The organism is Parasphingorhabdus sp. (assembly GCF_039982395.1).
Lineage (GTDB): Bacteria > Pseudomonadota > Alphaproteobacteria > Sphingomonadales > Sphingomonadaceae > Parasphingorhabdus.
In genome coordinates, this window is the sequence record NZ_JBDWYO010000002.1 from 113983 (window position 1) to 171653 (window position 57671).

The 57671-nt window shown below is 53.2% G+C and carries 57 protein-coding genes (2 of these 57 only partly in view); 43 read left to right on the plus strand and 14 right to left on the minus strand.

The window, feature by feature from the left end:
* The 6 genes from ABJV08_RS06215 to ABJV08_RS06240 all read left to right on the plus strand — a co-directional run.
* Window positions 1-1185: the 3' portion of a GGDEF domain-containing protein gene (locus ABJV08_RS06215; protein WP_348036857.1), read on the plus strand. It extends 840 nt beyond the left edge of the window; only the last 1185 of its 2025 coding nucleotides appear in the window; its start codon lies off the left edge, out of view; it ends in the stop codon at window positions 1183-1185.
* A 99-nt stretch (window positions 1186-1284) separates the two neighbouring features.
* Window positions 1285-1515, plus strand: a complete 231-nt coding sequence (locus tag ABJV08_RS06220; RefSeq protein WP_348036859.1) for a hypothetical protein — start codon at window positions 1285-1287, stop codon at window positions 1513-1515.
* A gap of 165 nt (window positions 1516-1680) precedes the next feature.
* Window positions 1681-3756 (plus strand): alpha-galactosidase, encoded by a 2076-nt coding sequence (locus ABJV08_RS06225; RefSeq protein WP_348036861.1) that lies wholly within the window; start codon window positions 1681-1683, stop codon window positions 3754-3756.
* Window positions 3746-4774: a UDP-glucose--hexose-1-phosphate uridylyltransferase gene (locus tag ABJV08_RS06230; protein ID WP_348036863.1), complete on the plus strand. Its 1029-nt coding sequence runs from the start codon at window positions 3746-3748 to the stop codon at window positions 4772-4774. The genes ABJV08_RS06225 and ABJV08_RS06230 overlap by 11 nt, the downstream gene beginning before the upstream one ends.
* Complete coding sequence (gene galK / locus ABJV08_RS06235; protein ID WP_348036865.1) at window positions 4743-5927, plus strand: galactokinase; 1185 nt, start codon at window positions 4743-4745, stop codon at window positions 5925-5927. The genes ABJV08_RS06230 and galK overlap by 32 nt, the downstream gene beginning before the upstream one ends.
* An 80-nt stretch (window positions 5928-6007) precedes the next feature.
* Complete coding sequence (locus ABJV08_RS06240; protein ID WP_348036867.1) at window positions 6008-6157, plus strand: hypothetical protein; 150 nt, start codon at window positions 6008-6010, stop codon at window positions 6155-6157.
* A 28-nt stretch (window positions 6158-6185) separates the two neighbouring features.
* Here the strand turns inward: ABJV08_RS06240 and ABJV08_RS06245 are convergent, their stop codons facing one another.
* From ABJV08_RS06245 to ligK, 3 genes are read right to left on the minus strand one after another with little or no spacing between them, the layout of a single operon-like run.
* Window positions 6186-7076 (minus strand): amidohydrolase family protein, encoded by an 891-nt coding sequence (locus ABJV08_RS06245; protein ID WP_348036869.1) that lies wholly within the window; start codon window positions 7074-7076, stop codon window positions 6186-6188.
* Window positions 7073-8140, minus strand: a complete 1068-nt coding sequence (locus ABJV08_RS06250) for a 4-oxalomesaconate tautomerase (RefSeq protein ID WP_348036871.1) — start codon at window positions 8138-8140, stop codon at window positions 7073-7075. Before ABJV08_RS06250 ends, ABJV08_RS06245 begins: the two co-directional genes overlap by 4 nt.
* Window positions 8133-8807 carry a 4-carboxy-4-hydroxy-2-oxoadipate aldolase/oxaloacetate decarboxylase gene (gene ligK / locus ABJV08_RS06255; protein WP_348036873.1) on the minus strand — a complete coding sequence of 225 codons (675 nt, stop codon included), beginning with the start codon at window positions 8805-8807 and terminating at the stop codon, window positions 8133-8135. Before ligK ends, ABJV08_RS06250 begins: the two co-directional genes overlap by 8 nt.
* 99 nt (window positions 8808-8906) lie before the next feature.
* Between ligK and ABJV08_RS06260 the strand changes: the two genes are divergently transcribed.
* The 9 genes from ABJV08_RS06260 to ABJV08_RS06300 all read left to right on the plus strand — a co-directional run bounded on the left by ABJV08_RS06260 (window position 8907) and on the right by ABJV08_RS06300 (window position 17311).
* On the plus strand, window positions 8907-10052 hold the full coding sequence (locus ABJV08_RS06260) for a LysR family transcriptional regulator (protein WP_348036875.1): 1146 nt from the start codon (window positions 8907-8909) through the stop codon (window positions 10050-10052).
* Between the two features lie 74 nt (window positions 10053-10126).
* Window positions 10127-10906: a DUF1932 domain-containing protein gene (locus ABJV08_RS06265; protein WP_348036877.1), complete on the plus strand. Its 780-nt coding sequence runs from the start codon at window positions 10127-10129 to the stop codon at window positions 10904-10906.
* The gene (locus tag ABJV08_RS06270; protein ID WP_348036879.1) at window positions 10903-11925 is read left to right on the plus strand and encodes an amidohydrolase family protein; all 1023 of its coding nucleotides are present in this window, start codon (window positions 10903-10905) and stop codon (window positions 11923-11925) included. The genes ABJV08_RS06265 and ABJV08_RS06270 overlap by 4 nt, the downstream gene beginning before the upstream one ends.
* A complete protein-coding gene (locus ABJV08_RS06275) occupies window positions 11922-12944 on the plus strand; it encodes an aromatic ring-hydroxylating dioxygenase subunit alpha (protein WP_348036881.1) in 1023 nt (340 codons plus the stop codon). Before ABJV08_RS06270 ends, ABJV08_RS06275 begins: the two co-directional genes overlap by 4 nt.
* Window positions 12941-13351 (plus strand): protocatechuate 4,5-dioxygenase subunit alpha, encoded by a 411-nt coding sequence (gene ligA, locus ABJV08_RS06280; protein ID WP_348036883.1) that lies wholly within the window; start codon window positions 12941-12943, stop codon window positions 13349-13351. The genes ABJV08_RS06275 and ligA overlap by 4 nt, the downstream gene beginning before the upstream one ends.
* 1 nt (window position 13352) lies before the next feature.
* Window positions 13353-14195, plus strand: coding sequence for a class III extradiol dioxygenase subunit beta (locus ABJV08_RS06285; RefSeq protein WP_348036884.1), 843 nt, complete (start codon window positions 13353-13355; stop codon window positions 14193-14195).
* A 19-nt stretch (window positions 14196-14214) separates the two neighbouring features.
* Complete coding sequence (locus ABJV08_RS06290) at window positions 14215-15153, plus strand: Gfo/Idh/MocA family oxidoreductase (protein WP_348036885.1); 939 nt, start codon at window positions 14215-14217, stop codon at window positions 15151-15153.
* Window positions 15150-16319, plus strand: coding sequence for a 4-hydroxybenzoate 3-monooxygenase (gene pobA / locus ABJV08_RS06295; RefSeq protein WP_348036887.1), 1170 nt, complete (start codon window positions 15150-15152; stop codon window positions 16317-16319). The genes ABJV08_RS06290 and pobA overlap by 4 nt, the downstream gene beginning before the upstream one ends.
* Window positions 16316-17311 (plus strand): aldo/keto reductase, encoded by a 996-nt coding sequence (locus ABJV08_RS06300; RefSeq protein ID WP_348036888.1) that lies wholly within the window; start codon window positions 16316-16318, stop codon window positions 17309-17311. Before pobA ends, ABJV08_RS06300 begins: the two co-directional genes overlap by 4 nt.
* On the opposite strand, the gene purU is transcribed toward ABJV08_RS06300, so the two are convergent.
* Window positions 17312-18172 (minus strand): formyltetrahydrofolate deformylase, encoded by an 861-nt coding sequence (purU, locus tag ABJV08_RS06305; RefSeq protein WP_348036890.1) that lies wholly within the window; start codon window positions 18170-18172, stop codon window positions 17312-17314.
* 177 nt (window positions 18173-18349) lie between these two features.
* Window positions 18350-18748, minus strand: coding sequence for a VOC family protein (locus ABJV08_RS06310; RefSeq protein WP_348036892.1), 399 nt, complete (start codon window positions 18746-18748; stop codon window positions 18350-18352).
* A gap of 452 nt (window positions 18749-19200) precedes the next feature.
* Between ABJV08_RS06310 and ABJV08_RS06315 the strand changes: the two genes are divergently transcribed.
* Entirely contained in the window at window positions 19201-20505 is a 1305-nt protein-coding gene (locus tag ABJV08_RS06315) for an MFS transporter (protein WP_348036894.1), read from the plus strand.
* A 98-nt stretch (window positions 20506-20603) separates the two neighbouring features.
* Here the strand turns inward: ABJV08_RS06315 and ABJV08_RS06320 are convergent, their stop codons facing one another.
* Window positions 20604-21446: a p-hydroxycinnamoyl CoA hydratase/lyase gene (locus ABJV08_RS06320; RefSeq protein WP_348036896.1), complete on the minus strand. Its 843-nt coding sequence runs from the start codon at window positions 21444-21446 to the stop codon at window positions 20604-20606.
* 194 nt (window positions 21447-21640) lie between these two features.
* Between ABJV08_RS06320 and ABJV08_RS06325 the strand changes: the two genes are divergently transcribed.
* The 12 genes from ABJV08_RS06325 (at window position 21641) to ABJV08_RS06380 (ending at window position 34398) form a co-directional block, all read left to right on the plus strand.
* On the plus strand, window positions 21641-22075 hold the full coding sequence (locus ABJV08_RS06325) for a MarR family transcriptional regulator (protein ID WP_348036898.1): 435 nt from the start codon (window positions 21641-21643) through the stop codon (window positions 22073-22075).
* A 150-nt stretch (window positions 22076-22225) separates the two neighbouring features.
* Window positions 22226-22603, plus strand: coding sequence for a VOC family protein (locus ABJV08_RS06330; RefSeq protein WP_348036900.1), 378 nt, complete (start codon window positions 22226-22228; stop codon window positions 22601-22603).
* 42 nt (window positions 22604-22645) lie between these two features.
* A complete protein-coding gene (locus ABJV08_RS06335) occupies window positions 22646-23071 on the plus strand; it encodes an NAD(P)H-dependent oxidoreductase subunit E (protein WP_348036902.1) in 426 nt (141 codons plus the stop codon).
* Entirely contained in the window at window positions 23068-24618 is a 1551-nt protein-coding gene (locus tag ABJV08_RS06340) for an NADH-ubiquinone oxidoreductase-F iron-sulfur binding region domain-containing protein (protein WP_348036904.1), read from the plus strand. The genes ABJV08_RS06335 and ABJV08_RS06340 overlap by 4 nt, the downstream gene beginning before the upstream one ends.
* Window positions 24615-27476 (plus strand): formate dehydrogenase subunit alpha, encoded by a 2862-nt coding sequence (gene fdhF / locus ABJV08_RS06345; RefSeq protein WP_348036906.1) that lies wholly within the window; start codon window positions 24615-24617, stop codon window positions 27474-27476. Before ABJV08_RS06340 ends, fdhF begins: the two co-directional genes overlap by 4 nt.
* Window positions 27473-27727: a formate dehydrogenase subunit delta gene (locus ABJV08_RS06350; RefSeq protein WP_348036908.1), complete on the plus strand. Its 255-nt coding sequence runs from the start codon at window positions 27473-27475 to the stop codon at window positions 27725-27727. Before fdhF ends, ABJV08_RS06350 begins: the two co-directional genes overlap by 4 nt.
* Window positions 27728-28513, plus strand: a complete 786-nt coding sequence (gene fdhD / locus ABJV08_RS06355; protein ID WP_348036910.1) for a formate dehydrogenase accessory sulfurtransferase FdhD — start codon at window positions 27728-27730, stop codon at window positions 28511-28513.
* A 96-nt stretch (window positions 28514-28609) separates the two neighbouring features.
* Complete coding sequence (locus tag ABJV08_RS06360; protein WP_348422302.1) at window positions 28610-29431, plus strand: sterol desaturase family protein; 822 nt, start codon at window positions 28610-28612, stop codon at window positions 29429-29431.
* Between the two features lie 114 nt (window positions 29432-29545).
* A complete protein-coding gene (locus tag ABJV08_RS06365) occupies window positions 29546-31696 on the plus strand; it encodes an FAD-dependent oxidoreductase (RefSeq protein ID WP_348036914.1) in 2151 nt (716 codons plus the stop codon).
* Window positions 31693-32961, plus strand: a complete 1269-nt coding sequence (locus ABJV08_RS06370) for a nucleoside transporter C-terminal domain-containing protein (protein ID WP_348036916.1) — start codon at window positions 31693-31695, stop codon at window positions 32959-32961. The genes ABJV08_RS06365 and ABJV08_RS06370 overlap by 4 nt, the downstream gene beginning before the upstream one ends.
* Window positions 32962-32970: 9 nt before the next feature.
* Window positions 32971-33573 (plus strand): CDP-alcohol phosphatidyltransferase family protein, encoded by a 603-nt coding sequence (locus ABJV08_RS06375; RefSeq protein WP_348036918.1) that lies wholly within the window; start codon window positions 32971-32973, stop codon window positions 33571-33573.
* Between the two features lie 84 nt (window positions 33574-33657).
* Window positions 33658-34398 carry a DUF1499 domain-containing protein gene (locus ABJV08_RS06380; RefSeq protein ID WP_348036920.1) on the plus strand — a complete coding sequence of 247 codons (741 nt, stop codon included), beginning with the start codon at window positions 33658-33660 and terminating at the stop codon, window positions 34396-34398.
* A gap of 30 nt (window positions 34399-34428) precedes the next feature.
* On the opposite strand, the gene ABJV08_RS06385 is transcribed toward ABJV08_RS06380, so the two are convergent.
* The 3 genes from ABJV08_RS06385 to ABJV08_RS06395 form a co-directional block, all read right to left on the minus strand.
* A complete protein-coding gene (locus tag ABJV08_RS06385; RefSeq protein WP_348036922.1) occupies window positions 34429-36312 on the minus strand; it encodes a CshA/CshB family fibrillar adhesin-related protein in 1884 nt (627 codons plus the stop codon).
* Between the two features lie 253 nt (window positions 36313-36565).
* A complete protein-coding gene (locus ABJV08_RS06390) occupies window positions 36566-37339 on the minus strand; it encodes an SDR family oxidoreductase (protein WP_348036924.1) in 774 nt (257 codons plus the stop codon).
* Window positions 37340-37425: 86 nt separating this feature from the next.
* A complete protein-coding gene (locus ABJV08_RS06395; protein WP_348036926.1) occupies window positions 37426-37875 on the minus strand; it encodes a biopolymer transporter ExbD in 450 nt (149 codons plus the stop codon).
* Window positions 37876-38027: 152 nt separating this feature from the next.
* On the opposite strand from ABJV08_RS06395, the gene ABJV08_RS06400 reads away from it, so the two are divergent.
* The 3 genes from ABJV08_RS06400 to ABJV08_RS06410 all read left to right on the plus strand — a co-directional run bounded on the left by ABJV08_RS06400 (window position 38028) and on the right by ABJV08_RS06410 (window position 42190).
* A complete protein-coding gene (locus ABJV08_RS06400; protein ID WP_348036928.1) occupies window positions 38028-39203 on the plus strand; it encodes a DUF3667 domain-containing protein in 1176 nt (391 codons plus the stop codon).
* Between the two features lie 4 nt (window positions 39204-39207).
* A complete protein-coding gene (locus ABJV08_RS06405; RefSeq protein ID WP_348036930.1) occupies window positions 39208-40842 on the plus strand; it encodes an alkaline phosphatase D family protein in 1635 nt (544 codons plus the stop codon).
* A 169-nt stretch (window positions 40843-41011) separates the two neighbouring features.
* Window positions 41012-42190 (plus strand): LL-diaminopimelate aminotransferase, encoded by a 1179-nt coding sequence (locus ABJV08_RS06410; protein ID WP_348036932.1) that lies wholly within the window; start codon window positions 41012-41014, stop codon window positions 42188-42190.
* An 8-nt stretch (window positions 42191-42198) separates the two neighbouring features.
* On the opposite strand, the gene ABJV08_RS06415 is transcribed toward ABJV08_RS06410, so the two are convergent.
* Window positions 42199-42642 carry an ArsI/CadI family heavy metal resistance metalloenzyme gene (locus ABJV08_RS06415; RefSeq protein ID WP_348036934.1) on the minus strand — a complete coding sequence of 148 codons (444 nt, stop codon included), beginning with the start codon at window positions 42640-42642 and terminating at the stop codon, window positions 42199-42201.
* Between the two features lies 1 nt (window position 42643).
* Window positions 42644-42967 (minus strand): metalloregulator ArsR/SmtB family transcription factor, encoded by a 324-nt coding sequence (locus ABJV08_RS06420; RefSeq protein ID WP_348036936.1) that lies wholly within the window; start codon window positions 42965-42967, stop codon window positions 42644-42646.
* Window positions 42968-43275: 308 nt separating this feature from the next.
* Between ABJV08_RS06420 and ABJV08_RS06425 the strand changes: the two genes are divergently transcribed.
* Genes ABJV08_RS06425 through ABJV08_RS06435 form a run of 3 tightly spaced genes read left to right on the plus strand, consistent with a single transcriptional unit; the run spans window position 43276 to window position 45484 of the window.
* Complete coding sequence (locus ABJV08_RS06425; protein WP_348036938.1) at window positions 43276-43965, plus strand: glutathione binding-like protein; 690 nt, start codon at window positions 43276-43278, stop codon at window positions 43963-43965.
* Between the two features lie 37 nt (window positions 43966-44002).
* Window positions 44003-44626 (plus strand): 2-hydroxychromene-2-carboxylate isomerase, encoded by a 624-nt coding sequence (locus tag ABJV08_RS06430; protein WP_348036940.1) that lies wholly within the window; start codon window positions 44003-44005, stop codon window positions 44624-44626.
* A 33-nt stretch (window positions 44627-44659) separates the two neighbouring features.
* A complete protein-coding gene (locus tag ABJV08_RS06435) occupies window positions 44660-45484 on the plus strand; it encodes a crotonase/enoyl-CoA hydratase family protein (protein ID WP_348036942.1) in 825 nt (274 codons plus the stop codon).
* Here the strand turns inward: ABJV08_RS06435 and ABJV08_RS06440 are convergent.
* Window positions 45481-45915 carry an acyl-CoA thioesterase gene (locus ABJV08_RS06440; protein WP_348036944.1) on the minus strand — a complete coding sequence of 145 codons (435 nt, stop codon included), beginning with the start codon at window positions 45913-45915 and terminating at the stop codon, window positions 45481-45483. The genes ABJV08_RS06435 and ABJV08_RS06440 overlap by 4 nt on opposite strands.
* Before the next feature lie 5 nt (window positions 45916-45920).
* The gene (locus tag ABJV08_RS06445) at window positions 45921-47339 is read right to left on the minus strand and encodes an MFS transporter (protein ID WP_348036946.1); all 1419 of its coding nucleotides are present in this window, start codon (window positions 47337-47339) and stop codon (window positions 45921-45923) included.
* Window positions 47340-47645: 306 nt separating this feature from the next.
* Here ABJV08_RS06445 and ABJV08_RS06450 point away from each other — a divergent pair, with 306 nt between their 5' ends.
* The 9 genes from ABJV08_RS06450 (at window position 47646) to ABJV08_RS06490 (ending at window position 55917) form a co-directional block, all read left to right on the plus strand.
* Window positions 47646-48179 carry a helix-turn-helix transcriptional regulator gene (locus ABJV08_RS06450; RefSeq protein ID WP_348115073.1) on the plus strand — a complete coding sequence of 178 codons (534 nt, stop codon included), beginning with the start codon at window positions 47646-47648 and terminating at the stop codon, window positions 48177-48179.
* An 84-nt stretch (window positions 48180-48263) separates the two neighbouring features.
* Window positions 48264-48659 (plus strand): hypothetical protein, encoded by a 396-nt coding sequence (locus tag ABJV08_RS06455; RefSeq protein WP_348036950.1) that lies wholly within the window; start codon window positions 48264-48266, stop codon window positions 48657-48659.
* A 4-nt stretch (window positions 48660-48663) separates the two neighbouring features.
* A complete protein-coding gene (locus ABJV08_RS06460) occupies window positions 48664-49107 on the plus strand; it encodes a hypothetical protein (RefSeq protein ID WP_348036952.1) in 444 nt (147 codons plus the stop codon).
* Window positions 49108-49194: 87 nt separating this feature from the next.
* Window positions 49195-50625: a glycosyl transferase family protein gene (locus ABJV08_RS06465; RefSeq protein WP_348036954.1), complete on the plus strand. Its 1431-nt coding sequence runs from the start codon at window positions 49195-49197 to the stop codon at window positions 50623-50625.
* A 250-nt stretch (window positions 50626-50875) separates the two neighbouring features.
* Complete coding sequence (locus ABJV08_RS06470) at window positions 50876-51757, plus strand: hypothetical protein (RefSeq protein ID WP_348036956.1); 882 nt, start codon at window positions 50876-50878, stop codon at window positions 51755-51757.
* Window positions 51758-51861: 104 nt separating this feature from the next.
* Window positions 51862-52776: a sulfite exporter TauE/SafE family protein gene (locus ABJV08_RS06475; protein WP_348036958.1), complete on the plus strand. Its 915-nt coding sequence runs from the start codon at window positions 51862-51864 to the stop codon at window positions 52774-52776.
* A gap of 53 nt (window positions 52777-52829) precedes the next feature.
* The gene (locus ABJV08_RS06480) at window positions 52830-53546 is read left to right on the plus strand and encodes a TIGR02186 family protein (RefSeq protein WP_348036960.1); all 717 of its coding nucleotides are present in this window, start codon (window positions 52830-52832) and stop codon (window positions 53544-53546) included.
* Window positions 53547-53648: 102 nt separating this feature from the next.
* Window positions 53649-55352, plus strand: coding sequence for a DUF87 domain-containing protein (locus ABJV08_RS06485; protein WP_348036962.1), 1704 nt, complete (start codon window positions 53649-53651; stop codon window positions 55350-55352).
* Window positions 55353-55482: 130 nt separating this feature from the next.
* On the plus strand, window positions 55483-55917 hold the full coding sequence (locus ABJV08_RS06490; protein ID WP_348036964.1) for a hypothetical protein: 435 nt from the start codon (window positions 55483-55485) through the stop codon (window positions 55915-55917).
* 105 nt (window positions 55918-56022) lie between these two features.
* On the opposite strand, the gene ABJV08_RS06495 is transcribed toward ABJV08_RS06490, so the two are convergent.
* Window positions 56023-57671, minus strand: the 3' portion of a protein-coding gene (locus tag ABJV08_RS06495) for a valine--tRNA ligase (RefSeq protein ID WP_348036966.1). It continues 1084 nt past the right edge of the window; only the last 1649 of its 2733 coding nucleotides appear in the window; the start codon falls outside the window, past its right edge; it ends in the stop codon at window positions 56023-56025.

Sequence of the window (57671 nt, forward strand, 5' to 3'; positions counted from 1 at the left end):
TTTAAACTCGTCAATGACACATTGGGTCATGTGTCAGGCGACATGCTGCTGGTCGCAATGGCCGGCCGGCTCCAGACTATAGTGAATAGTTTCAAAGAATTGACGTGGGTTGAATATGCTCTGCTTGCCCGCATCGGCGGGGATGAATTTGTTATCATCATCAGGGGCGACGAAATCGAAGAGGTTGTGAAGGACATGGCGGAAGCTGTGCACAAATGCCTGCATCCCGTTCACCGGATCGGTTCGAGCAATGTGCAAGCCGCTGCCAGTATCGGGATCGCATTGAACGGTCCGGAATATACTGATCCGCAAGAGTTGATGCGTGATGCCGATGTCGCAATGTACGAAGCGAAATCGGAAGGCACCGAGCAAACGGTAACATTCTCTAGTCAGATGCGCACCGCGGCGCTGAAGAGGCTGGACATGGAGGCCGACTTGCGGGTGGCAATCAATACATCTGCATTCGAACTTCATTTTCAGCCTATCGTTTCGCTGGGCGACCGCAAATTGGTTGGCTACGAGGCGCTTATAAGATGGCAACGCTCAGCTGATGAACTTGTGATGCCGGAAGAGTTTATCGCTGCTGCGGAAACCTGTGGTTTGATCGTTCCCATCGGAACATGGGTGTTGCGTGAAGCCTGCCGCGCCGCCGTTCGTTTCCAGACCGCTAGCGCGTCTGAAACCCCTTTGACCGTGAGCATCAATGTCGCTTTGCAGCAATTTCAACAACCGCATTTTGTCAGCTTGGTTCGCGATATTCTCCTTGAAACCGGTGCGAATTCGCAATGGATCCGCCTAGAGCTCACGGAAAGCGCTGCCGCTACCAACCCTAAACAGGCCAAGCGCGTCATTGAACAATTGAGTGCCATGGGCATTCAGGTGAGCATTGATGATTTTGGAACCGGCTATTCGTCGCTCGCACATTTGCAAGCCATGCCTTTCAACACCATCAAAATTGATCGATCTTTTATCGCCAAACAGTTTGAGAATTCTGCAGACTGGTCCTTTGTCGCCGCTATGAAACAGCTGGCGGACTCCTTGAATATGAACGTCATCGTCGAAGGAATAGAGAGCGAGTTCCAACAGGCCGAACTTGAATCTCTGGGGTGCCAATTTGGACAAGGCTGGCTCTACGGAAAACCAAAGCCTGAATCGATCGTTATAGAATTGTTGGAGAACAGCTAGGTTTGCTGGTCAGAGCAATTTCAACTGTCCGGCGGTATTTGCCAGTAACAGATTGGTCGAAAAGCGTTCGGACGGCCTGGATAAATAGGGAGTAAGCAATTGAAAAAGCTAAACGAACTATTTTTCATGATCTGGCTTCTCTATTTTTCGATCGTGCTGTTGGACTGGGTAAATTCAGGATATGAAATATTCAGGATTGATCGATTTTTTCTAGATCTGGGTGCTGATAAGGGCAACTATATCGGCACCATATTGGATTGGATGTTGATGATCTATCCGATTATATTTGGCTGTATTCTCGTTAGAAAAGGCCGCTCAAAGGGCGGCTGAAACCCAAGATATTCTCTATTCGCATTGACAGGTGAGCGCAAAGATGTCCAACTCGCCGCTACCCGAGAGTATTTCACCCGCGACAGTTTTGATCGGACGCGCCGTGACGATCCCAATCCAAAATCAGTGATAGTGTAGTCGCAAAATACACGATATTGGAAATGGATGAACACTGAGAAATATGTCGTTCTGAACGGAACGGACAGCTCGCTCGTGATCGAGCTGATGGAAGCCGGAGCACCCCTATGGCGCTATTGGGGGCAAAGGCTTGGCGAGAATTTTTCATTGGGCTCGCCATTGCTGGAAACTCGACCGACGCCTGGCTTCTCGATGGACGAAACCGTCGCATTCTCGATTTTTCCTACTTTTGGCAATGGATGGTTTGCTCACAGCGCATTGCTCGCCCATCGCGCGGGTCGCGATTTTGCGCAAGACTTCGACTCTTGCGAGTGGGAATGGATTGAAATCGGTAAGTCTGTCCGGTTTCTTCTAACTGACAAAGTCGCCGCAATAAAAGCCAGTGTAATGATGGCTCTTGATGGGGACACGCTCACGATCTCATCTAGTCTGCAAAATATAGGCGATGATATTCTAGACGTGCAGTGGCTGGCAGCCGCAGCTTTGCCGCTGGCCGCTACATCGCGATCAGTGCATTCCTTTTCTGGCAAACATAATTCTGAATTCCAGCATCAGTCAGACACGCTGGGACGTGCAATATGGCGCAAAGAGAATCGGCGCGGTCTCACATCGCATGACGCCTTCCCCGGCGCCTATGTGCAGGCAGAGGCCATGACTTATGGCGCGCAATTCGCATGGTCGGGCAATCATGCCCAGATGATAGAGTGGCTCGACGATGGCCGCTACCAATGGCAGATCGGTGAATGGTTGGCGCCGGGAGAAGTCCGCCTGGCTCCCGGCGAAACCTTTCAGTCGCCTGAGGTTCTCGCGACCTGCTCAACCAACGGACATAATGGCGTTGCAAAGAATTTTCACGCCGCGATCCGCAAGCGTCTGAAATGGCCAGGCGATGAAATGAAGCCCCGTCCAGTGCATCTCAATACTTGGGAAGGCTATTATTTCGACCATGATCAAACGGCCTTGATTGCGCTAGCGGATGCCGCGTCGGGTGTCGGCATTGAGCGTTTTGTGATGGATGATGGTTGGTTTAACGGCCGGGATGACGATAGCCGCGCGCTTGGCGATTGGTGGGCGGATACAGGCAAATATCCGGATGGACTGGCTCCGCTCGCGGACCATGTTGTGGCGCTAGATATGGAATTCGGCCTTTGGGTAGAACCAGAAATGGTGAATCCGGATAGCGAGCTGTTTCGAGCGCACCCGGATTGGGTTTTGCAGATTGAGGGCAGGCCCCTGAAAACGGCGCGCAATCAGCTGGTGTTGGATCTCTCGCGGGATGAAGTGACGGACTATCTTTTCGAAAGCATCGCAAAATTGCTTGGTGATTTGCCGATATCCTATCTTAAATGGGATCATAACCGTGACCTTTCCGCGGCTGGTGGAGCAGATGGACGGCCGAGCTATCACAAGCAAGTCGAGGCCGCATATGGGCTGTTTGATCGCTTCAGACGGGCTTTTCCAGAAGTAGAAATCGAAGCCTGTGCCGGCGGCGGCGGGCGTATTGATGCAGGCATTGTTCAACACGCCCACCGCTTCTGGACAAGCGATTGCATTGATGCTGTTTCCCGCGCGCAGATGCAGCCAGGTTTTCTTCAATTCATGCCGCCTGAAATAATGGGTTCGCATATCGGGACGTCACCAACGCATAGCACCGGACGCCTGCAATCCTTTGATTTCCGCGCTGCTGTTGCACTTCAAGGGCATTTTGGTGTGGAGTTTGATCTCGTCAAGCTGGGCGAGAAAGAAAAGGCACGGCTGGCGGAGTGGATCGCCTTTTACAAGAAATCACGGCATCTGCTGCACGATGAGGTCAGTTCTGGCAAAGGCGATGACGGGATGATCTGGCACGCCGCAGGCAATGCAGAAGAATGGTTGCTGATCGTGTATCAGATGACTCCAGTGACGCATCGTCATATGCCATCCGTGCGGCTACCATTTTTGGATCGCGAAAGGCACTATAATATCTCGCGCATAGATCAGGAATTCAAGCCGGTGGACAGAATTTTGTTCGATGGCAGTTGGCTTATGGAGGTGGGCATGCCTGTTCCACCTATGATGGCTGAACGCGCTACTATCTTTCATGGGTGTCGCCATGAACTTTGATCCAACCGAACATCCACACCGGCGCTATGATCCGCTGGGAGACGAATGGATTCTTGCTTCTCCCCATCGCGCCAAGCGGCCGTGGCAGGGCCAATCCGATCTGCCGGAGGTTTTGGATTTACCCAATCATGACCCGGATTGCTATTTATGTGCCGGTAACAAGCGCATAACAGGCGAGCATAACCCTGAATATGAAGGTCCATTTGTCTTCGTCAATGACTTCGCAGCCTTGCAAGCAGATACGCCGGAACCAAATGCAAACAGTGACCTGTTCCGGTCAGCTCAGGCGCAAGGCGAGAGCAGGGTGGTTTGCTTTTCGCCGGACCATAGCAAGAGCTTGCCAGAACTGCCGGCGGAACAGATCCGCGCGGTTATCGACTGCTGGTGCGAGCAACTCACAGATCTTGGTAAGACATATCCTTGGGTTCAGCTGTTTGAGAATAAGGGCGTGATGATGGGCTGTTCCAATCCGCATCCGCACGGGCAGCTATGGGCGACCAGTTACATTCCCAGCATTCCGAAGACAGAAGGGCGCATGCAGGCGGAATGGTTGCGGGATAAGCAGAGGCCGCTTTTGCTCCAGCTTGCGGAACGGGAATCCGGAGGGGAGCGAGTCGTAGTGGAAAGCGATCATTGGCTCGCGATCGTGCCTTATTGGGCGAAGTGGCCTTTCGAAACATTGTTGCTTCCCTGCTTCCCGGTACGACAAATGCCTCAGCTCACATCGGAGCAGCGAGATGACCTCGCCATCATCATAAAGGCCCTGACGAGCTGCTATGACAATCTGTTCCAAACCCACTTTCCCTATTCGATGGGTTGGCATGGCGCTCCCTTTGATGGGCAACGGCATGAGGAATGGCAGTTGCACGCACATTTCTATCCGCCCTTGCTGCGCTCCGCATCGGTTCGCAAGTTTATGGTCGGTTACGAAATGCTCGCCGAAGCCCAACGAGATCTAACGCCGGAGCAAGCGGCGGAGAAGCTTCGTGCAGCGGCAGGAAAACACTTCCTTGGATGATCTTGGACAAAATGTGCGCCGCGCCTTTGCGGAATGCTGTGACGGCAATCCTGATGTGCTTGCTTATGCTCCGGGTCGCGTCAATCTGATCGGCGAACATACCGACTATAATGACGGATTTGTGCTTCCCATGGCGATCGGTTGCGGAACAATGGTTGCGGGCAGAGCAAGAGCAGATGGACAGATAAAGGTGTTTGCGGTTGATCTTGATATGAGTCGATCCAGCTTTGCGACGGATCAACCGATTTTGCCCGATGCGCAGCAACCATGGTCTAATTATGTGCGGGGTGTAGCCGCAGCCCTTCAAGAGGATGGCTTGACGCTATCAGGCGCAGATCTGGTGATCGCCGGGAATGTGCCGAAGGGGGCCGGGCTATCGTCCTCAGCATCGCTAGAAATCGCTACCGGTCTTGTGCTGGCGGCACTCGCTGGGCAACCCGATTATGACAGAACGGCATTGGCGCTTGCTGGACAACGGGCCGAAAATGAATTTGCTGGATGCCATTGCGGGATCATGGATCAACTGGTGTCCGCTCGGGCTAGGTCTGGAAAAGCAATGCTATTGGATTGCCGAAGCTTGGATGTCGTGCATGCTGACATGCCCAAAGGCCTGGCGATCATGATTGTTCACTCGGGCATTGATCGAGGGCTGGTTGATGGTGAGTATAATATTCGCCGGATCCAGTGCTACGCCGCCGCCCAACATTATGGCGTTGCAGCACTGCGCGATCTCGACGTGGCAGGATTGGAAGCCGGTAAACATGGTCTTGACCCAATAGCCTATTTGCGTGCGCGTCACGTCGTGTCCGAGAATGAACGGACTATTCTGGCTGCTGACGCGCTACAAAATGCAGATTTGGCTGAACTAGGAAAATTGATGGCCGATTCGCATATTTCAATGCGAGATGACTTTGCGATCACGACGCCTGAAATCGACAGGCTGGTAACGCTATTGCAAGCGGCAATCGGAAAGAATGGTGGTGCCCGCATGACGGGCGGAGGGTTTGGGGGAGCGGTTGTCGCCCTCATGAGTGAATCGATAGTGACCGAAGTTCGAGAACATTTGGAGCGCAATTACCAAACGCCGAGCGGAAACCGACCATTTGTAACAATCGAACGGGCTGTTAAGGGAGCCTCGATTATACCGCATTGAACATAGGGCATCTTCCAGAAACGTCACATTATTGCAGCAGCAAGCAATCGACGTCAGCAAGATTCGCAATACAGCTCTTCGTGGCTTACCGAAAATTTTTCGCCTCGTGCCAAGGTTTCTGTCGCCGCGGGAGCGGCATTGCTGAGGATATTCCGTTCCTGCAGGATATTGCGAGCGCGGATGATATCATGCGTGGGCCGGACCCTTTGCGCAACGCTTATCCTGCCTAGGTGCGATCATTTCGTCGCCAGAGACCGCCTAAATTTGTTCGTCCGCCCAATATAATTTCATCGGATTGGTGATCAACAGCTTGCGCTGCAATGCTTCGGTTGTCGCGATACGCGGGATCATATCGACCAAGTGACCGTCATCGGGAATATTGCTTTGCATATTGGGGTGTGGCCAATCGGTGCCCCAGAGGACGCGATCCTGATAATCCTCGACCAGCGGGCGGACCGCATCGGCAAAAGCGTCCCATGGGTCATGGCTTGCGTCGAGCCTATCCGGGCAGGTGGCTTTGAACCAGATGTCGGGCCGGCTATCGAGCAAGTCCCGAAAGGCTTTCATGTCGGCGCCATCGGGGCCCTGACTAACGTCCGGGCGACCCATATGGTCGATCACCACGGGGACTGGTATTGCATCGATGAAGGGCCGCATTTCATCCAATATATCGGCCTCAAAATAGATGACGACATGCCAACCGGACGGCAAGCGACCGGCGACTTCCAGAAATTTGTCCTTCGGTGCGTTATCGACCAGTCGTTTCAGAAAGTTAAAGCGGATTCCGCGAATGCCGCCTTCATGAAGCTGCGCAAGTTCGGCTTCGCTGATCGCCGGATCAACCACAGCAACGCCGCGTGCCTTGCCATTCGATTTTGCTATCGCGTCCAGGGTAGCGCTATTGTCGGTGCCGTGGCAACTGGCTTGCACGATTACATTGCGGTCGAAGCCGAGATGATCGCGAAGCGCGAAGAGCATGTCCGGGCCAGCATCTTCAGGGAGATATTTTGCCTTTGCGCTGAATGGAAATTGTGCCTGCGGACCAAAAACATGGCAATGGGCATCTATGGCGCCGGCCGGCGGTACAAATATCGGCTTTGACGGGCTGCCATGCCAGCTTGTGATCCGGCCTTGTGTATTGGCACTCATGCGAAAACCTCTCCGTCCATCAATTTGCGCGCTGTTCGTAGCATTGCCGCGCTGGTTACATTGCCCGCATCGTCGACTTCCATGACACAAGTGGTTTCACCGGTTGGGTGCTCGACCGACATCGTCTTGCGGCTGCCGTTCGGGATATTCGCAACTTCGGCAGCGGGTGAATTTTCGATCAAACAGGCCGTTGCAACAGTGACAGCCGCGAGTACACCCACGCTGGCATGAGCGCGCTTGGGAATGAAACTGCGTACGGTAATGGCACCACCGTTCTTGGGAGCGGCCACCAGCATCATCTTGGGTACAGATTTTTCCGAAACATCGCCAAGGTTCATTCGCTTGCCAGCAGCCAGCCGAATGGCTTCTATGCGCGACTTCAATTCCTCAGCTGCATCCAGTTCCTCGCGGCTTTCATAGCCGGTGGCGCCGATATCTTCTGCCTTCATCACGATGCAGGGCATGCCATTGTCAATCAAGGTGCAGCGCACATCATTGATGACATCAACGGCATTTCCTGTGGGAAGCAAGGCACCGCAGCTGGACCCGGCCGTGTCGCGGAACTCTAACGGAACCGGAGCTGCCGTGCCGGGAACACCATCGATTCGCGCCTCACCGGAATAGGTGGGCTTGTCGTCGGGAGTATCGACTGTCGCCACGGCGGTTTGTGAAGTGTTCTCCATGAAAATCGTGACTTTAGTCTGTCCAGCAGTGGCTGTGACTAGCCCCCGTTCAATCGCAAAGGGGCCAACGCCTGCCAAAATGTTTCCGCAATTCTGCGCGTCGCTAACCAGCGCCTGATCGACAAAGACCTGTAGAAACAGATAATCGACATCAATGCCGTCGCGATCCGATTTTTTCACTATCGCCACTTTGCTGGTGAGCGGATCGGCCCCGCCCATGCCATCAATTTGCCGGTCATCCGGAGATCCCATGATGCGGAGCAAAAAGGCATCCCGCTCAGCCCGGTCAGATGGCACATCGTCCACCAAAAAATAACCGCCTTTTGACGTTCCACCGCGCATCCACATGACACGCGCAGAAGTCATCGGGGGTTCAGACATATTTCAGACCTTCTTTCTCTAACCGCTCGCGCATGCTGTACATGTCGAGGCCCAAGATGCCGCTCTCCAATTTCTGTCTTTTGTCTTCTTCATTGGCTTCCCGCTCTTGCGCTTTTTTGAGCACATCGGCGGCCCGCTCGCGCGAGACGACGCAAACGCCATCGTCGTCGGCAATCACAACATCCCCAGGGTTGACTGGTGCACCAGCGCAGACGATCGGAATGTTGACCGAGCCCAGGGTATTTTTGACGGTGCCCTGCGCAAAAACCGCTTTGGACCAGACAGGAAATTTCATTTCGGTAAGGTCGCGGACATCGCGAACGCCAGCGTTGATGATCAAGCCACGACCACCGTGCGCTTGCGCCGATGTTGCCAGAAGGTCCCCAAAATATCCATCTTCGCAGGGACTCGTCGGTTCGAGAACCAATATGTCGCCTTCCTGCATCTGTTCGATAGCAACATGGACCATCCAGTTATCGCCAGGAGCAGCTGATATGGTCACAGCGTTGCCGGCCACGCGCGCGCCGGCATAGATGGGGGTCATGTGGGAGGCCATAAGGCCGATCCTGCCTTGGGCTTCATGCACAGTGGCGACGCCGCATTTTCCGAGGGCATCTACCAATTTTAGATCTGTCCGTTCAATATCCTGAACAACAATATTCGCCATTTTTTCTTCCTCATAGGATAAACTCAGTGTCGCAGGCTCGAAGGGAACACGCAATTTGGAACTTGGGATTGGCTATAAGTTTGTGCTAATCCTTCGTTCATGGAATTGTGGGATCTCAACTTGCGCCATTTGTACGCAGCAAAGGAAATCTGCGACAAAGGAAGTATAAGCGCTGCTGCAGATGCTGTGAATCTGACGCAACCGGCGATAACTCAGGGGCTGGGAAAGCTCGAGGCTCTCTTGGGACAGCCGCTTTTTGAACGTCATACAGACGGGATGACACCAACGCCCGCGGCGAAGATGTTTGCGCCACGGATTGAATCTGCTTTGGCCAACATTGGCTCCAGCCGGGTGACCATGGCGCAATTGCGGGCCTTTTTGTCGGTCGCGGAGCACGGTAGCTATCCGACGGCAAGCGCTATGTCGGGTTTGGCGCAGCCAACCTTGCACCGTTCGGTGGCCAATCTTAGCATCGCCTTGAGGCGGAAATTGTTGGACCGGCGCGGAAAAGGCATGGCGTTGACGGCCCAAGGGCGTTCGCTGGCGCGGTCTTTTCGTCTGGCCCGTGCGGAACTTGCTGCCGGACTATCGGAGATGGAGGCGCTCAAGGGACGGGAAACAGGAACAATATCTATCGGAGCAATGCCTCTGTGCAGGGCGCGATTGCTACCAAAGGCCGTGACGGAATTTCACAATGCTTATTCCGGAGTGGAAATCAGGATCGTAGAAGGCAGTCATGCCGAACTTATTGAACCGCTTCGAGATGGTGAGCTTGATCTTCTTGTCGGAGCATTGCGTGAACCGGGCCCCGGTGAAGACGTGCAACAGAAGCTGCTGTTTGAAGATCACCCGGTCGTGATCGGCCGCTATGACCATCCATTGCGAGGCCAGCATAATGACTTGGAAACGCTTGCCAGCTACCCCTGGACTATTGCTGCCCCCGGTACGCCTCTGAGAATGCGGTGGGAGCAAATGTTTCAAGCCGCAGGCATCGGCTGTCCGGATGTTCCCATAGAATGTGGCTCGGTGATTACCATTCGGCAGATATTACTTGAAAGTGATTTTCTGACGCTGCTTTCGCCAGATCAGGTGGCGGTGGAACTGGAGGCGGATTGGCTTTCAACGATTGGCGGGCCACCTGAAGGCCTGCACAGAACCATTGGTGTTACGACCCGATCCGGTTGGATGCCGACCGGCATGCAACAGGACTTCATGCAGATTTTGGAGAAGGCAGCGATAAGCTAAATTCGCTTTACCTTATATCCAATCCCGCTTTCCAATTGGCGGATTTATGAGCTTCCAGATAGCAATAGATCATCATGCAATCTGTCTCTCTTATCGGTTTCGGCGAAGCAGGCTCGGCCTTTGCAAATGCAGGCGGGTGGGGCGACGCTGCGCGTGTTTATGACGTTAAGAACAAGCAATCGGAATATCTGTCTGCTGGTGTCATGGGATGTTCCGTGTTGCCCGACGCTATTCAAGATTCGCCTGCCTTAATGAGCCTAGTGACTGCCGACCAGGCAAAGTCGGTGGCCGAATCTGCAGCGTCGTGCATCGCGGCGAACGCGCTCTATTTCGATATGAACTCGGTCGCCCCCAACACGAAACGTGCGGCGGCGGCGCATATTCAGCGCGCGCAGGGGCGCTACGTCGATGTTGCCGTTATGGCGCCGGTCCATCCTGCCCAATTGTCCGTGCCGCTGCTGCTCTCGGGTGCTGATGCGTCCGATGGTGCGGATGTTCTTGCTGCACTTGGTTTTGACAATATTCGCGTGGTCGAAGGTGAGGTCGGGAAGGCATCTTCGATCAAGATGATCCGTTCGATCATGGTGAAGGGCATCGAGGCGTTGACCGCAGAGATGATGCTGGCGGCTCAAGAGGCCGAGGTAAGCGAAGACGTCCTCCAATCTCTAGGCTCCGAATGGAGTGAGAAGGCCGCCTATAATCTGGAGCGCATGACCACCCATGGCCTGCGCAGGGCCGAGGAAATGGAACAGGTTGCTTTGACGTTAGATGCGCTGGGCATTGAACCGCTGATGACCAAGGGCACGATTGCCCGCCAGCGGGCCATGGCGAATAAGGAAGGGTGGACGAAATGAGTCTTATCATTGACTGTCACGGTCACTATACCACGGCTCCGACCGCGCATAACGAATGGCGTGAGGCGCAGAAAGCGGCATTCACGGCGGGAGAACAGGTCGGGCCTTATCCGAAGATTTCCGACGATCAGATTCGTGAGACGCTAGAAGCAAACCAGATTCGGCTGCTGAATGAACGCGGCGCGGACATGACGATATTCTCGCCCCGCGCTTCGGCGATGGCCCCGCATATCGGCGATGAAAGTGTGGCTAGAAAATGGGCGCAGGTGAACAATGATCTGATCAAACGCTGTGTCGATCTTTATCCAGAGATATTTGTGCCGGTTTGCATGCTACCGCAAAGCCCGAACGCGGATATGCAGGGCAGTATCGAGGAGTTGGAACGTTGCGTCGACATGGGCTTTGTCGGTTGCAACCTCAATCCCGATCCCGGCGGCGGCAAGTTTGAACATCCACCTCTGACGGACGAATATTGGTATCCGTTCTATGAAAAAATGGTCGAGCTGGACGTGCCTGCGATGATCCATGTCTCGGGCAGCTGCAATCCTGCCATGCATGCCACGGGTGCTTATTATATCGCGGCCGATACCATTGCTTTCATGCAGTTCATTCAAGGTAATCTGTTCAAGGATTTTCCGGACCTACGCTTCATCATCCCGCATGGCGGCGGTGCGGTGCCTTATCATTGGGGGCGCTATCGCGGCCTTGCCGATATGCTCAAGCAGCCCGATCTGTCTGGCCATGTGATGAACAATGTCTATTTCGATACCTGCGTCTATCACCAGCCGGGTGTTACGTTGCTGGCCGATGTTATCGACAATAAGAATATCCTGTTCGGCAGCGAAATGGTGGGAGCCGTGCGCGGCATAGATCCGCAAACGGGCCAGTATTTCGACGACACCAAACGCTATGTCGACGCGCTCGATATTTCCGATGCAGAGCGACATGCGATTTTTGAGGGCAATGCAAGAAGGGTCTACCCTCGGCTGGACGCGCAATTGAAAGGCTGGGGCTTATGACCTGGATCAAGAACGCCTGGTATGTTGCCGGATGGGACTATGAGGTTGGTTCTCAGCCGCTTGGCCGAACAATTTTGGGAGTCCCCGTGGTGCTCTGGCGCAAGCTTGATGGCGGTGTTGTTGCAATGCGTGACGCTTGCCCTCACCGCATGCTGCCTTTGTCGATGGGGATTAAGGAAGGCGATTCTATCCGCTGTAAATATCATGGACTTAAAATCGGTCCGGACGGTGTCGCCGAGGAAATGCCGCTGAAATCCGATCCGGTGAACAAACGCATTTGCACGGAAACATTTGAAGTGCACGAACGCCATCGCTTTGTCTGGATATGGATGGGCGATAGACCCGCCGACCCGGAACTGATTCCGGATCTATGGCCTTGCTCGGCAGAAGGATGGGCCTTTGAAGGCGGCTATTATCCTATCGCCTGCGACTATCGGTTGTTAATCGACAATCTGATGGATCTGACGCACGAGACCTACGTCCATCAGGGGTCTATCGGCCAGCAGGAGTTGATGGAAGCCCCGCTCGAGACACGCGTCACTGAAGACCGTGTGTTCGTCGAGCGCTGGATTCCGGATATCGACCCACCGCCCTTCTGGAAAGGTGCGCTTGGCAAGGAGGGGCGTGTCGACCGCTGGCAGATTTGTGAATTTATTGCGCCATCCGCGGTGATCATTGATGTTGGAGTTGCGCCTGTCGAAGCGAAGGCAAGTCTTGAAAAACATGACCAGGGCGTGCGCGGTTTTGTGGTCGATGTGATGACACCACAGGATGAAACGCACAGCCACTATTTCTGGGGCATGGCGCGGGACTTCCGGACCGATGATCCCGGTTTCGGTGCCCGTTTCCGTCAACAGCAAAGCGGCGTTTTTGCAGAGGATGTGGAAGTCTTGGAAGCTCAACAGCGTTCGGTTGTGGCCAATCCCGATCGCAAGTTGCAAGCCTATAACATCGACGAGGGCGGCATCCGCGCCCGCCGGATGATCGAACGAACCCGAAAGACAGAAGGCAGTTTATGACCGGACCAGCCGATATCCATGACTATCTTGCAGAACTCGAGGATATCCCGGGTACGCGGGTGTTTACCGCCGCGCGTGCTCGGCAAGGATATCATCTAAATCAATTCGCGATGAGCCTGATGGACGGAGCAAATCGCGAGCGTTGGAAGGCGGATGAAAAAGCCTATCTCGCTGAATGGCCGATCACCGATGATCAACGGCAGGCTGTTATCGATCGCGACTATAACCGGATGTTGGAATTGGGTGGGAATATCTACTTTCTCAGCAAGATATTCTCGACCGACGGGATAAGTTTTGCAGAAGCCGTCTCGACCATGACCGATATGAGCTTTCCGGATTATCGGGATATGATGATGCAGGGCGGGCGTTCGGCAAAAGGCAATCGCTCGATAAAGGGAGGCTATTGAGATGGCGCGCATTACTGCTGGTGTAGGCTCAAGCCACGTCCCGCTTCTGGGTGTCGCGGTCGATCAAGGGAAGACACAGGACGATTATTTCGGTCCCATTTTTGAGGGTTATGAATGGACCCGCAAATGGGAAGAAACCGAAAAGCCTGATGTCATTATTCTCGTCTATAATGATCATGCCTCCGCCTTTGACGCCAATATTATCCCAACATTCGCGATTGGTTGCGGTGAGCAATATAAGCCTGCCGATGAGGGGTGGGGACCGCGGCCGGTTCCCGATGTAGAAGGGCATGCTGACCTTGCCTGGCACATCGCGCAAAGTCTGATTCTAGACGATTTCGACATGACGATTATCAATGAAATGGATGTCGATCACGGCCTGACCGTGCCGCTGAGTATGATGTATGGCCAGCCTGAGAAATGGCCCGTCAAAGTGGTTCCGATTGCGGTGAACGTTGTGACCTATCCTGTTCCCTCTGGCAATCGCTGCTGGGCACTCGGCGAAGCGATCCAGCGTGCGGTGGCAAGCTTCCCGGAAGATCTGAACGTTCAGATCTGGGGCACTGGTGGCATGAGCCACCAGCTGCAAGGTCCGCGCGCTGGCCTGCTAAACCGTGAATGGGACAATAAGTTTCTCGATGCGCTGGTCGGCGATAGCGATGCGGCCCGCGATATCCCGCATATCGAATATCTGCGCGAAACGGGCAGCGAAGGCATTGAGATGGTGATGTGGCTGATCATGCGCGGAGCGCTGGGCAGGAAGACCAAATGCTTGCATCGCCACTATCATATTCCCTGCAGCAACACAGCAATCGGGCACATAGTGCTTGAACCTGACAACTAAATTTGACGGAGCATATATCATGAGAATTGCACTTGCCGGTGGCGGCGCTTTTGGTGAAAAACACCTGGATGGCCTCAAGAATATTGATGGTGTGGAAGTCACGGCCTTGGTTGGCCGACGCCAGGAACCGACCCAGGCTATGGCTGACAAATATGGGGTTGGCTTTGCGACCACCGACTATGAAGCGATGTTGGAACGTGACGATGTCGATGCCGTGATACTGGCAACGCCGACGCAAATGCACGCCGACCAATCGATCAAGGCGATGAATGCGGGCAAGCATGTCGAAGTGGAGATTCCGCTCGCGGATAGCTGGGCCGATAGTCAGGCTGTTCTGGACAAGCAAAAGGAAACCGGCCTTGTATGCATGGTTGGTCACACACGGCGCTTCAATCCCTCGCATCAATATGTGCATAATCTGATCGGTGCCGGTGAATTCAACATCCAGCAGATGGATGTGCAGACCTATTTCTTCCGCCGTCAGAATATGAATGCGAAAGGCGAGGCTCGCAGCTGGACCGACCATCTGCTTTGGCATCATGCTGCTCATACGGTCGATCTGTTTGCCTATCAGGCTGGTCCGATCATCCAGGCCAATGCCATTCAGGGCCCGATCCATCCTGAACTGGGTATCGCGATGGACATGTCTATCCAGTTGAAAGCAGAGAGCGGTGCGATTTGTACCTTGTCACTGAGTTTCAACAATGACGGCCCGCTGGGCACATTCTTCCGCTATATCGGTGATACCAATACCTATATCGCGCGCTATGATGATCTGGTGAATGGCAAGGAAGAGGTCATTGACGTATCCAATGTCGACGTGTCGATGAATGGTATCGAATTGCAGGATCGTGAATTTATCGCGGCAATCCGGGAAGGTAGGGAGCCGAATAGTTCGGTCGCACAAGTATTGCCCTGCTACAAGGTTTTGCATGATCTAGAACAACAGCTCGGATGAAAACGCAGGTTGCCATAATTGGCGCCGGACCGGCCGGATTGCTCTTGGGGCATTTGCTGCGTGCAGAAGGTATCGATTGCGTCATCGTGGAGCGCCAATCCCCGGATTATGTTCTGGGACGGATAAGAGCGGGTGTGTTGGAGCGGACAACGACGGATTTGCTGGACCGTTTGGGGGTCAACGAACGGCTGCACAGCGAGGGCCTAAAGGAGGCAGGATTTGCGCTTGCCGATGGCGAACGGCTGATCCGTATTGATACGCTGGGGCTCACTGGCAAATATGTGACGGTTTATGGCCAAACCGAAGTGACACGGGACCTAATGGATGTCGCTCCCGAACGTGGTCTTGAAATCATCTATGAGGCCGCTGACGTTGCGCTCCACGAGGTCGACAGCGATAATCCCTATGTCACATTCGAAAAAGAGGGCGTCACCCAACGCATAGACGCCCAGTTCCTTGCTGGTTGCGATGGATATTATGGCCCGTCCAGAAAGGCCATCCCCGCACACGTGGCCAAGGAATTTGAGCGGGTCTATCCGTTCGGCTGGCTTGGTATATTGGCCGATGTGGCTCCGTGCCATGAAGAGCTGATCTACGCCAATCATGAGCGGGGATTTGCTCTAGCATCCATGCGTTCCCGGACACGCAGCCGCTATTATATCGACGTCCCGCTATCCGAAAAAGTCGAAGACTGGTCGGATGAGCGGCTTTGGGATGAGCTGGCGGTCCGCCTTGGCCCGGAAGCGGCGGCCAATATGACGCGGGGACCATCGATCGAGAAAAGTATTGCACCCTTGCGTTCTTATGTTTTTGAACCGATGCGCCATGGCCGTCTATTCCTGGCGGGTGATGCCGCGCATATTGTTCCGCCGACGGGCGCAAAGGGATTGAATCTGGCGGCCTCGGACGTAGCCTATCTGTCCGATGCCTTCACCCGCTTTTTCAACCATGGTGACAATGACGCTATCGCGGGCTATTCAGCGAAGGCATTGGCACGCGTATGGAAGGCCGAGCGTTTTAGCTGGTCTTTGACGAAGTTGATGCATCGCTTCCCCGATGACGGATCGTTTGAACGACAGATGCAGATGGCGGAACTGGATTATATCGCGAGCAGCGAGGCGGCGCAGACCAGCATCGCCGAAAATTATGTGGGTTTACCTCTATGAGCATTTCCAAGCGCAATATTAACGGCAAAAACACGAACCCTATCGGGCTGGGCTGCATGTCTCTGTCTTGGGCCTACGGCGTACCACCATCGGAGGAGGATGCCGCCAAGTTGCTGCATCGCGCGCTGGATTTGGGCTATGACCATCTTGATACGGCGAATATTTACGGCCTTGGCCACAATGAAACTTTGCTGGGCAATGCGCTTCAGGGGCGCCGGAACGCGTTTTTTCTAGCAACCAAAATGGGGCTAATCATTGATGGCGCGAAGCGAGGCGTTGATTGCAGTCCCGCAGCGATCCGGAAGTGCGTCGAGGAATCGCTAGCCCGATTGCAGACCGACCATATTGATCTCTACTATATGCATCGCCGCGATTTTAACGTACCGATCGAAGAGTCGGTCGGGGCGATGGCTGAGCTGATCAAAGAAGGTAAAATCGGTAGCATCGGCTTGTCCGAAATGTCCGCCGAGACATTGAGAAAAGCAGCGGCTGAACATCCCATCGCCGCAGTCCAGACCGAATATTCGCTATGGACCCGCAATCCGGAAATTGGCGTTCTGCAGGCTTGCAAGGAACTTGGCACAACATTGGTTGCTTTTTCTCCGGTCGGCCGCGGTGTTTTGGCCAATGGAGTGCGCGACATAGATGGGCTTGCGGAGAAGGATCTCCGTCGCAATATGCCGCGTTTCAACGCAGATAACTGGCCGAAAAACCTAAAGTTGGTGGATCAGTTCAATGCGATCGCTCAGGAAGAAGGTCTGACGCCCGCGCAATTGTCATTGGCCTGGGTCTTGTCGAGAGGAGAGCATGTTGTGGCTATCCCCGGCACAGCCTCCATCGCCCATCTCGAAGAGAATCTCGCGCGCTGGGATTGGGAAATCTCCGCTGAAGCAGAGGCTCGCCTAGATGCTCTGATCAATCAGCAAACGGTCTCCGGACCGCGCTATGGAGAGCTCATTCAAAAAACCATTGATACCGAAGAATTTGCCTGATCAGTTTTTGAAAACAATGGTCTTGTGCCCGTTCAGGAATACACGATCAGCCAAATGATAATGGACTGCCTGCGCCAACACCCGGCGTTCGATATCGCGTCCTTTTCGCACTAGAGCTTCCGCTGAATCTGCGTGGTTGATGGCTTCTACATCCTGATGGATGATGGGGCCTTCATCCAAATCCGTGGTAACATAATGAGCGGTTGCGCCGATCATCTTGACGCCGCGCGCATGCGCTTGATGATATGGTTTGGCTCCCTTGAATCCGGGCAAGAAGCTGTGGTGAATGTTGATGCAGCGGCCTGCAAGAAAGCCTGCGAGGTCATCAGAAAGGATTTGCATATATCGCGCCAGAACGACGAGATCGGCTCCGCTTTTGGTCACCAGATCTTTAATTTGTGCTTCTTGTTGAGACTTGGTGTCTTTCGTGATCGGTAGGTGATGGAAAGGAATATTCTCTTCAAGGGAGATTTGAAGCGCCTGACGCGGATGGTTGCAAATGATGCCAACGACATCCATCGGGAGCTCTCCAATCCGATGGCGATACAAAAGATCACCAAGGCAATGGTCGAATTTGGAGACCATCAACAGCACCTTGGGTCTCTCGTCGTCGCCTCGCAGTTTCCAATCCATTTTTTTGTCGCCGGCGATCAAATGCATCGCGTCGGAAACGCATTTGGTCTCTATGTCCGGCGCGAGGTCAAAGACCACGCGCATGAAGAACTGGTTTGTTTCGCTATCGTTAAACTGCTGAGAGTCGACAATGTTCCCGCCATTCTCTGACAATATTTTTGCAACGCTGGCCACCAATCCTGGCTGATCCGGACAAGACAATGTTAGAATTTGCCGATTTTCCGACATAGATTTCTCTCTCACCTCAAAGCTGTTCGTGCCGCATATAAATATGGATCTGGTCTGGCCAGCTATTTGTATAGAAAGAAGGTTCCGTGGATCTCGGAAATTTGGAGATTGTTTTAGCGAACGGGATACATGCCGAGCGGTTGATGGGCGATAGGTTATCTAGAATAGGGAAACGGTTCAGTCGTCATAGAAATTCAGTTCGAGCAAAATGCCATTGGGGTCTTGCGTAAATACCTGTTTGAGACCGACGGCCTCAATCACGTTGAGTTGATAAGCTAGATTCCGATCATTCAGGCGCCTGATCATTGCGTCCAAGCCTTCACATTTCAGAGCGACGTGATGGATGGACCCGGTAGGGCCTTCCTTCACGTCTCGATCAAAAGCGCGAGGACAGTCCAGGCTATTGATATGGAAAATGGCATTGTCGTTGCCGTCAAACATCCATTGTGCATTTTCCGGCATCAATGGCGCTGGCGCATTCCGCCGAACAAGCCCGAACATGTCGGTGTAGAACTGAGCGGTTTTATCCAGATCGCTTGTGATGATGTTGACATGATCAAGAGCTTGTACCTGCATCGCGGAATTCTCCTGAAAAGAAACGATGTTTCTATCTAACCTGTTTCAGATGTTTTACCATCCGCTCTTCTCTCAGTAAATATGGTATGTCGGGCCCGCTAGCCGCAAAAGAGGTCAATATGACGCGACCAGAAGAAATGTCGGTGCAAAAAGGCACAACATATTGCCGACGGGGAATTGGCACAAAAAGAGGTTTCCGATTTCGGGCTTGTTACAGATCACCCCGATATCGCTCGGACGAACCTCGCTCGGAACACCTGCGGATGGATCCGTGCCACCAATATGGCGATTGTCAATCGGCTGTAAAAGCGGGGATGACGGGTTCGCGGCAAATCTCAAACCGATGGACGCAAGCAAAAATTGGATTTAACCGATAATGGTAGGCAGACTCGAGACTCCGCAAAAGTGGCAATCCAGGGATAGGAAGAGAATAGCTGATGAGGGGGGAGAAAATGGCGGACGCAGATCCGATTAAAACCATGGAAGAGGGCGGCATGCGCACTTGGCAATGGTTAGCAGTGGCTATGACCGTAGCGCTCAATGCGCTGGATGGCTTTGATGTCCTATCGATCAGCTTCGCTGCACCGGGCATCGCAAAGGAATGGGGCGTTGACCAAGGCATTCTGGGTTGGGTTCTTTCTATGGAATTGCTGGGCATGGCCATTGGTTCCATCCTGTTAGGAGGTGTCGCTGACAAATATGGTCGCCGCCCCACGATATTGGGCTGCCTCGTCGCCATGACCATAGGCATGTGGTTTGCCGGCACGGCTGGGAGTGTCAACGAACTGCTTGTTTGGCGGCTGATTACTGGGCTCGGAATCGGAGGAATGCTGGCTGCCATCAATGCCACGGCGGCGGAATTTTCCAATGCGCGTTGGCGCAGCGTCGCTATGGCGCTTATGGTGATTGGCTATCCGATTGGAGGCGCAACCGGCGGCTTGGTGGTGCAACAGATTCTAGCAGAGGGTGGCTGGCGGGATATATTCTCATTCGGCGCTTATGCGACTGCGGCCTGCATTCCATTGGTCTGGTTTCTAATTCCGGAAACGCCTGCATTCCTGGATCGGAAGCGCCCGGAAGGAGCGCTGATCAAGATCAACCAGACCTTCGCCCGCTTTGGCCATCCCGCTGTCAATGGATTTTCAGAGGAAACAACGGAGATTGCCAAAAGATCATTGAGTGATATTTTTAAGCCCGCTTTGATCGCGACCACGATACTTATAACTTTTGCGTATTTTGCCCATATCACCAGCTTTTATTTTATCATCAAATGGGTGCCAAAAATTGTTGTCGACATGGGCTTTGAAGCCCGGTCAGCGGCTTTGGTTTTGACTTGGGCGAATGTTGGTGGCGCCGTTGGCGGCGCCATGTTCGGATTTGTCGCCATGCGCGTTGGATTGAAGAAGCTCACCATGATGACCTTGGTCATCGCTGCCATTCTCATCGTCTGGTTCGGACAGGGAACCTCCGATCTAACCAAGCTGGCCGCTACGGTTGCTGTCGTAGGGTTTTTCACCAATGCCGGCGTTGTGGGATTATACACGCTGTTCGCTCAGGTTTTTCCGACACATGTTCGCGCTACCGGGACCGGATTTGCGATAGGGGTAGGGCGTGGCGGAGCGGTATTGGCACCAGTGCTTGCGGGCTATTTGTTTCTCGCTGGCTACGGTCTACAAACGGTTGCGATCTTCATGGCGTCCGGGTCCTTGCTTGCCGCAATTGCCCTCTATTTTTTAACCGTAAGAAATGCCGACTAGCTGGCCTTCATCCCCTCAATGGCTTGTGCTTTGAGGAGATGAAGGCCGGCAGTCACTTTATGCTTGGCCACAAATATTAGCCAATGAACCGATTGATCTTATTCGGTTTTTGCTTTGGACTTGTCATACTCACCAAGGCCCGGTTTGAAAGATTTGTCGTCGAGAAATTGCTTCATTCCTTCATGCCGACCGTCCGTCTTGTCATGGAAATTCAACGCTTCCTGCGCGCGGATCAGATAGTCTTCCGCATTGTCAAAGGTCATTTCAACCACACGCTTTACGGCGTCTTTGGACGCTTTGAGCGTATCCAGGTTTTTCTTGAGTAGCTTGTTTGCAACTTCCGTGACACGCGCTTCCAGCTGGTCGAGCGGCATGGATTCATTCACCAGACCTGCCTCTACGGCTTCTTGACCACTCAGATTCTCACCAACCAATGTATGGTACATGGCCTTCCGCATTGGCATCAGATTTGTTGCAACCTTGGTTGCGCCGCCGCCCGGCAAAATGCCCCAGTTGATCTCCGAGAGACCAAATTGCGCTTCATCGGCGCAATAAGCGAGATCGCAAGCATGTAATGGACCGTAACCGCCGCCAAAGCACCAACCATTGACCATCGCGATTGTTGTTTTTTGATACCAGCGGAGACGCCTCCACCAACCATAAGCCTCACGTTGACTTTGTCTGATTCCCGGCAAGCCTTTTTCTTCGGTTTCGCGGAAATATTCTTTCAAATCCATGCCTGCTGACCAGCTGTTGCCTTCTCCGGTAAGGACAAGAACACCGACGTCATCATTATACTCCAGTTCATCGAGTACCCGCAGCATTTGCCGATTCAGTTTTGGACTCATACAATTGCGTTTCTCGGGGCGGTTAAACTTCACCCAAGCGATACCGTCCTTGATCTCATATGAAACCGTATCTTCTTCTTTGCGTTCTGACATGTCAGTCCCTTTCAATTTGTTCCAAAAATCCATGACCCCACAGATGATGATCGAATCATCGGTGCAATTGTTTTGAATAACTGCTCTGTGAAACCGTCCAAAATCTAGGATTCTAGATTGCGTTCATAGGATTAATGCTATGCCCTATAGCAATGTGCATTGCTATTGCCAATAGCATTTTATATAGGGGTGAAATGATAGACCCTCTTATAGCTTTGCCGGGATATGTGTTGAACCGCGCTGCTGCCGCAAATTTGGCGAATCTCAATCAGCAGTTATCCAAGCTTGGCTTGAGGCATAGTGATGCTTCGCTTCTCATGCTTGTTGCGAGCAACGCCGGGTTGACGCAAAGCGATGCTGGCAAAATGCTTGATATCCAGCGCGCCAATATGGTGCCGTTGGTCAGCCGATTGATGAAGCGGGATCTAATTCTGAAAGAGCCAGTCGATGGCCGGTCACATGGCTTGTTTTTGACCCGGAAAGGCAAGGCTTTCCATAAGGAAGCCGTGGCCATTATCAATGATCTGGAAGCCAGGATGTTGGAATCTGTTTCCGAAGATTTGCGTCCCCATCTGATGCCCATTCTCGGCGCATTGTGGGACTTCAATATGAAAAAGCCCGCAGGATGATGGATTTCGCGGAATCCGATATTGGCTCTACGGTCATGCAAAAATTGATAGTTCAAAGAAGCAACAAAGGTTTTGAACCTCGGTATTTTTGTGGGACTGTAAAGAAAACTATTATGTCTTAACGGACCGCGGCCTAGTCAGGAGAGAAACATGTTTACCCATATTATGGTCGGTGCAAACGATCTCGACAAAGCACGCCAATTCTATGACGCGACGTTAGGCGCACTTGGTATCGCGCCAGCGGCTCCAGGGGATCGTTTGTTCTATGCCAATGAAACCGGCGCTTTTGGCATTGGGAAGCCGTTTGACGGAAAGGAAGCCTCTTCTGCCAATGGGGGGACCGTAGGCTTCAAGGCAGACAACCAAAGCCAGGTTGATGCTTTTCACGCTGCCGGACTTGCCAATGGCGGAACGAGCGATGGGGAACCCGGACTTCGACCGAACGCTCCGGGGAAATCATATGGGGCCTATTTGCGTGATCCCGACGGCAATAAAATTTGTTCGTTTTTTCAGCTGGCGGACGGATAGGCTTGTGAACCCGCGCACTCCATTTCCGGCATATGTGATCAAATGACTCAAGAAGAACATCTGGCTGCCATCGTCGCCGTCCATATCGAGCGGGAAGGACCATTGCTTCCCATCCTGAATGATATTCAGGAAGAGTTAGGCTGCGTTGACGAGGCGGCGAAAAAATATCTAGCCAGCGCCCTCAATCTAAGCCGCGCGGAGGTGCACGGCGTGGTCAGCTTCTATCATGATTATAAAGAAAGTCGGGCCAAATTGCCGGTGCTGAAACTGTGCGGCGCCGAAGCGTGTCAGGCGCGCGGGGGCGAAGCGCTCGCAACCGAGATTGCCAATGTTGCGCAAGGCCGATGCCAGATTGAAACCGTCTATTGCTTGGGCCTGTGCAGCGCAGGCCCCAACGCAATGATCGGCAGGGACGTTCATGCGCGCTTGAATTCGACCAAATTACAGAAGCTGATCGAGGCGCTATGACTTTGCGGGTTGCGATATCTGACGATGCGCTGGCCCTTGCATGTGGCGCTGATGAGATTGCGGAAGCGATCCAAAAGGCTGCGCCAGAGGCTGAAATCGTGCGCGTTTCGAGCTGGGGCATGTCTTGGCTGGAGCCGCTCGTCGAAGTGGATGGCCTGGGCTATGGACCGGCGACTTTGGATGATGTTGCGTCGATATTGGATGGGTCATCCGACCTCAATATTGGCAAGATTGAAGATCATCCCTTCATTGTCAAACAACAGCGCCTGACCTTTGGTCGGGCCGGTATAACGCAGCCGCTTGATCTGGAAGATTACCAGGCGACCGGCGGTTGGCTGGGCCTGGAAAAGGCGCGTGCCATAGGCTCTGAAGCGATCATTGAGACGATTACCGAATCCGGCCTTCGCGGACGAGGCGGTGCTGGATTCCCGGCAGGTATCAAGTGGAAGACAGTGGCGGGCGCTGACGGACCCCAGAAATATATCGTCTGCAACGCGGATGAAGGGGATAGCGGGACGTTTGCCGATCGCATGCTGATGGAAGGTGATCCATATTGTCTGCTAGAAGGTATGGCGATTGCCGGTTTGGCCGTTGGTGCAAACATGGGCTATATCTATGTTCGCAGCGAATATCCGCATGCGATTGCCAAATTGAACGCTGCGATCAAAGCGAGTGCCGATATTGTCGCGCCCTTTAATATCGAGGTTCGGGTCGGGGCAGGCGCCTATGTTTGTGGCGAGGAAACATCCCTGCTCGAGAGCCTGGAGGGGAAGCGCGGCGAAGTGAGGGCAAAGCCGCCACTCCCCGCTCTGGAAGGGCTGTTCGGGAAGCCGACGGTCGTGAACAATGTTCTGACTCTCGCTGCCGCGCCCTATATTCTTGCCCATGGTGCGAAGGCTTATGCTGATTACGGCATGGGCCGTTCCCGCGGCACCATGCCGATCCAATTGGCAGGAAATCTCAAATATGGCGGCCTGTTCGAAACCGCCTTCGGAATTACGCTGGGCGAGTTGGTCAATGACATTGGTGGCGGAACGGAAAGCGGCAAGCCTGTCAAAGCAGTGCAGGTGGGCGGCCCATTGGGCGCCTATCATCCGGCAAGCGATTTTCATCTGCCCTTTGATTATGAAGCTTTCACGGCTGCAGACGGATTGATTGGTCATGGCGGTATTGTTGTATTTGATGAGACCGCCGACATGCTTTTCCAAGCCAAATTTGCGATGGAATTTTGTGCGGCCGAAAGCTGCGGGAAATGTACGCCTTGCCGATTGGGCTCTGTTCGGGGGATGGAAGTGCTCGACCGGATCAGATCCGGCGGACGGGAGGCAACGGATCCAGTCGAGAGCTTGCCACAAATGCACAATGCCCGAAAAGAAGGGCGCAGCGTGGAAGAGGAATTGTCGCTCATTTCCGATCTTTGCGAGACGATGAAGTTCGGATCCTTATGCGCGCTTGGCGGTTTTACGCCCTATCCGGTGATGAGTGCAATCAAACATTGGCCCGAGGATTTCGGATCGAACGCCGATGTGGTAGAGGATCAATCATGACGTATCAGCCGCAGAAAGATTTTGGCACACCAAAGTCCAAAGCCAGCGAAACCATATCACTATCCATTGATGGTCGTGATGTAACCGTTCCCGCCGGCACCAGCGTGATGCGCGCCGCAGCGGAAATCGATAATAATATTCCCAAGCTCTGTGCGACCGACAATGTCAAAAGCTTCGGCTCCTGCCGGCTCTGCCTGATCGAGATTGAAGGCCGCAGAGGTACGCCGGCCAGCTGCACGACCCCGGCTGAAGACGGCATGGTCGTAAAAACTCAGACCCCGTTTCTGCAAAAACTGCGCAAAGGTGTAATGGAGCTCTATATCTCCGATCACCCGCTTGATTGTCTGACCTGTAGCGCCAACAATGACTGCGAGCTTCAGGATCAGGCGGCCAATGTCGGTTTGCGCGATGTGCGCTATGGCTATGAAGGCGCCAATCATCTGGGCGAAGCGAAGGACACATCCAACCCCTATTTTGATTTCGATCCGTCCAAATGTATCGCCTGTTCGCGCTGCGTGCGGGCTTGCGACGAGGTACAGGGAACCTTTGCTCTCACCATGGACGGGCGGGGCTTTGCTTCGAAAATATCGGCCGGTTTGCCGACCGACGATTTCCTGTCGAGCGAGTGCGTTTCTTGCGGCGCTTGTGTTGAGGCTTGCCCAACGGCAACGCTTCAGGAGAAGGCCGTCACCGAAATAGGCAAGCCAGACCGAACCGAGATCACCACCTGTGCATATTGCGGCGTCGGTTGTACCTTTCGGGCTGAGATGCGCGGCGACCAATTGGTCCGGATGGTGCCGTGGAAAGATGGTAAAGCCAATCGCGGTCACAGTTGCGTGAAAGGCCGGTTTGCGTGGGGCTATGCCAATCACCAGGATCGGATCACCAAACCGATGATCCGTGAAAATATCGACCAGCCTTGGCGAGAGGTCGGCTGGGACGAGGCGCTTGCTTATACAGCGAGTGAAATCAAACGCATTCAAGACAAATATGGTCGCCTCAGTGCCGGTGGAATCACCTCATCGCGGTGTACAAATGAAGAGACTTTCCTGGTCCAGAAACTGGTTCGGGCCGGTTTCGGGAATAACAATGTCGATACCTGTGCACGCGTGTGTCACTCTCCGACGGGATATGGTCTGAATACAACTTTCGGCACCAGTGCTGGAACGCAGGATTTTGACAGCGTCGAAGATAGCGATGTTATTTTGGTGATCGGTGCAAACCCGACTGACGCGCATCCGGTTTTTGCCAGCCGCATGAAGAAGCGCCTGCGCGGCATTGACGGGAAACCGGCCGCGAAGCTGATTGTCATTGATCCCCGGCAGATTGCGCTGGTTAAATCGCCGCACATAGAGGCGGCGCATCATTTGCCACTGCAGCCGGGCACCAATGTCGCGGTGTTAACGGCGATGGCGCATGTCATCGTCACCGAGGGCTTGGCCGACGAAGCCTTCATTCGCGAGCGTTGCGACTGGAATGAATATGCCGATTGGGCGGCCTTTGTGTCGGACGAACGCCATGCGCCGGAAACATTGGAGCCCGTGACGCGTGTCGCCGCTTCGGAATTGCGCGCTGCGGCACGACTTTTCGCTACGGGTGGCAATGGCGCGATCTACTACGGGCTTGGCGTGACCGAACATAGTCAGGGCAGCTCGACGGTGATGGCAATTGCCAATCTGGCCATGGCGACCGGCAATATCGGTCGTCGCGGTGTCGGGGTTAATCCTCTGCGCGGACAGAATAATGTTCAGGGCGCGTGCGATATGGGCAGCTTCCCCCATGAACTGTCTGGTTATCGCCACGTGTCTGATGCTGGTGCACGGGCGCTGTTCGAAGATGATTGGGGTGTGTCAATTGACTCGGAGCCGGGCTTGCGGATTCCCAATATGCTGGATGCCGCGGTCGATGGAGAATTCAAGGCGCTCTATGTTCAGGGCGAAGATATTCTGCAATCCGATCCCAATACCAAGCATGTCTCCGCCGGATTGGCGGCGATGGAATGCGTGATCGTGCACGACCTGTTCCTGAACGAAACCGCCAATTATGCGCATATTTTTCTGCCCGGTTCGACCTTTCTGGAAAAAAACGGGACCTTCACCAACGCCGAACGCCGCATCCAATTGGTCAACAAGGTGATGGCACCGGTCAACGGGATGGAGGACTGGGAAGTCACGCAGGCGCTGGCCAATGCGATGGGACTGGATTGGAACTATAGCCATCCTTCCGAAATCATGGATGAGATTTCTCGTCTGACCCCGACTTTCGCAGGCGTGAACTTCGATCGATTGCGCGAAGAAGGTTCGCTGCAATGGCCGGTCAATGAAGCCGCCCCTGATGGTTCTCCAATCATGCATGTCGACAGCTTCGTGCGCGGCAAAGGACAATTTGTGGTTACGGACTATGTGCCGACGGACGAGAAAACCGGTCCGCGCTTTCCGCTGCTGCTGACGACGGGACGGATATTGTCGCATTATAACGTCGGTGCGCAAACCCGGCGGACTGAAAATACGGCCTGGCATCCGGAAGACTTGCTCGAAATGCACCCGACGGATGCTGAAAACCGCGGCTTGAAAGATGGTGACTGGACCAAATTGTCAAGCCGTTCCGGAGAAACAACCTTGCGCATCGAGGTCACCGAGCGGGTTGCTCCGGGTGTTGTCTACACCACCTTCCATCATCCGGTTACGCAGGCCAATGTCATCACCACCGACTTCAGCGACTGGGCAACCAATTGTCCGGAATATAAGGTAACTGCTGTGCAAGTGGCTGCTTCCAATGGTCCAACCGATTGGCAGGAAGATTATGAACAGCTCTCTGACCAATCGCGGCGGATCGAAACGGTTGAAGCGGCTGAATGAACACGCTCGAACATCTTGTCTATATGGTGAACCAGATTGCCCGCAATTTCGGGACGCTGGATCAAGATAGTGCGGCGGAAGCCACCGCCGAGCATATATTGAAATATTGGGATCCCCGGATGAAACGACGGATCGTTGCTCATGCCGGAGAGGGACCCACCGATCTATCCGACGTCGCAACTCTGGCGGTGTCCATCGTCGGTCGTCGAGCTGATTCATCTGCTGCCGTGACAACTTCCATTGCCTCATAGATGACAGATTATAAGGCCTCTTTGATCCGCCCGGATAGGGAGGCTTTGGAAGTGACTGATCGGGAAATCGCCATAGAAGTCCCGGTGTCGATTGAATTTAACGGTATCGGCTATGCCGTCATGATGGCGACGCCGTCCGATCTGGAAGACTTTCTGATCGGCTTTGCGATCAGCGAAAAGCTAGTTGAAAGGGCTGATCAAATTGGCGCGATCGATGTCCATGAACATGACAAGGGCTGGATAATCCGCGCCAATCTCGATGCCGACAAAGCTGCTATGGTGTTTGAACGCGCCCGGACCCGGGTTGCGGAAAGCAGCTGCGGCTTATGCGGACTGGAAAATCTGGAACTGGTGGCGCAGCCATTGCCGCAAGTGCGAGACCATCGCTCAATTGACAAAGCCCATATATTCAAAGCGCTGGAAACCCTTCAAGGCCATCAGCCGATGAATCAGAAAACCGGCGGCGTACATGCCGCTGGATGGGTCGATGCAAACGGAGATATTCGCTGCGTGCGAGAGGATGTCGGGCGACACAATGCCCTCGACAAATTGATCGGAGCGTTGAAGCGAGAAGGTCAGTCGCTATCTGCCGGTTTCATTTTGACGACATGCCGGTGCAGCTATGAAATTGTCGAAAAATCGGTAATTGCCGGTGCGACGACATTGGTCACAATCTCGGTCCCCACGAATTTTGCCATTGAACGCGCCAAATCGTGCGGCCTAACGCTGGTGTCACTGGCCCGCGAAGACAGTTTGTTGCAATTTAACGGACACTCACTGGGCTGAGCATTCGCATTTTGGCAGCCAAGCTCTATGCTATAGGCAGATCAACCTATGATGTGGATAGATGAGAACGGAAATGGCGAACCAGCATTGTCCTTCATGACAGCCGATCTCGCACAATTTGGTTTGCTGCTGTCGGTTCTGCTATTCCTGCTCTTGGCCGCGCTGGAAGCATTGTTCCCGCGTCGGGAGCGGTCCCTGCCGCGCCTTGGCCGCTGGCGCACCAATATAATGATCATTCTATTGGACAGCCTTGCGGTCCGCCTGATGGGACCAATCGCGGCCATTGGCGCCGCCACTTATGCCACAACTCATCATATTGGCCTGTTCAACTGGCTTGACTGGCCCCTTTGGCTGGAATTTATTCTGGCATTGATTCTGCTGGATTTGGCGATTTATGGACAACATATCGCAACCCACAAGATACCGTTGCTGTGGTCGCTTCATAAGGTTCATCATGCCGATCGGGATTTTGACGTGACGACCGCCATTCGTTTTCATCCCGTCGAAATCATATTGTCGATGCTGTTCAAGTCGGTCTTGGCGCTGCTCTTGGGTCCGTCCATATTGGCAGTGTTTATATTCGCGCTCATTCTCAATCTCTGCGCGATGTTCAACCACAGCAATGTGCAACTTCCCGGTCGGCTGGATGGAATGTTGCGCCTGATTTTGGTAACCCCTGACATGCACCGCGTGCACCATTCGACGGTGGTTAAGGAAACCAATAGCAATTTTGGTTTCAGCATTGCCTTGTGGGACAGGATATTCGGTACCTATGTCGCGCAGCCCGGCGCAGGCCATGATGCAATGACCATCGGGTTAGCGGAATATCAAACAACGGCTCCGGCCAAATTCTGGTGGAGCTTGAAAATCCCCTTTGGTGATCCCGATCAAAACAGTGAAAAACCGTCTGACAAGTGAGCTTTCGATAAGCGGGTCAATTGCGGATGTTCAAAAAGTCGTTAGTGATGCTCTAGCGCTTGAAGATTCATATGATCGATTGTCGATCATGCGCGCTCTGACGGAAAGCCTAGCATGAAAAAAATACTGATTTTGATTGTCTTTGCTATCGCCATCGCGAGCTTCTTCTATTTCGACCTTGGCTCGCAGCTGACATTGGCCAATCTGAAAGAACAGCAAGGGAATTTTGACGCCCAATATCAGGCCGCACCTTTCCTGGTTATCGGTATCTTCTTTCTCATCTATGTCGCGGTTACCGCGGCTTCTGTGCCCGGCGCCCTGATTCTCACATTGGCGGCCGGGGCGTTATTCGGCGTTGTTACGGGCACGATCATTGTATCTTTCGCGTCCTCAATCGGCGCAACAATCGCATTTCTATCGTCACGCTATCTGTTCCGCGACACGGTCAAGGCGCGTTTTGGGGATCGGCTAAAAGCGATAGATGACGGAGTCGAGAAAGACGGTCCGTTCTACTTGCTCACGCTCCGATTGGTGCCCATTTTCCCATTCTTCTTGATTAATCTGCTAATGGGTCTGACCGCAATAAAGGCCCGTACCTTCTATATCGTAAGCCAGATTGGGATGTTGCTTGGGACCTTGGTCTATGTAAACGCCGGAACGCAACTCGCCGAAATCAAAGAAGTCGGCGATATCGCTTCGCCCGCTTTGCTGCTGTCTTTTGCCGCCTTGGGCCTGACTCCCTGGATCGGGAAATGGATTGTGAGCCTGCTCAAGCGCCGGAAAGTCTACGCGCGCTGGACCAAGCCCAAAACATATGACCGCAATATGGTCGTGATTGGCGCTGGGGCGGCGGGTCTCGTCTCCTCTTTGATTGCCGCGACCGTCAAAGCGAAGGTGACATTGGTCGAAACATCGAAAATGGGCGGTGACTGCCTCAACTATGGCTGTGTCCCTAGCAAGGCTTTGATCAAGAGTGCGAAAGTCGCGGAGCAGATGCGCAAGGGCGATCTTTATGGGCTGTCCAAAGCTGAGCCGAAATATAGTTTCAAGGCGGTGATGCAGCGCGTGCACGACGTGATTGCCGCGATCGAACCGCATGACAGTGTTGAACGCTATACCGGATTGGGCGTGGATGTGGTGCAGGGCTATGCGACCATCGTCGATCCGTGGACTGTGGAGATCAAACGCGATGACGGCGAGACACAAAGGCTGACCACAAGGTCTATCGTCATCGCAACCGGTGGCCGGCCTTTTGTCCCCGATCTGCCGGGGCTGGAGGAGACCGGCTATGTCACCAGCGATACATTGTGGGAAGAATTTGCCCAGATGGATGATATTCCGAAGCGGATGGTCGTGCTTGGCGGCGGACCGATCGGCTGCGAACTGAGCCAGGCCTTTGCCCGGCTCGGGGCCAAAGTGGTTCAGGTGGAACGCGCCGATCGCCTGCTGGCGAAAGAAGATGACGAGGTCGCAGAGTTGGCGATGAGCGCGCAGCAAGGTTCCGGTGTCCACGTTCTGACGGGTCATGACGCGATCCGGTGCGAGATGGTGGACGGAGAAAAACGGCTGATCCTCGAGGCTGGTGGCGAAGAGAAGAGCGTCGCATTTGACGCGTTGGTCATCGCTGTTGGGCGCAGCGCTCGGCTCACAGGATTTGGTCTTGAAGAATTGGGCATCGAAACCGACCGCACCGTCGTCACCGATGACTATCTGGCGACTCTCTATCCCAATATTTATGCTGCAGGCGATGTCGCGGGCCCTTATCAGTTCACCCATGTCGCATCGCATCAAGCCTGGTTCGCTTCGGTAAACGCTCTGTTCGGGCAGTTCCGCAAGTTCAAAGCCGACTATCGCGTGATTCCGTGGACGACATTCATCGATCCCGAGATTGCCCGCGTCGGCTTGAACGAACAGGATGCGAAGGAGCAGGGTGTTGCCTATGAAGTGACGACCTACGAGATGGACGATCTTGACCGGGCAATTGCCGAGAGCGCAACGCAGGGCTTTGTCAAAGTCTTGACGCCGCCAGGCAAAGACAAGATCCTCGGGGTTACAATTGTTGGCAACAACGCAGGAGAACTGCTCGCCGAATATGTATTGGCGATGAAATATGGTCTTGGACTGAACAAGATACTGGGCACGATCCACACCTATCCGACCATGGCCGAGGCCAATAAATTTGCTGCAGGCGAATGGAAACGCGCCCATGCCCCTGATGGCTTGCTCCGTTGGGTTGAGCGCTATCACGACTGGATGCGCGGATGATGGATGTCCTGCAGCAGGGGCAGGGCTTGATTGGTTTGTCATTGATCCTGACCTTTGTCTGGCTGTTGTCCGAAAACCGGCAAGCCCGACCAAGCTGGAAATGGATCGGCGGCGCGCTGTTGCTGCAATTCACCATCGCTTTGGTGATCGTTCGGGTGCCCTTCGTCTGGGATATTATCGGCCTGGCCAATCAGGGCGTGATGGCGATTGAACAAGCAACGCTGGTCGGATCGGCCTATATGTTCGGCTATGCGGGCGGGGCCGAATTGCCCTTTGTGTTGAAAGAAGGCGCGCAGCCGCCATTGATCATCGCTTTCCAGATATTGCCATTGGTTATCGTCTTCTCCGCGCTGTCCGCCTTGCTATGGCATTGGGGTGTCCTTGCGTGGATTGTTCGCGGCCTGTCCTGGGCGCTGCGCAAGACCATGGGCGTCAGCGGCGTGGTCGGTTTGAGCGGCGGTGCGAATATCTTTCTTGGCGTTGTGGAATCGCCGTTGGTGTTGCGCGCCTATTTTGACAAAATGAGCCGGGCAGAGCTGTTCATGGTCATGGTGCTGGCCATGTCGACCATCTCCGGCGCGATATTGATCCTCTATGCTTCTACCTTGTCCGATATAGTGCCCAATGCGGTCGGTCACATGATTTCCGCGTCGCTGATATCCTTGCCAGCCGCGATATTGATTGCCCGCTTGATGGTGCCGGGAGATGGAAAAACCGAAGCGAAGGATGCTGATTCCGGATTGAAATATGATGGCAGCATTGATGCCATCGTGCGCGGAACGATGGAAGGCGTGCAGGTGTTTCTGGCGGTTGTCGGGATCATTCTGGTGGTATTCGCCTTGGTCGCCTTGGTAGACCAGATTTTGACGATATTGCCCTATGTCGATGGTCAGGCGGTGACGATCAAACGCGCTTTTGGTTGGCTCTTCGCGCCGGTGATGTGGACGTTGGGCGTGCCTTGGGACCAAGCGCCTGCAGCCGGGGCGCTGATGGGCACGAAGAGCATACTCAACGAATATGTGGCCTTTCTCGATCTCGCGGCTTTGCCAGAAGGCACTTTCGATCCGCGCAGTCAGTTGATCGTCGTCTATGCGCTCTGCGGCTTTGCCAATCTGGCGAGTGTTGGATTACTTGTGTCAACCATTGGTACATTATCTCCATCGCGCCGCGTTGAAGTGGCAGGTCTGGGTATGAAAAGCTGGATCGCGGGCAATTGTGCCACGGCGATGACGGGTGCGATCATTGGACTGGTGACCTTCGGATGAGGCAGGGTCATGCTTGATTCCCGGTTGAGGCCGCTGATTGATCCGCCGCTCAATGCTTTGGGAAAAGGTATCGCGCGCGCCGGTATCACTGCCAATCAGGTCACGATTGCAGGCGCGGCCATGGGCATAGGCGCAGGCGTGGCAATCGGTTTTCGCTATTATCTACTGGGGCTTTTGCTGGTGCTCGGGAGCCGGGTGCTCGACGGCCTCGATGGCGCTGTTGCCCGTGCAACCAAACAATCTGATTTTGGCGGATATCTGGATATTCTATGTGACTTTGCTTTCTATGTTGCGGTTCCCATCGGCTTTGGTTTCGCCGCATCTGGCAATCTTCCTTTTGCATTGATCTTGGTGGCCAGCTTCACCCTGACCGGTATCAGCTTCCTCGCCTATGCGGTGATGGCGGCGAAGCACGGGAGAGAAACCAATGCGCATGGAAAGAAGAGTTTTTTCTATAATACGGGTCTTGCCGAGGGAACGGAGACGATCATCGCCTTTGTGCTAATGTGTCTGCTACCTGCTTATTTCACCACCATCGCAACGGTCTATTCTGCAATGTGCGTGGTCACCGTTGTCCAGAGAACAATCGCCGCGAGAATGGACTTTCGTTGAGCCGTCTGTGCGGCAGTTGCTCTAAGGGACAGACCGGCTATACGGGCTTGCACGCTTGGTGCGGTGAATAGAACAGGAGTTTCAATGGCAAACGGCAAATGGACCAAGCGGCTGAGCAAATCGGCATTGATATTTGGCATCGGTGCGCCGGTCGTGGCTTTGGTTGGAGTCACGCTCGCCCGCTATGATATCGTTGGGAAGCTTGAAGGGTTCTCAGGGATCCTGGCAGGTGCGTTGATCGCTATTGTTGGGCTTGTCGTCGGCATTGTGGCGCTTGTGCTGGTCATGAAAAAGGGCGGCAGCAAGAAGGGCGTGCTTTTGGGGCTATTTTCTGCGCTGGTCTATATCGGTTTTCTGGGATCGCGCGTTGCGTCGTCAGGCGATGTTCCTGCGCTGCATGATATTACGACAGATTTGACGAACCCTCCTGAATTTGCCGAGCTATCGCTGCGGGCAGACAATCTCGCGGGTGTCGAGACCGTGGATAATTGGCGGAAGATGCACAGCGAAGGCTATCCTGATATAAAATCGATCACGATCGCAAAGCCAGTGGCCGCCATAATCGCCGATGCCGAAGAACTGGCCAAGCAACGCGATTGGAATGTCGCGGCCGCCAATCCGGATACCGGACATTTTGAAGCCACTGCCAGCGTATCCTATATTCGCTTCCAGGATGATGTTGTCTTGCGGGCAGTGCCGACTGAAGATGGCAAGGCGAGCATTGTGGATATGCGTTCCGTCAGCCGGGTCGGTGTCAGTGACCTTGGCGTGAATGCAAGGCGCGTTCGGTCATTTCTTGATGCACTGGTCGAGAAATCCAGATAAATATTAAGCCTCAGGCGGAATTTTTTCCGTTCATTCGACGCGTCCTTGAAAGCTTACGCTAAAGCTCGGTTTGGCCGTTCCCGTCGCTGCTGCCATTGTGCCCGCCGGGCTTATGCGGACCCCGCGCACAGCGGCATCAAACCCAGCTGTGTTCGGCGCATAATTATAGGGTGCTCCGCCGCCAAGCTGGTTTGAGAAGGTTACCATAGTCGCGGCGTTGAACGCGGGAAGTCCGCTTGCCGTGCTTCCGTTGGTGAAGGTCACTGGCGAGGATGCATCATAGGTGATGTTTGATGGCAGGACATCACTGATGATTATGCTGCTGGCATCGACCGGCAGGTTACCCGTGTTGGTGACGCTAATCGTATATTCGATGATCGCGCCAGGGATGGCTTTGGCATTGGTCGTCGAATTGATCGGATCAGACACAATTCTGGATTGCTTCACTATGTTGAGGTCGGCTGTGGCGGCGGTCCGGCTATTGGTCAATATGCAGGTGATGACATCCCCTGTGCTCGGCGTGAATGTCACATCCGGTGCGGTTGGCAATGTGGTTGAGGATCCAGCATAGCCGTTGGTGCAGGACAGATTTTGGGTGTAGCGATCCAATTCCGTCGTTCCGGCGACAATTTCATTGAGTGCATAACTATTGCCGCCGACCAGCTGGGTCATCGAAATCGTACCATTGTTGATCGTCGATCCGGTGCCGCTGGTCGTGGTTGATCCGATCACGGTTGCGCCTTCCATGATCCGCGGCGTGAACTGATCGGTGTTAAAAAACCTTCCGCCGGGTCCCAATTGCTTGGACAGCTGGACATGGGGAAAAGCGATATTGGTGAAGGTACAGTCGACAACATCGCCGAAAGCAAGCGATCCAAAATCATAGCTGCTGGTGATGACATTGACGGGCAAGGTGGTCGGTGATCCGGCAGAATCGTTGGTGCAGGTCAATGAGCCCCTATATTGTGAAAGAGCGCTGCTGCTGCCAGTCGCCATGATTTCAGACAGGGTTATGGGAATGCCAGACGCGGTAGAGATGACGGCTGCGGTGAATGGGCCGCCGCCTGTACCGGTTGTTGTTCCCGACGCCAGCGGGCTGCCCGAAGATGTTGAGGTGATCCTGAAAGTGAACTGGTCGGCGGCGTCAATGCGTGAACCGGTAATTAGCTTGTTGAGCTTGATGGACGCAAAGCGGATTGCAAACATCATTCCTTGCAGACCTTGGCCTCTCATTTGGGCGACCACCGTTGTGGGATTGTTGGTTCCCGCAATATATCCCCCCATATTGCCGGTCTGTCCGCCGCCCGCTTCGTTCAATGTCGTAGTGCCGACACCGGACAGCACCGGAAATTGCGCGCCACTAATCGGCGGTACGGCGTCGAGAATCGCCCATGTTGACCCGTTTGTGGTAAAATTCAGATATTCAGCATTGTCCGTCGATTCTGCATCGGCCGCGACAAAAGCATAGTTGGTTACGGATGCGACGCCCGGTGGCGGGATGATGTTGATCGCGCTGAAGGTGAATGTCACCGTGGATCCGCTATTCGATGTATATAGGATCGGTTGTCCTGGTATCCCGAGAAACGATGAATTGCCTACCGCGGCCCCGGTCCAGCTTGGTGCAGCTATGGCAGCTGCCGCCGACCCCGCGGTTGTTGTCGCCTGTAAATTGAAGGTGAGCGTCGAACCGTCACTGAGATTGAAGGAGAAATTCTGTCCGCCGGCAGATCGGGCGGTTGTATCATTATAGGAGGAGAAATCGAACCAGCAGTAGGTTTGCCAAGAAGCCGGAGCGGCGCCCTGTGTGGTGGCAGTAGAGCAGGTTGCCGCCGCCGCAGGGTCCAGCGCAAGGACGAAAACGGCGAACAAGAGTCCAAGCGCTTTCGCATATCGCTGAGTGAACGCAAGAAACACTGATATTATCCCCAAAACTTCAGCCCCAAACATCAGTTTTACATTTCGTAAGTGCTCGTTATTCCATAATAATATCATTTGCTACAACGCATTTTCTTACGTCTTCTGGCGAACCGCGAAGACGCGATGCTCCGACGGCATTGGGCGGATGGCTGAAGTCATGCAGAGCGGACAAAACCCACCGTGCAGCAGTTTAGGATTCGCTGATTTTGTGATCGTTCAATCGCTGTAAGAACGCTTCCGATTCCTGGCTTTAGAAGCTCTGTACTGATCCACCATCCACTTGGATTGCAGTTCCGGTCATATAGCTTGCGGCTTCTGACCCCAGGAAAACAGCAAGATTGGCAATTTCTTCCGGTTGACCAATGCGCTGCATGGGAACTTGAGCCGCCAGTGCAGCCGCCACTTCATCGATGCTTTTGCCGGAAGCGGTGGCTTGTTGTTCAAGGATTTGAGCGATGCGGTCGGTCTGTGTAAATCCTGGGCAAACTGTGTTCACCAGCACATTATCTGCCGCAACTTGATTGGCGAGGGTTTTTGCCCAGCCCAATACAGCCATCCGGATGCTGTTCGACAGAGTGAGGTTCGGTACCGGCTGTTTGACGCCTGACGACGAGATATTGATGATGCGACCCCATTTTTGAGTCCGCATGTGCGGCAACACCAGCCTTGTGGCGCGGATGACGGACATCAATGTCAACTCTATGGCCTGTTCCCAATGTTCGTCTGCAAGATCTGCAAAAAGCCCGGGCGGTGGCCCGCCGGCATTGTTCACCAGAATATCGATTGGGCCGAATTCTTTGGTGACGGCTGCTATAAGCTGATCGATATCCTCGGCCTTGGAAACGTCTCCGATCATCGCCAGGCAGCCGGGCATTTGAGCGGCCGCGGCATCGAGCTTGTCTTGTGATCGTCCGCAAATGGCGACTTTGGCACCGCAATTGTAAAAACCCAATGCTGTCGCCAGTCCGATACCCTTGCTGCCCGCAGTGACCAGCACAATCTTGTTTTCGAGTTTTAGTTCCATAACTCGATATGTGGCCGATCAAAACGCATATGTATAGTGCTATTGAAATCGCTGGTTTCGGGCGCAAAGATTATCATGTCTGAAACTCAGTTCGGCATGTCCCAGGCTGCATATTGATCATTGCCGACAAAACCGACCTCTTCGACGCCCGCCCGTTTGATCATTGCAACCAGTTGATCAAATCGTTCGTAGCGCGCCCTGGCATCGCTTTCGAAATGAAGCTGCGGTTTGGCCGGATCCTTGGCCATCAATTCTAGCCGGGTTCGCAATCGGTCGCTGTCCATCGGTATATCGTTCCAGATTGCGGTTCCTGCAGCATTTAGGAACAATTTGTTGACCAGAGGAGTGCCCGCGCCCGCATGGCCGCTTGGCAGATCGATTTCAACCTTATGGGTAACGGCTGGTATCGACAGCATCAGCATGACCAACAGGACCAGTAACACATCGATCAGCGGCGTGATATTCAGCTCCCCCATGGGTTGTTCGTTGATGACCGGGCCCGTTTGTTTGCGATACTCCAGTTTTCTGAGTTTCATGTTCCTCTCCTTCGGTAGAATTTCCTTCATATATTTGTTATGTTATAACATTCTATCATAAAGAGAGAATCATTTCAACTTGTTGGCTGGGCCGCTCCGCAGAATAGAAAAGCCGCTTGCCTTATTGATCAAATAGGCCAAAACTGCTCCTCATGTCGGAAGAACTGGAAGCCATGGGAACCGCTGTCGAAGGCGGTTTGATAGCCAAGGCATTGGAAGATGAACGCGGCGAAGCCGGGGATGGTGAAGGCGGGCAATGCCTGAACTGCGGCGCTGCTGTGACAACCAGCTATTGTGGAAATTGCGGACAGCCGCTGCATATTCACAGATCCATAGCCGCTTTCTGGCACGATATTTTGCACGGCGTTTTGCATTTCGAGGGCAAATTCTGGCGGACATTGCCCTTGCTGGCCTGGAAGCCGGGTGATCTGACGCGGCGCTATGTCCATGGCGAGCGGGCAAAATTCATCTCGCCCATGGCATTGTTCCTATTTTCTGTGTTCATGATGTTCGCCGTCTTTTCCTTTCTGGGCGAGCCGTTCTCCATTGACGACACCGACCTTGCTGATGAGGCGGTCAGCACGGGCATAGCCACTGAGACCGAGCAGATCGAAAATCAGATACAGGAAAAGTCCGATTTGCTGACAAAGGCCACCGGGGAAGACAGGGCCAAATTGCAAAACGATATCCTCGACCTTAAAAAAGGCCGCAACATGTTGGCAAAATTGACCGGCGAGGAAGAGCCATATCCAGATGTGAATCTAGGGGATGGTGATTCCAAAGTCGGTAATCTCACACCCGAAGAGCTGGATCAGCTCGAAGCCGGCCTGGACGACATCAAGGAAGGTAAAGCGCTGACTGACGGCAGCAGTGTCAGTACTGGATCGCCGGAGACTGATAAATGGCTTCGCGATGCGTTTAAGAGAGTGAACGCCAATCCCGATTTGTTGATCTACAAGCTAAAGGCAAACGGTTATAAATTCGCCTGGCTGCTCATTCCAATTTCCCTGCCATTTGTCTGGCTGACCACCATCGGCCGGCGCGGATATCACTTCTACGATCATGCTGTGTTCACGACCTATTCGATCAGTTTCATGTCGCTGCTGTTCATTTCTTGCGCAATATTGGCGGCGGCGGGTGTTGCTGAATCGATCTGGGGTGGATTGCTGGTTTTCTATCCGCCCTTTCACATGTATCGGCAATTGCGCCACGCCTACAAGATGTCGCGACCCGAGGCACTGGTGCGGGTTTCCTTCTTGCTGTTTTTTACTGTCATTAGCCTGACTTTATTTTTTCTTATACTGCTGGCTCTGGGCGTTTTGGGATAAAAGCATGACCATGAATATCGATCGCCGCCAGCTGATGGCATTGGGGACTTTTGGTCTTGGCGCACTCGGCATGCCGGCGTCGGCATCGCTGATCGGCGCCAAGGGTTTTACCCATGGCGTTGCAAGCGGCGAGCCTGCACCGGAATCCATCCTGTTGTGGACACGCTATGTCGGCAAGGACGGCAGTAAGCTAACCGCGGAAATATCTGACAATGCCGACTTTTTGGGCGCCAAAATGGTGGGCGAAGTCCAAGCAACCGCAGAGCGTGATTTTACAGCCAAAATAACAGTACAGGGCCTCGACCCTGACCAGTGGTATTTTTTCCGCTTCATCGCGCCAGATGGTTCGCAATCGATGGTCGGCCGCACCCGGACATTGCCGCAGGGGCCCACTCAGCGGTTTAACATCGGCGTTGTTGGTTGCTCCAATATGCCGTTCGGCTATTTCAACGCTTATGCTCATGCAGCTCAAAATGCCGACCTCGATCTGATCATACACACGGGTGATTATCTGTATGAATATCCGGTCGGTACCTATCCATCGAAAGAGGAAGCGCTCGCTGGGCGCCTGATCGAGCCGGCGCATGAGATGGTGCAGCTTGCCGACTACCGGCTTCGCTATGCGGCCTACCGCAGCGATCCGGACCTGCAGCGCATTCATCAGGTTTTGCCAATGATACCGTCATGGGATGATCATGAATTTGCCAATGACGCCTATAAGGATGGTGCCCAGAATCATGACCCCAGCGAAGGCGATTGGGAAACCCGCAAGCGCATCGCCGAGCGCGTGTATCGCGAATGGATGCCGGTTCGGGATATGGAATTTGGTAGCCCGCGCTGGACAGAATATCAAATCGGCGATCTTGCGACTTTGTTCTTTACCGAAAGCCGGATTGCCGGACGTGATCAGCCTGCTGATCTGGCGGATGCGATCAAGGGCCAGAAAGATATTTCCGCGGCCCTTGCCGCATTTCGGGATGATATCTGGCAGGATCCGTCCCGTTCCATGCTGGGCGCGGTGCAAGAAAAATGGTTCGGCGATGCGCTGCGGACATCAAAAGCGCAGGGAACAAAGTGGCAGGTCTGGTCACAGCAATGCGTGATGGGCGAACTGAAATTGCCGCAGGGTGCAAAAAACTGGGTGCCTGATGATGCGCCGGCTATTGCCAAGGCTCGTGTAGCGGTCGGCGCTTTGTCCGCCGAAATTGGCTTGCCGATGAACTTCGACAGTTGGGACGGCTACCCCCAAGCGCGTGCTCGGTCGCTGGCCGCCGCGCAGCAAGCGGATGCCGATTTGATCGTTTTGTCCGGGGATAGTCACAACGCCTGGGCTTTTGATCTGGAGACGCAGGATGGCGCCGCCGGTATCGAATTTGCCGGGCATAGTGTCAGTTCACCGGGTTTTGAGGCTTATACAAAGGGCATTGATCCCAAGGTTGTGGTCAAAGCCGTAGTAGAGACGAACAAGCAGTTGCAATGGGCAGAAACAGAGCATCGCGGCTATATGGTGGTATCTTTGACCCCCGAAAAAGCCGTATCGACCTGGCATTTTCTGGATGCGATCCGAACAAAGTCGATCGCTTTGTCGGGCAGCAAAAGCCAGACCGTGTTGCGCGGGACGAACCGGCTCCAGGCCTGAAAACTGTCCATTTGATGGCGATCAGGGGCGTCAAAATTCCGATCTTATGGATATTCGATACGAAATTGCGGAGTCCTAATTGCGAAAACCGCCTTCAGACTATCGACATTCCTACTAAAATTACGCAAAGCGACCACTTCCTATAACTTAATGGAAGAAACGACCCAAAATGTCCGAAGATTTCTACCGCATCAAACGCCTGCCGCCTTATGTCTTCGCAGAAGTCAACGCGATGAAGGCGGAAGCGCGAGCGCGTGGTGAGGATATCATTGATCTTGGGATGGGCAATCCGGACGGGATGCCGGCGCAGCATGTGATCGACAAGTTGACGGAAACGGCGAACGACCCGACCGCGCATCGCTATTCAGCGTCCAAGGGCATCAAGGGCTTACGCCTCGCACAGGCCAATTATTACAAGCGCCGGTTTGACGTAGACCTTGATCCGGAAAGTGAAGTCATCGTGACTTTGGGTTCCAAAGAAGGACTGGCGAATCTTGCACAGGCGATCACAGCGCCCGGCGATGTCGTGCTTGCACCCAATCCATCCTATCCGATCCATACTTTTGGTTTCATCATTGCAGGCGCCGCTATCCGTTCGATTCCGGCCGCTCCTGGCCCGGATTTTTTCACCCGGCTGGAATATGCGATGAGCTATACCGTGCCGAAGCCATCGGTGCTGGTGATGGGCTATCCGAGCAATCCCACCGCCTATGTCGCTGATCTCGACTTCTACCAGAAAGTCGTCGACTTCGCGCGCGAGCATAAGCTTTGGGTGATCAGCGATCTTGCTTATGCCGAGATTTATTTTGGTGACACGCCAACACCGTCAATGCTCGAGATTGATGGCGCGAAAGATTGCGTGGTCGAATTTACCAGCATGTCCAAAACCTATTCCATGCCCGGCTGGCGCATGGGCTTTGCTGTGGGCAATCAAAAACTCATTGGCGCGCTGACGCGGGTGAAGTCCTATCTAGACTATGGTGCTTTTACGCCAATTCAGGTCGCTGCCACGGCGGCACTCAATGGTCCGCAGGATATTATTGACGAAAATCGGGCGCTTTACAAAAAGCGTCGCGATGTGATGGTCGAAAGCTTTGGTCGTGCTGGTTGGGACATCCCGCCACCGGAAGCCAGCATGTTTGCTTGGGCTCCGATTCCCGAGCAGTTTAAAGAGCTGGGCTCGATGGAATTTGCAAAGCGCTTGATAGCCGAGGCTGGCGTGGCCGTCGCCCCCGGTACCGGCTTTGGTGACGAGGGCGAAGGCTTTGTTCGGCTAGCGCTGGTCGAAAATGAGCAGCGCATTCGGCAAGCGGCCCGGAGCATCAAGAAGTTCTTGGGCGAGGGTTAAGCCGGCCGCTATCCGCAACAAGACGCCAATTTCCCTGGCTTCTGTTCCTTGACATACTGACTGGGGTCGAGCCGCGTTCCATATTCGGTGGCGTCGCCATTGGTGAGAAAGGATTCCCAGGCAACGCCATCGGGATCCTTCGTCCAGTGTTTCTCCGACTGGGCATAGCAGCAGGTTGTTGCACCTTCGTCCAATATTGCGCCTCCGGCATCTTCTAATCGGCCAAAAATTGTTGCGAACTCGTCTGCGGTTTCCGATTGGATGCCGATATGCTCGATGCCGCGCTTTGTATTCTGGTGGCTCGACATCGCGAAATTGACGCGTGGATCATCGAGCATCCATTTGGCGTAGTCGGATTTGTGAACCGTCGGTTCCGTGCCAAATAGTCCGGAGTAGAAGGCAACGGATTTTTCAATATCTTCGACCGAGAGATGGATGTGCATTCTGTTCATTTTAAGCTCCTTGGGAGATGAGAAGGTCAACCGCGCAAGCGTCGCCCGCGCAGCAATTTTCCAGTAGATAGGCGACAAGCCGGTTCATCGCGGCATAGTCTGCGCGATAGATTAGGGTCCGTGACTGGCGTTCCTGGCTAATCAGGTCTGCGCGGGTCAGTTGGGCGAGATGAAAGGACAGGGAACTGGGCGGGATTTTCAATTTCTCTGCGATGGCACCGGCCGCTAAACCATTTTTTCCAACCCGCACCAACAATCTGAATATCGATAGGCGATGTTCCTGAGCGAGTGATGCTAAAGCATCGACGGCCTGTTTGGCTTCCACGATTAACTCCTATGATTCGATAATCATGGAAATATCAAAATATGATTATGCCGTCAATGATATTTCGATCATAATCGAAATATGAAATGAAATTGCCGTGGCACAGAATTATAGTCGCCTTGCTTTCGGACGCTAGAAATACGATTTTTTGCTGTCCTACCGGCCAGCTTTTGTGCCACGTTGCGGAATGATGAAGATTGATCCAATTGATGACCTGACCGACGCCAAAGGCGCGTTTTTGAGGCTCCACTGAATCTTTCCTTTAACACTGTAAACTTTGTAAAGTTTAGCCGGGATGTTTTTTGCTTATGATTGATCTCTATTTTGCGCCGACACCCAATGGTTGGAAAATTTCTGTCATGCTGGAGGAGTCCGGGCTCGATTACAGTCTCAAATGGGTGAACATTGGGGCGGGGGAACAGTTTGAACCTGAATTTCTGGCGATCAGTCCGAACAATCGGATCCCAGCCATTGTCGATCACGATCCAGCCGATGGCGGAGACCCCGTGAGCGTTTTTGAAACTGGCGCGATCCTGCTCTATCTTGCGGATAAGGCTGAGCAGTTTCTGCCGCACGATCTGCGAGGTCAGATTGCGGCAACCGAATGGCTGATGTGGCAAATGGGCGGGCTTGGGCCGATGATGGGTCAGCATGGTCATTTTAAACTCTACGCGCCAGAGCGGATAGAATATGCCACCGAGCGCTATCGTAACGAAGTGCTCCGGCTATTTGGCGTGATGGACCGGCGGCTGGCAGAGAATGAATATCTCGCCGGTGAGGATTACAGCATTGCCGATATGTCCTGCTTCCCCTGGGTGCAGACATATAAGCGCCAGGAAATTGATCTCGACGATTTTGCCCATGTACAGCGCTGGTATGAAGCTTTGAAGCAACGCGAAGGTCTACGCCGCGGAATGGCTGTTGGCCGGGACAAGATAAACCGCAATCCACAGGATGATGCGCAGACGCGCAAGACCTTGTTCGGGTTAAAGGAGTAAGCCCGAGCAAAGATTCGGGAAGAGGAAAGACCATCAAATGACCAAAAAAGTTGAATTTTATTTCGATCTCTCGTCCCCGTGGACATGGCTTGCCTTTCATAACATCCAGTCGATCATCCACGACAATGATGCGGAGATTGTCTGGAAACCATTTCTGGTGGGCGGTGTGTTCAATGCAGTGAACCAGGCCGTCTATGCCGCGCGCGAGAACCCCGACAATCGCAAATTTGTGCACAGTTTCCGGGTGCTGAAAGACTGGGCAAAAATCGCCGGCTTGCCGATGAATTTTCCCAGCGAACATCACCCTGTGAAATCGGTGCATGCCATGCGGGCCTGCTGCGCGCTTGAGGATGATCAACCGGCATTGCACAAGTTCGCAACCGCGGCATTCAATGCTTATTATGGCGATCAACGCAATCTGGATGACCCTGCGGTGCTGATTTCCATTGCCAATAATGTCGGTTTGGATGGCTCCGCTCTGGCGGCGCGGACACAGGAGCAGGCCATCAAGGACCGGCTGCGCGCCAATACCGAAGAAGCAATCGCCCGCGGGGCTTATGGATCGCCTAGCATTTTCGTGCCTTTCGGAGATGGTGAACGGATGTATTTTGGCAATGACCAGTTGCCGCTTGTTAATTGGGCGATTAAACAGCCCGTCTAATTTCATTCGAATCCAGAAAACCGGAGCCTGTCCATGTCAGAACGCGTAACCATAACTGTCAAAGACCATATCGCTGATGTTCGCTTTAACCGGCCGGAGAAAATGAACGCTCTGGATGGCGAGCAGATTGATGCGATCGTGGAAGCGGGTGAAAAGCTGGCGGCGATGGAGGGTATAAGAGCGATTATATTGTCCGGCGAAGGAAAGGCTTTCTGCGCGGGTCTTGATATGGGCAGCTTTGCTGCATCGGCTGCTGCGGCATCAGAGGAAAGCAAGGATGGGGAGAAGTCCCCTCTGGCGAACACGTTGACCGACCGCACCTTTGGAAATGCCAATAAATATCAGCATATCGTGCTGCTGTGGCGCAAATTGAAAGCGCCGGTTATCGCGGCGATCCATGGCCCTTGCATCGGTGGCGGCCTGCAATTTGCGAGCGCTGCGGATATCCGTGTGGTTGCGCCGGATGCGAAAATGTCGATCATGGAAATGCGCTGGGGCTTGATCCCTGATATGGGCAGCTACACCACCTGGCGCAGCTTTGTCCGCGACGACATCTTGCGCGAGCTGACCTACACCAACCGGATATTTACCGGTGAAGAGGGCAAGGAACTGGGGTTCGTTACCCATTTGTCCGATGACCCCCATGCCAAAGCGATGGAAATCGCCAAGGAGATTGCGAGCAAACATCCACAAGCGGTCCAGATTGCGAAAGATCTGATCAATAAGCTGCCGGATATGAACGAAGACGAGATATTGATGATGGAATCGATCGGTCAGGACAAAGTCAGCCGGACACCCAATCAGGTGGAAGCGGTCATGGCTTTCATGCAGAAACGTGCCGCGAATTTTGTGGACTAGTTTTTCGTCCGCATTTTCTCAAGTTCATCAACCACGGCCTGGCGCAGCGGCTTGCCTTCACCATCGGTGCGGCAGACGATGGTCGCATCGCAGGTGGCAATACATTTTCCGTTCTGGAACATGGCCTGCGCGATGACATAGCTGGACGTGCCGATTTTGCTGACGCCCGAACTGACCTCGACATCATCGGGAAATTGTCCCTCCCGAAGATAATTGATGGTGATCGCTGCGACCATGCTCCGCTCGTTCTTCGGTCGGTCGGTCCATGGCCGAAGCGCGCGGTTGAAGCGCACGCGGGCGTTCTCGAACATGGTCGCAAAGGCGACATTGTTGAGGTGCCGGTTGGGATCGATATCCTGAAAGCGCGTCTGGGTGACAAGCGATACGGGATAGTTGGCAGGGTCAAGCTGCCAAGGTTCAGGACGGGCCATATCGCTTAGCTCATCTTCGCAACGAGGTCTTTTTGCAAGGTCTTGCATGCATAGACATACATAGCGCCAGCGATAATAAATATGCTGACGATGTAGATCATCGACCAGCGTAACCCTTCAGCGCTGGCAGAGAGGCAGGTTGCAGCTTTTGCCGAGCCCAATGCTGCAATCAGTTCTTCCGGTTTGCCTTTGCATATCTGGCCGGTCAGATCAGCAGCAAACTGTGAGCTAGCAAGTTCTGCGTTCATCAGGACATCACTCAATATGCCCATCACCAGCGGGCCGCAGCCATAGCCGATCAGATTGACGATGAACAGGAAAAGGGCAACGGCCGTCGCTCTCGACTGCGGGCTCGCGACGCCTTGGCAAATTGTATATTGCGCGCCCAGATAACCATAATGAAGGGCTGCCGCGACCAGCAGCACTGATAGCGCGAAAGGCACATTGTCGGTGGTGAACCCAATCCAATATAAGGGCGCACAGGCGATAAGCATGATCCCAGGCAACCAGGCGACCACGTTGGGAAAACGGATGCTCATCCGTTCGGTCAGATAGCCCGTCATGAAAGCGCCAAATGACGCCGCCAGGCCCAGTGGCACGGCTATTTGAAGCGCAACTTCAGAGATCGACATGACGTGCACGCGCTGAAAGAATGCAACCTGAAAATTGCTGACGCCATAGCCCACAAAGGCAACCAAGGCAGCCGCGATCATATTGACCCAAAACGTCCGTTTCGCGGACAATTCCTTGATTGTGTCGACCATGCCCATTTTTGTCGGCTTCACTGCCGTCGGGGGGTCGGCATAGCCACGAGGCGGCTCTTCAACCGTGAACAGGAAGATCAATCCGAACAAAATTCCGGGAATGCCGAGCGCCAAGAAGGCTTCGCGCCAAGAGAACATTTCGGTAATAGGTCCCCCGAACGCGTTGGCCAAAACCCCTCCCAGTGTAATCCCCATAGTATAGATCGCAATCGCGCGGGCGCGACTGCGGGGTGGAAAATAGTCGGAGATGATGGAGTTCGCGGCGGGTGTAAGCCCTGCTTCGCCTATTCCAACGCCAATACGAAAGACGAGTAAAGCTATGAAACTGCCCGCGATGCCGCACAAAGCCGTCATGAGTGACCATAGGATAACGCTTGCCGCTATGATCCTGACACGATTCATTCGTTCCGCAAGTCGAGCGATTGGAATGCCCATGACGGTATACATGAGTGCAAATCCAAAGCCGGACAGCAATCCAAATTGCCAATCCTGCAGTTTGAATTCTTCGATAATAGGTTGGGCCACAACCCCGATCAATATGCGGTCAATGAAATTGAGCGTGTAGAGAAGCATCAACGAGATGATCACGTAGTTACGATAACCATCGGATCGGTAGGCTTGTCCTGTGTTGGTCGCAGCCTGTGCCTGTGTCGCGTTCATATGCTCTCCATTTTTTTTGTAGTGATGGCCCGAACTCCATTGCAAGTCCAGCGGACTTTATAGCAATTTTCATCGGAACTTATGTTGGCAACGGCAGGATCACGAAAGTTGAATAGGCTTTATGAAATGTTGAGCTTCTGATAATGTAACATTAAGTATAGTCGTGTCACATAATTATGATCAGGGAGCAGGCATGGCAGGCAGAGCATGTTTTTTGCAATCCAATGTAGTTTTTCGAGTTGAATCTGAAGTCGAAATTCGACCCGTTCAATCTCCAGACACGCGATTTTGTGGACCGATGTCGACATGACGAATTCTGAGTTGGACGGACTAAACGATGGCCAGCGTGCATGTTTGCGGCTGGTGCTGGCGAACCTCAATTCCAAAGAGATTGCACGAGAATTGGGCGTGTCGCCTCATACTGTTGATCAACGCCTTCGCACCGCTCTGCGTGTGTTAAATGTGCAATCGCGTTTTGAGGCGGCGCGAAAATTTGCCTTGCTGGATCCAGAAGGAACGTATCAACCATTGATATATCAATCGCCAGCTGTTGAGCCTGAACAGAAAATCGGGAAACTGGGACGGTCAACGACAAGGACCGACAGCGAGAGTTTAGGTTCAAAGGATAATGTTTTAAATGCGGATGGCGGCGGTCCTGGTATTTTTCTTGAGCTAACTGGAACCCGACGTCGTCTTCCCATTCCGCGCTTGCGTGGCGAGAAAAATGATCTCGGTGCTGTCGAGCGGATAGGATGGACTATAGCGATTGCGATTGGAGCCGCCTTGTCTTTCGGCTGGCTAATCGCAGGGTTAGAAGCCCTATCGCGGCTTAGAGGATAGGCAACCATTCGGGCCCACCCAAGCGATCGTTGACAATGGAGCTTTTCAAAGCGCGAGACGCCGTTTCTCGCGAAAGGAATTATCATGTTGAAAAAACGATGCAATGCGTCAGAATATTGGACGACAAGATTATTCGAAGCAAAGCAGGCCGTTGATCCGGCTACGTGCAACATGGCTGAGCCCGTCAGTTTTGTGCCTGAAGCGCGAACGCGTGCAATTGTTGGCCAGAACGCATTCATGCAGACCACAAAGACATTCTCCGCATTATTGGGAGCGGGAAGGCAATCGTTTGCCACCCTCAACCGCTCAGTAGACACGCGTGATACATCTAGATTGCAGGCAACTGCTCCGAAAAGCGATGGCGCGAACCCGGCTGTTTTGGCGAGCCACAAGGCTGAAAAATCGTCCCGTTGGCTGACCATGTTTCCCAATCAACCGACAATTGATCCGCAACGGAAATGCTATTCGAGAAAGCCATAACACTGTGATCCTCAATATGTTCTGGGCCTATATCTATTACACCTTCCTCATCATTTGCTGTGGATATGCAATTTTCCGCGGTGGCCGGATCGAATTTTATGGAGCGGCTATGATGACAGTCGGGTCTTTATCGACGTTGGCTGCAGCTAGGCTGTTCGGGATGTCATGGCCGGGTGGGCAGGTCGGTATATTTGTCATTGAGATCGCTATACTTTTTGCGTTGATTCACTTGGTACTAAAATCCGACCGTTTTTGGCCGATGTGGGCAACCGCCTTTCATCTGCTCACGATATGCGTTCATTTTGCGATGACAATTGCACCACAAACCACCCCATGGGCTTTCGCTGCTGGCTCAGCATTCTGGGCTTTCCCAATGTTACTGGCCCTGGCGATCGGCTCCTGCGAACATGTAGAAAGCCCTCCAGGTCGCGAGCTTGATTCCGGCTGACCACCAAGCCTAGCCGACCAGCAGTGTTTGAGTCCTTTCTTTCACTTTCTGCAGAAGCACTGCTTCCGCAAATCTCGGAGTATGGCCATGGCAATTGATCCGATTCTGCTGTTTCTTGACTTTCTCCAAAAGGAACTACTGCTCTTTGCGAGCTTATGTTTCCTTATCGGTTCGATCGACGATCTGGTTTTTGACGGGATGTGGATCGTTCATCGGTTAAAACGCAAATTTTTTGTCTATTCGAGACACGAGCGGGCAACGGCAGAAAGCCTAAAAGGCTCTAAATCCGGCCGTAGATTGGCGATTTTTGTACCTGCATGGCAAGAAGCGCCTGTTATCGGCGCGATGTTGCAACGATGTTTGCAGCAATGGACATCGACCGAATATCGCATTTATGTCGGTTGCTATCCAAATGATTCTGAAACCGTCGCGGCGGTTGCAACTGCATGTTCTGGAACAGCTAAGGTCCGTCTCGTCATTTGCCACAACAATGGGCCGACAACGAAGGCGGATTGCCTCAATCATCTCTGGGCTGCTCTTTGCAGAGATGAAGTCGAAGAAATGCGAAACTATGCTGCCGTTATTCTGCACGATGCAGAAGATCTTGTTCATCCGCAATCGTTGAAGCTTTTTGAACATCTGATTGGTCGAGCGGCATTGGTTCAGCTGCCGGTTATTCCTCGCAGAGCGAATGGATCGCGCTGGATTGCGGGTCACTACGGCGATGAGTTTGCCGAATTGCACGGCAAGCAAATGGTCATGCGCGAGGCACTGGGGGCTTCAATTCCTTCTGCTGGTGTCGGTTGCGCTTTTGCTCGGGATGGCTTGCTAAACTTGTCTCTCCAAACGCAGGGAAAGCCTTTCGATGCGGAGAGTATGACCGAAGATTATGAATTGGGTCTCAATCTGACGAGTGGGAAGTCCCGTGGCATTTTTGCGCGGTTGCGTGATCAGCACGGGCAACTTGTCGCGACGCAGGAGTTTTTTCCGGACAAGTTGGACGATGCGATTAGGCAGAAAAGCCGGTGGATGGCGGGAATATCTTTGTCTGGATGGGATAGGCTAGGCTGGAAAGACAATTGGCGAGAGAACTGGATGCGACTCCGCGATCGGAAGGCGAGCTTAGCCGCGATTGTTCTCGCCATTGCTTATTTTGCCGTAATTTTGACCATTTTGCTGTTAGTCGCGCAAATCTTAGGTGTGCATAGCGTCCAACCGGTATCCCAATTTCTTAGAATATTGCTTTTCATCAATGCGGGGCTTCTCGTTTGGCGGATCATATCAAAATGTTACTTTGTTTTCGCACTTTACGGTTTGCGCGAAGCCATCTTATCAGTCCCGCGGACCATCGTGGCCAATCTGATCAATATCCTGGCATCCTGGCGAGCCATTGGTCATTACATTGACCATCTTGCCGGGCATCCCGCAACTTGGGAAAAGACCCGCCACTTCTATCCTGAAGCTGAGAATATTAGAGAGCTGAGAACACAGCATTCCGTTCGTGAACGGAGTCAATAAATTGCGTTCGACAACTGCCGGTGCTCCGATCCGGGCGATTGGCGCTTTGGCTATGTTCTGGATATTGATGCGGATCATTGTCTGGAATGTCCCCTATAATCCCGACACTGGGCCAAAGAAGCCACTTCAAGCTAGGGAAACATTCGCCGACAGCGTTCTAGAAGGAGAATCTCAAAGACCATGTTTGACAGGATGTAGCGATGGCGGGGCCATTGGGTTTCCTAGCAATCCTAAGCAAGGCCAGAATGTCATGATGCTGATCGACAGGCCAGTCAGAAACAATGAAACGAGGGACATGGATCCGATTGTGTCAATGCCTCGTCTTCGACATCAGGCAATCCAATCGAGGATTGATGCAACGCCTTATATTCCTGATGGATTTCTTGAGGCAGTTCACAAAGCTTCACCGGAAATTGTGATCCATGCACCACCATCGCAAAAACCAAGTCAACGCCGTCCGGATAAAAGACTCGAGAGCTATTTTTGGACCTTCGTGCGGCAAGCCACTCGAGACATAAATTCGAGTGAACGGATAGGGAGCCCCAATATATCCAATGGTCAATATGGAGGTAGCCAAGTCGGAATGATGTTATCTTATCCTATAACTAGGAAACCCCGTCCCGATGTGTTGGCCTATGCTCGTGTCACCGCCGCGCTGGCGCCGTTAAGACAAGAGGAAGTGGCTTTTGGCATGAGAGTCCGCCCCATGAACAGCATACCATTTTCTCTCTATGCCGAAAAAAGGTTCGGTTTGGATTCAGGCAGCGATCAAGGGGTGGCCGTTTTTGTTGCGGGAGGAACGAACCCAAAAAGGATCATCGAAAAGCTAACGTTCGAGACTTACGGTCAGGCAGGGTATGTTGGTGGCAAGACCGGAACATATTTTTATGATGGCTCTGCGACTTTACAACGGTCGATCGTTGAACATGATCGCAAGAAACTTGCCATCGGCGCTGGAGTTTGGGCTGGTGGCCAACGCGATATTGCCAGAGTGGACATTGGACCAAGGGCTGATTTTGAAATGCCTCTTGGCTCCGTATCAGCGCGGATAGCCGTTGACTGGCGGTTTCGAGTTGTCGGCAACGCCCAGCCCGAAAGCGGATTGGCGATAACCGTTTCATCAGGGTTTTGAACCGCCCTGTTTTTTGCTGTTGTTCGGCAAAAGGACCGATTTCTCGCCTTTCATATGGTAACGCTCTTTATCCCGCAACAAAAAGAGATTAGTCCCTTGGCTATATGGACATTTACCTGCCAATCGCCAGTCTCTCGGTTAATGCTTTCGTCATTGTCCTTCTCGGGGGGCTGGTGGGTATTTTGTCTGGAATGTTTGGCGTCGGCGGCGGCTTTCTGACCACTCCGTTGCTTATTTTCTACGGCATACCTCCGACAGTGGCTGCTGCTTCAGCATCGACTCAGGTTACCGGCGCCAGTATTTCTGGCGTTGCAGCCCATATGCGCCGCAAGGGAGTGGACTTTCGTATGGGGGCAATCTTGGTGGTAGGGGGTATTGTTGGCACAATAATTGGCACCGGCCTGTTTCAAATTTTGCAGCGATGGGGGCAGATAGATACGGTCATCAATGTATTATATGTCCTGATGTTATCCAGCATCGGCGGCCTGATGTTCAAAGAATCCCTACAGAGCGTGAGAGCATTGCGCGCTGGCAAACCGCTACCCGCACGAAAGCGGCGGCATCATCCCTTGGTTGCCAACCTGCCATTTCGATGGCGTTTCTATCGCTCCGGTCTCTATATCTCCCCGATCGCACCATTTGTGCTCGGCCTGCTCACCGGTATTCTAACGATGTTGCTGGGTGTCGGCGGAGGTTTCATCATGGTGCCTGCCATGCTCTATTTGCTGGGCATGGGGGCGCAAGTGGTTGTGGGAACTTCATTGTTTCAGATATTGTTTGTCACTATCGCATCGACGATGATGCACAGTATGACTACGCGTGCGGTGGATATTGTCTTGGCCTCTTTGCTGCTTTTGGGCAGCGTGACAGGAGCGCAATTGGGCGCAAAATTTGCGCAACGGATGCGTCCTGAATATTTACGGTTAAGTTTGGCGACGATGGTGCTGCTCGTTGCATTGCGTATGATGTTGGGCTTGGGATTCCAGCCGGACGAGATTTATACGGTGCAACTCTTGTGAGACATTTCCACATCCCTTTGATTCGACTGTTAGCAGTGTTTGGAATCGCAACTTTGACCCTGGGAGCTACACCGGTTCTGGTTCCTGAAGTCTCGCAGGATCGGATCAGTATCAGAGGTGATTTTAACGGCGCGCAATTGTTGCTGTTCGGAGCGATTACCTATCCACCGGGTACTCGCAATTCCGACCAGGCTGATATTGTTGTGGTCTTGAAGGGGCCTGTTGAATCGATTGTCGTTCGCGAGAAACAACAAATTGCCGGGATCTGGATCAATGCAGCGAGCAGCGAATTCCGTTCCGCTCCCGGATTTTACGCAGTTGCTTCGTCCAATCCGATTGAGGAGATTGTCGACGGGAAAACGGCAGATATCTATGAATTGGGATTGGACCATTTGCAGCTTTCTCCCGCCGGAGCGATTGATAGCCGGAAACTAGATCGTTTCGTTGATGGACTTGTGGACCTCAATTCGCGGGGCAGTCTGTTTAAGAAGCTGCCCAATAGCGTCAAGATTACCAATAGTGTCTTGTATCAGGCTCGGATAAATTTGCCAGCGAGCGTGCCTGTGGGCGACTATACGGCAGAAACTTTTCTCATTCTTGATGGTCGCGTAGAGGCGGCCGAGGTTAAAGAAATTACCATTGAGAAAACGGGAATGGGGCGATTTATCACCAACCTCTCTCAAGAGAACGGATTTCTCTATGGTCTGATTGCCGTTTTTATATCGGTTTTCCTCGGATGGTCTGCGGGTTATTTGTTCCGCAAAATGTGACGCTATCGGCCGATAATATAGTTGTACCGGATGAAGAGTAAACTTTCCTTAACCATGATCGCCTAATCCCGTGTTTTGACCAGTAAAACAGGAAAAACGGTAATGTCGGACATGGGATCCCACAACTTCCCCGCAACTGCACCCACCTCGGTTTCAGCAGATGGAACTCAGAGTGATGGAAGCGGCGGCGCCGCTCCAAAGCGCAGCGAAGGTTACAAAATCGGTGAAGTGATCGAAATTGCCGGTTCGGGCTCTAAAATTGTCCTGGACTCGTCAGTTCTTACCGGACTGCTGGAGCATCCTGATCCTACCATCAGAATGGCTGGCCAGGTGGGTAGTCAGGTTAAAATCCGCGTCGGTCAGACCTGGTTGCTAGCCAATATCAGGACCCAAAAGCTCTATGAAGGACAATCGGGGCTGGTGATTGCCGAAATCGATTTTCTTGGTGAAGGTGACGAAGAGCAACTGACTGGACATATATATAATTTTCGACGCGGTGTGACCCGTTACCCAACGCCCGCCTCTTTGGTCTATGCGGTGACTACGGCCGATCTGAAACAGGTATATGCGTCAGATGGTCGCGCCAATGTTGAAATCGGGACTGTCTATCCGACGGATGATATCCGTGGTGCATTATATGTTGATGCAATGCTCGGAAAGCACTTCGCCCTGTTGGGTTCTACAGGTACTGGTAAGTCCACTTCTGCGGCTCTGATCCTTCACAAGATTTGCGACCTTGCCCCCGAGGGTCACATAATCATGGTCGACCCGCATGGAGAATATTCTGCAGCCTTCAAAGACAACGGTAAGTTGTTTGATGTGAATAACCTCAACCTGCCTTATTGGTTGATGAACTTTCGTGAGCATTGCGAGGTGTTTGTCCAATCGAAAGGCGATGCCAAGCAGATGGATTGTGATATTCTCGCAAAATGCCTCCTTGCAGCCAAAGCCAAAAATCAGGCATCTGCAGGTGTTGCTAAGCTCACGGTGGATTCCCCGGTTCCCTATTTGCTTTCAGATCTGACAGGTATTCTTCAGAATGAGATGGGGAAACTCGATAAGTCAACGAACAGTGCTCCTTACCAGCGGCTTAAATCCAAAATTGATGAGATTAAGGCTGATCCGCGTTTTAGTTTCATGTTTTCCGGTATGCTTGTCGGCGACACTATGGCGGCCTTTCTTTCAAAGATTTTTCGCCTACCGGCCGAAGGCAAACCAATTTCGATTATTGATGTTTCGGCCATGCCGTCTGAAGTTACACCAACTGTGGTCTCGGTCCTCAGTCGTCTTGTGTTTGATTATGCAATCTGGGCTCGAAATGAACCGCAGCGGCCAATGCTTTTGGTTTGCGAGGAAGCGCATAGATATATTCCTAATGATGATGTCGCCGAGGAAAGCAGTGTTCGTGATATCCTGAGCCGTATTGCCAAAGAAGGCCGGAAATATGGGGTCTCTTTGGGCCTGATTACCCAGCGGCCATCCGATCTGGCGGAAGGCGTGCTCTCACAATGCGGCACAATCTTGTCGATGCGTCTGAACAATGATCGAGATCAGGCTTTCGTGAAAGCGGCGATGCCGGAAGGCGCGCGTGGTTTCCTCGACTCTATCCCTGCTTTGCGTAACCGGGAGGTTATTTGCTGTGGTGAAGGTGTCGCGATTCCGATCCGCGTTTCGTTGGATACGTTGGCGGAAGAACGTCGCCCGGCTTCGGAAGACCCAGTCTTCTCAGACCTGTGGCGAGAACATGGTGGCGAAGAAGAAATCATTCAGCGGGTTATCAAACGCTGGAGATCACAAGGCCGGTAATTTTTGATGGGGCTGTTGGTCCATTGCCATTGGCCGTTAATCGATAGTTCGTATCAAAGTTTTTGATATCGATTACATCCGTAGTCATTAGGCCGCGCATTCAGCGAGGCATACTGAAATGGAGTATTCGATGCTTGATAATCGTAATTTTCGGCTGCTTGCCGGGCTAGGGCTTGCCGTTGCAACAATATTACCAGCGATGGCAAGCCATGCGCGGGATACTGAGCGCAAATTTAACTCAGAATGGAGCGCAGAGCTTGCGAGCGAGATCAAGGCCCAGGTTATAGCGGGCTTGGCTGAAGGTGCCATCGGCATGGAGCAAGGGGCTGACGAGATGCTCCGCGGCGCCGACGAGTTGGAGGCTTATGCTGATCGGCTGGAGCAAGATGCCGAATTCCGCAAACGTGAGGCTGCTCGGCAGAGTGAGTGGAAAGACGAGAAAATCACAGCGCAGGACTTGCTAAAAAGTGCGCCCAAAATGAGGCGTGGCGCTGAAAAAATGCGGCTGGGTGCGCAGAAAATGCGAGCCGGTGCAGAAAGAATGCGACGCGGTGATGCTAACTAGCAGCGATATCTGGGGACGGGAGCCCGCGGTAACAAGGCTCCCGTCTTTAATGGTTTTCGAAGCCAAAGCGGTCTCTTATGAGCAGCTGTCTGCGCAAGAGCGGAATTAGCCCAAACGGTCGATCGCTGACTGTAAGCGTTCTGTCTCGGCTTCTTTATCCGCCAAATCGGCTCGGGCTTTGTTGACCGCTTCCGGTTTGGCTTTCTCAACAAAATTGGGATTACCGAGGCGACCGGAAAGCGATTTTGCTTCCTTTTGGGAGGCTTCAAGCGCCTTGGTCAGCCTGCCTTTCTCGGCATCAATGTCGATGGCACCGGCCAGCGGTAGCACATAGGTTGCCCCGTCGACGACGATCTGCGCCGAAGCGCCTTCCGGAGCGGGATCGAAAGATATAGCTTCCAGACGACCAACTCGATCCAATGCTGCATTTTGACGGACTATCTTGGCCTGCAGACTCTTATCACCATCCCGAACATGCGCGGTCATTTTGGTGCCAGGAGCAATGTTAAGTTCGACTTTGGTGGAACGCACTTCCGACACAAGTTTGATCAACCAATCAATTTCGGCTTTTGCTTCGCTATCAACGGCCGCTTTCGGCGCAGGCCATTTTGCGACGATCAAGTCATAGCTTCGGCCACCTCTTTCTTGGGCCATCGCCTGCCATAGCTCTTCAGTGATGAACGGCATGAACGGGTGTAGCATCACGATGATCTGGTCGAGAACCCAACCGGCAACCAGACGGGTTTCATCCGCAGCGCTTGCATCTTCCCCTTGCAACAGTGGCTTAATCAATTCGAGATACCAGTCGCAGAACCGGTCCCAGGTGAAGTGATAAATTGTGTTTGCCGCAGCATCGAAACGCAGGTCGTTCAGTGCTTTATCTAGAGCTTGCTGGGTCTCGATGACTTCCGAAATGATCCAGCGATTGACGGGTAGGGCGGCTTCCGGTGCGGCAAGTGTCTTGCTAGCGCCAATGCCATTAACTTCACAAAAACGGGATGCATTCCAAAGCTTGGTTGCGAAATTGCGATAGCCTTCAACGCGCTTGTCATCCATTTTGATGTCGCGGCCCTGGCTTTCCATCGCCGCCATGAAGAAGCGCAGTGCATCGGCACCATATTGTTCAATAAGCCCCAACGGATCGACGACATTGCCTTTTGATTTGGACATTTTCGAACCATCTTCGGCGCGCACCAGCCCATGAAGATAGAGCCGTTTCCAAGGCACTTCTTTCATGAACTGAATGCCTTGCATCGCCATCCGTGCATCCCAGAAGAACAGGATATCAAAACCCGAAATCAACAAGTCATTGGGGTAATGACGTTCAAGGTCTTCGGTTTTCTCCGGCCAGCCGAGCGTGCCGAAGGGCCAGAGCGCAGAAGAGAACCATGTGTCGAGGACATCGGGATCACGCGTGAGATTGGCTCCGTCTCCCGCTTGCGCCTGCGCTGCTGCTTCATCTTCAGCTACATAGATTTTGCCATCTTCGTCAAACCATGCGGGAATCTGGTGGCCCCACCAGAGTTGCCGGGAAACGCACCATGGCTGGATGTTCTCCATCCAGTTGAACCAGGTTTTCTCCCAAGTCTTGGGGACAATTTCGATACTGCCATCGCGCACGGCTTTGATCGCAGGCTGCGCCAAAGTCTCGGCATCCACATACCATTGGTCCGTAAGCCAGGGCTCGATCACCACACCGCCGCGATCGCCAAAGGGCGTCGCTATTGTGCGTGGCTCTGCATCATGTTTAACTT

Coding starts and splice junctions, on each gene's coding strand:
- ABJV08_RS06225 (WP_348036861.1), top strand. CDS start 1,681: ATGAACACTGAGAAATATGTCGTTCTGAACGGAACGGACAGCTCGCTC.
- ABJV08_RS06230 (WP_348036863.1), top strand. CDS start 3,746: ATGAACTTTGATCCAACCGAACATCCACACCGGCGCTATGATCCGCTG.
- ABJV08_RS06245 (WP_348036869.1), bottom strand. CDS start 7,076: ATGAGTGCCAATACACAAGGCCGGATCACAAGCTGGCATGGCAGCCCG.
- ABJV08_RS06250 (WP_348036871.1), bottom strand. CDS start 8,140: ATGTCTGAACCCCCGATGACTTCTGCGCGTGTCATGTGGATGCGCGGT.
- ligK (WP_348036873.1), bottom strand. CDS start 8,807: ATGGCGAATATTGTTGTTCAGGATATTGAACGGACAGATCTAAAATTG.
- ABJV08_RS06260 (WP_348036875.1), top strand. CDS start 8,907: ATGGAATTGTGGGATCTCAACTTGCGCCATTTGTACGCAGCAAAGGAA.
- ABJV08_RS06265 (WP_348036877.1), top strand. CDS start 10,127: ATGCAATCTGTCTCTCTTATCGGTTTCGGCGAAGCAGGCTCGGCCTTT.
- ABJV08_RS06270 (WP_348036879.1), top strand. CDS start 10,903: ATGAGTCTTATCATTGACTGTCACGGTCACTATACCACGGCTCCGACC.
- ABJV08_RS06275 (WP_348036881.1), top strand. CDS start 11,922: ATGACCTGGATCAAGAACGCCTGGTATGTTGCCGGATGGGACTATGAG.
- ligA (WP_348036883.1), top strand. CDS start 12,941: ATGACCGGACCAGCCGATATCCATGACTATCTTGCAGAACTCGAGGAT.
- ABJV08_RS06285 (WP_348036884.1), top strand. CDS start 13,353: ATGGCGCGCATTACTGCTGGTGTAGGCTCAAGCCACGTCCCGCTTCTG.
- ABJV08_RS06290 (WP_348036885.1), top strand. CDS start 14,215: ATGAGAATTGCACTTGCCGGTGGCGGCGCTTTTGGTGAAAAACACCTG.
- pobA (WP_348036887.1), top strand. CDS start 15,150: ATGAAAACGCAGGTTGCCATAATTGGCGCCGGACCGGCCGGATTGCTC.
- ABJV08_RS06300 (WP_348036888.1), top strand. CDS start 16,316: ATGAGCATTTCCAAGCGCAATATTAACGGCAAAAACACGAACCCTATC.
- purU (WP_348036890.1), bottom strand. CDS start 18,172: ATGTCGGAAAATCGGCAAATTCTAACATTGTCTTGTCCGGATCAGCCA.
- ABJV08_RS06310 (WP_348036892.1), bottom strand. CDS start 18,748: ATGCAGGTACAAGCTCTTGATCATGTCAACATCATCACAAGCGATCTG.
- ABJV08_RS06315 (WP_348036894.1), top strand. CDS start 19,201: ATGGCGGACGCAGATCCGATTAAAACCATGGAAGAGGGCGGCATGCGC.
- ABJV08_RS06320 (WP_348036896.1), bottom strand. CDS start 21,446: ATGTCAGAACGCAAAGAAGAAGATACGGTTTCATATGAGATCAAGGAC.
- ABJV08_RS06325 (WP_348036898.1), top strand. CDS start 21,641: ATGATAGACCCTCTTATAGCTTTGCCGGGATATGTGTTGAACCGCGCT.
- ABJV08_RS06330 (WP_348036900.1), top strand. CDS start 22,226: ATGTTTACCCATATTATGGTCGGTGCAAACGATCTCGACAAAGCACGC.
- ABJV08_RS06335 (WP_348036902.1), top strand. CDS start 22,646: ATGACTCAAGAAGAACATCTGGCTGCCATCGTCGCCGTCCATATCGAG.
- ABJV08_RS06340 (WP_348036904.1), top strand. CDS start 23,068: ATGACTTTGCGGGTTGCGATATCTGACGATGCGCTGGCCCTTGCATGT.
- fdhF (WP_348036906.1), top strand. CDS start 24,615: ATGACGTATCAGCCGCAGAAAGATTTTGGCACACCAAAGTCCAAAGCC.
- ABJV08_RS06350 (WP_348036908.1), top strand. CDS start 27,473: ATGAACACGCTCGAACATCTTGTCTATATGGTGAACCAGATTGCCCGC.
- fdhD (WP_348036910.1), top strand. CDS start 27,728: ATGACAGATTATAAGGCCTCTTTGATCCGCCCGGATAGGGAGGCTTTG.
- ABJV08_RS06360 (WP_348422302.1), top strand. CDS start 28,610: ATGACAGCCGATCTCGCACAATTTGGTTTGCTGCTGTCGGTTCTGCTA.
- ABJV08_RS06365 (WP_348036914.1), top strand. CDS start 29,546: ATGAAAAAAATACTGATTTTGATTGTCTTTGCTATCGCCATCGCGAGC.
- ABJV08_RS06370 (WP_348036916.1), top strand. CDS start 31,693: ATGATGGATGTCCTGCAGCAGGGGCAGGGCTTGATTGGTTTGTCATTG.
- ABJV08_RS06375 (WP_348036918.1), top strand. CDS start 32,971: ATGCTTGATTCCCGGTTGAGGCCGCTGATTGATCCGCCGCTCAATGCT.
- ABJV08_RS06380 (WP_348036920.1), top strand. CDS start 33,658: ATGGCAAACGGCAAATGGACCAAGCGGCTGAGCAAATCGGCATTGATA.
- ABJV08_RS06390 (WP_348036924.1), bottom strand. CDS start 37,339: ATGGAACTAAAACTCGAAAACAAGATTGTGCTGGTCACTGCGGGCAGC.
- ABJV08_RS06395 (WP_348036926.1), bottom strand. CDS start 37,875: ATGAAACTCAGAAAACTGGAGTATCGCAAACAAACGGGCCCGGTCATC.
- ABJV08_RS06400 (WP_348036928.1), top strand. CDS start 38,028: ATGTCGGAAGAACTGGAAGCCATGGGAACCGCTGTCGAAGGCGGTTTG.
- ABJV08_RS06405 (WP_348036930.1), top strand. CDS start 39,208: ATGACCATGAATATCGATCGCCGCCAGCTGATGGCATTGGGGACTTTT.
- ABJV08_RS06410 (WP_348036932.1), top strand. CDS start 41,012: ATGTCCGAAGATTTCTACCGCATCAAACGCCTGCCGCCTTATGTCTTC.
- ABJV08_RS06415 (WP_348036934.1), bottom strand. CDS start 42,642: ATGAACAGAATGCACATCCATCTCTCGGTCGAAGATATTGAAAAATCC.
- ABJV08_RS06425 (WP_348036938.1), top strand. CDS start 43,276: ATGATTGATCTCTATTTTGCGCCGACACCCAATGGTTGGAAAATTTCT.
- ABJV08_RS06430 (WP_348036940.1), top strand. CDS start 44,003: ATGACCAAAAAAGTTGAATTTTATTTCGATCTCTCGTCCCCGTGGACA.
- ABJV08_RS06435 (WP_348036942.1), top strand. CDS start 44,660: ATGTCAGAACGCGTAACCATAACTGTCAAAGACCATATCGCTGATGTT.
- ABJV08_RS06440 (WP_348036944.1), bottom strand. CDS start 45,915: ATGGCCCGTCCTGAACCTTGGCAGCTTGACCCTGCCAACTATCCCGTA.
- ABJV08_RS06445 (WP_348036946.1), bottom strand. CDS start 47,339: ATGAACGCGACACAGGCACAGGCTGCGACCAACACAGGACAAGCCTAC.
- ABJV08_RS06450 (WP_348115073.1), top strand. CDS start 47,646: ATGACGAATTCTGAGTTGGACGGACTAAACGATGGCCAGCGTGCATGT.
- ABJV08_RS06455 (WP_348036950.1), top strand. CDS start 48,264: ATGTTGAAAAAACGATGCAATGCGTCAGAATATTGGACGACAAGATTA.
- ABJV08_RS06465 (WP_348036954.1), top strand. CDS start 49,195: ATGGCAATTGATCCGATTCTGCTGTTTCTTGACTTTCTCCAAAAGGAA.
- ABJV08_RS06470 (WP_348036956.1), top strand. CDS start 50,876: ATGATGCTGATCGACAGGCCAGTCAGAAACAATGAAACGAGGGACATG.
- ABJV08_RS06475 (WP_348036958.1), top strand. CDS start 51,862: ATGGACATTTACCTGCCAATCGCCAGTCTCTCGGTTAATGCTTTCGTC.
- ABJV08_RS06485 (WP_348036962.1), top strand. CDS start 53,649: ATGTCGGACATGGGATCCCACAACTTCCCCGCAACTGCACCCACCTCG.
- ABJV08_RS06490 (WP_348036964.1), top strand. CDS start 55,483: ATGCTTGATAATCGTAATTTTCGGCTGCTTGCCGGGCTAGGGCTTGCC.